Annotated in this window: 42 protein-coding genes and 1 riboswitch (2 of these 43 cut by a window edge); of the genes, 26 read left to right on the top strand and 16 right to left on the bottom strand. The window is 70.7% G+C overall.

Annotation, left to right across the window (positions count from 1 at the left end; genetic code table 11):
- The 3 genes from GQQ93_RS01250 to GQQ93_RS01240 form a co-directional block, all read right to left on the bottom strand.
- Positions 1 to 6,180 carry the 5' portion of a prealbumin-like fold domain-containing protein gene (locus GQQ93_RS01250; protein WP_170296087.1) on the bottom strand. Its footprint begins 972 nt before the window's first position, so only the first 6,180 of its 7,152 coding nucleotides appear in the window; the start codon lies at positions 6,178 to 6,180; its stop codon lies beyond the left edge, outside the window.
- A gap of 366 nt (positions 6,181 to 6,546) precedes the next feature.
- Positions 6,547 to 9,051: a DUF7927 domain-containing protein gene (locus GQQ93_RS01245; RefSeq protein ID WP_157422401.1), complete on the bottom strand. Its 2,505-nt coding sequence runs from the start codon at positions 9,049 to 9,051 to the stop codon at positions 6,547 to 6,549.
- 187 nt (positions 9,052 to 9,238) lie between these two features.
- Positions 9,239 to 12,682, bottom strand: a complete 3,444-nt coding sequence (locus GQQ93_RS01240; RefSeq protein ID WP_157422400.1) for a DUF7927 domain-containing protein — start codon at positions 12,680 to 12,682, stop codon at positions 9,239 to 9,241.
- 288 nt (positions 12,683 to 12,970) lie between these two features.
- Here GQQ93_RS01240 and GQQ93_RS01235 point away from each other — a divergent pair, with 288 nt between their 5' ends.
- Genes GQQ93_RS01235 through GQQ93_RS01215 form a run of 5 tightly spaced genes read left to right on the top strand, consistent with a single transcriptional unit; the run spans position 12,971 to position 17,556 of the window.
- On the top strand, positions 12,971 to 14,272 hold the full coding sequence (locus tag GQQ93_RS01235) for a YihY/virulence factor BrkB family protein (RefSeq protein ID WP_157422399.1): 1,302 nt from the start codon (positions 12,971 to 12,973) through the stop codon (positions 14,270 to 14,272).
- Between the two features lie 10 nt (positions 14,273 to 14,282).
- Positions 14,283 to 15,122, top strand: a complete 840-nt coding sequence (locus GQQ93_RS01230) for an exodeoxyribonuclease III (protein WP_157422398.1) — start codon at positions 14,283 to 14,285, stop codon at positions 15,120 to 15,122.
- A 39-nt stretch (positions 15,123 to 15,161) separates the two neighbouring features.
- Positions 15,162 to 16,175, top strand: a complete 1,014-nt coding sequence (gene trpS, locus GQQ93_RS01225; protein WP_157422397.1) for a tryptophan--tRNA ligase — start codon at positions 15,162 to 15,164, stop codon at positions 16,173 to 16,175.
- A 2-nt stretch (positions 16,176 to 16,177) separates the two neighbouring features.
- Positions 16,178 to 16,753, top strand: a complete 576-nt coding sequence (locus GQQ93_RS01220; protein ID WP_157422396.1) for a GNAT family N-acetyltransferase — start codon at positions 16,178 to 16,180, stop codon at positions 16,751 to 16,753.
- Entirely contained in the window at positions 16,750 to 17,556 is an 807-nt protein-coding gene (locus tag GQQ93_RS01215; RefSeq protein WP_157422395.1) for an HAD family hydrolase, read from the top strand. The genes GQQ93_RS01220 and GQQ93_RS01215 overlap by 4 nt, the downstream gene beginning before the upstream one ends.
- A gap of 170 nt (positions 17,557 to 17,726) precedes the next feature.
- Here GQQ93_RS01215 and glpK read toward each other — a convergent pair whose 3' ends face one another.
- The 3 genes from glpK to GQQ93_RS01200 form a co-directional block, all read right to left on the bottom strand.
- Positions 17,727 to 19,241 (bottom strand): glycerol kinase GlpK, encoded by a 1,515-nt coding sequence (gene glpK / locus GQQ93_RS01210; RefSeq protein ID WP_157422394.1) that lies wholly within the window; start codon positions 19,239 to 19,241, stop codon positions 17,727 to 17,729.
- A gap of 59 nt (positions 19,242 to 19,300) precedes the next feature.
- Positions 19,301 to 20,050, bottom strand: a complete 750-nt coding sequence (locus GQQ93_RS01205) for an MIP/aquaporin family protein (RefSeq protein WP_281349863.1) — start codon at positions 20,048 to 20,050, stop codon at positions 19,301 to 19,303.
- A gap of 161 nt (positions 20,051 to 20,211) precedes the next feature.
- Positions 20,212 to 21,975 carry a glycerol-3-phosphate dehydrogenase/oxidase gene (locus tag GQQ93_RS01200; RefSeq protein WP_157422392.1) on the bottom strand — a complete coding sequence of 588 codons (1,764 nt, stop codon included), beginning with the start codon at positions 21,973 to 21,975 and terminating at the stop codon, positions 20,212 to 20,214.
- A gap of 116 nt (positions 21,976 to 22,091) precedes the next feature.
- On the opposite strand from GQQ93_RS01200, the gene GQQ93_RS01195 reads away from it, so the two are divergent.
- The 9 genes from GQQ93_RS01195 to GQQ93_RS01155 all read left to right on the top strand — a co-directional run bounded on the left by GQQ93_RS01195 (position 22,092) and on the right by GQQ93_RS01155 (position 32,114).
- Entirely contained in the window at positions 22,092 to 23,093 is a 1,002-nt protein-coding gene (locus tag GQQ93_RS01195; protein ID WP_157422391.1) for a sugar-binding transcriptional regulator, read from the top strand.
- 108 nt (positions 23,094 to 23,201) lie between these two features.
- Positions 23,202 to 23,347, top strand: a riboswitch (FMN riboswitch).
- An 86-nt stretch (positions 23,348 to 23,433) separates the two neighbouring features.
- Positions 23,434 to 24,498 carry a bifunctional diaminohydroxyphosphoribosylaminopyrimidine deaminase/5-amino-6-(5-phosphoribosylamino)uracil reductase RibD gene (gene ribD, locus GQQ93_RS01190; RefSeq protein ID WP_246191985.1) on the top strand — a complete coding sequence of 355 codons (1,065 nt, stop codon included), beginning with the start codon at positions 23,434 to 23,436 and terminating at the stop codon, positions 24,496 to 24,498.
- A gap of 1 nt (position 24,499) precedes the next feature.
- Positions 24,500 to 25,159, top strand: a complete 660-nt coding sequence (locus GQQ93_RS01185) for a riboflavin synthase (protein WP_157422390.1) — start codon at positions 24,500 to 24,502, stop codon at positions 25,157 to 25,159.
- Complete coding sequence (ribA, locus tag GQQ93_RS01180; protein WP_157422389.1) at positions 25,156 to 26,457, top strand: GTP cyclohydrolase II; 1,302 nt, start codon at positions 25,156 to 25,158, stop codon at positions 26,455 to 26,457. Before GQQ93_RS01185 ends, ribA begins: the two co-directional genes overlap by 4 nt.
- Entirely contained in the window at positions 26,454 to 26,918 is a 465-nt protein-coding gene (gene ribH, locus GQQ93_RS01175; protein WP_157422388.1) for a 6,7-dimethyl-8-ribityllumazine synthase, read from the top strand. The genes ribA and ribH overlap by 4 nt, the downstream gene beginning before the upstream one ends.
- Positions 26,919 to 26,976: 58 nt before the next feature.
- On the top strand, positions 26,977 to 27,330 hold the full coding sequence (locus tag GQQ93_RS01170) for a Fe-S protein (protein WP_157422387.1): 354 nt from the start codon (positions 26,977 to 26,979) through the stop codon (positions 27,328 to 27,330).
- A 256-nt stretch (positions 27,331 to 27,586) separates the two neighbouring features.
- Entirely contained in the window at positions 27,587 to 28,984 is a 1,398-nt protein-coding gene (locus GQQ93_RS01165; RefSeq protein ID WP_157422386.1) for an MFS transporter, read from the top strand.
- A gap of 185 nt (positions 28,985 to 29,169) precedes the next feature.
- Entirely contained in the window at positions 29,170 to 31,110 is a 1,941-nt protein-coding gene (locus GQQ93_RS01160) for an ABC transporter ATP-binding protein (protein WP_157422385.1), read from the top strand.
- A 179-nt stretch (positions 31,111 to 31,289) separates the two neighbouring features.
- Positions 31,290 to 32,114, top strand: coding sequence for a hypothetical protein (locus tag GQQ93_RS01155; protein ID WP_157422384.1), 825 nt, complete (start codon positions 31,290 to 31,292; stop codon positions 32,112 to 32,114).
- A gap of 27 nt (positions 32,115 to 32,141) precedes the next feature.
- Here the strand turns inward: GQQ93_RS01155 and GQQ93_RS01150 are convergent, their stop codons facing one another.
- The 3 genes from GQQ93_RS01150 to GQQ93_RS01140 all read right to left on the bottom strand — a co-directional run bounded on the left by GQQ93_RS01150 (position 32,142) and on the right by GQQ93_RS01140 (position 35,114).
- Positions 32,142 to 32,657, bottom strand: a complete 516-nt coding sequence (locus GQQ93_RS01150) for a 2'-5' RNA ligase family protein (protein WP_157422383.1) — start codon at positions 32,655 to 32,657, stop codon at positions 32,142 to 32,144.
- 21 nt (positions 32,658 to 32,678) lie between these two features.
- Positions 32,679 to 33,077, bottom strand: a complete 399-nt coding sequence (locus GQQ93_RS01145; RefSeq protein WP_157422382.1) for a DUF1622 domain-containing protein — start codon at positions 33,075 to 33,077, stop codon at positions 32,679 to 32,681.
- Positions 33,078 to 33,236: 159 nt separating this feature from the next.
- The gene (locus GQQ93_RS01140) at positions 33,237 to 35,114 is read right to left on the bottom strand and encodes a phosphoenolpyruvate carboxykinase (GTP) (protein ID WP_157422381.1); all 1,878 of its coding nucleotides are present in this window, start codon (positions 35,112 to 35,114) and stop codon (positions 33,237 to 33,239) included.
- 128 nt (positions 35,115 to 35,242) lie between these two features.
- On the opposite strand from GQQ93_RS01140, the gene GQQ93_RS01135 reads away from it, so the two are divergent.
- Genes GQQ93_RS01135 through GQQ93_RS01125 form a run of 3 tightly spaced genes read left to right on the top strand, consistent with a single transcriptional unit; the run spans position 35,243 to position 38,100 of the window.
- Complete coding sequence (locus GQQ93_RS01135) at positions 35,243 to 36,685, top strand: helix-turn-helix domain-containing protein (protein ID WP_157422380.1); 1,443 nt, start codon at positions 35,243 to 35,245, stop codon at positions 36,683 to 36,685.
- A 60-nt stretch (positions 36,686 to 36,745) separates the two neighbouring features.
- Positions 36,746 to 37,084 carry a PadR family transcriptional regulator gene (locus GQQ93_RS01130; protein ID WP_157422379.1) on the top strand — a complete coding sequence of 113 codons (339 nt, stop codon included), beginning with the start codon at positions 36,746 to 36,748 and terminating at the stop codon, positions 37,082 to 37,084.
- Positions 37,084 to 38,100: a permease prefix domain 1-containing protein gene (locus GQQ93_RS01125; protein WP_157422378.1), complete on the top strand. Its 1,017-nt coding sequence runs from the start codon at positions 37,084 to 37,086 to the stop codon at positions 38,098 to 38,100. Before GQQ93_RS01130 ends, GQQ93_RS01125 begins: the two co-directional genes overlap by 1 nt.
- Positions 38,101 to 38,302: 202 nt before the next feature.
- On the opposite strand, the gene GQQ93_RS01120 is transcribed toward GQQ93_RS01125, so the two are convergent.
- From GQQ93_RS01120 to GQQ93_RS01110, 3 genes are all read right to left on the bottom strand, one after another.
- Complete coding sequence (locus tag GQQ93_RS01120) at positions 38,303 to 39,091, bottom strand: SDR family NAD(P)-dependent oxidoreductase (RefSeq protein ID WP_157422377.1); 789 nt, start codon at positions 39,089 to 39,091, stop codon at positions 38,303 to 38,305.
- Between the two features lie 116 nt (positions 39,092 to 39,207).
- Positions 39,208 to 40,383 carry a thiolase family protein gene (locus GQQ93_RS01115; RefSeq protein WP_157422376.1) on the bottom strand — a complete coding sequence of 392 codons (1,176 nt, stop codon included), beginning with the start codon at positions 40,381 to 40,383 and terminating at the stop codon, positions 39,208 to 39,210.
- 103 nt (positions 40,384 to 40,486) lie between these two features.
- Complete coding sequence (locus tag GQQ93_RS01110; RefSeq protein WP_246192052.1) at positions 40,487 to 41,917, bottom strand: glyceraldehyde-3-phosphate dehydrogenase; 1,431 nt, start codon at positions 41,915 to 41,917, stop codon at positions 40,487 to 40,489.
- Between the two features lie 269 nt (positions 41,918 to 42,186).
- Between GQQ93_RS01110 and GQQ93_RS01105 the strand changes: the two genes are divergently transcribed.
- Positions 42,187 to 43,272, top strand: coding sequence for a VanZ family protein (locus GQQ93_RS01105; protein WP_170296086.1), 1,086 nt, complete (start codon positions 42,187 to 42,189; stop codon positions 43,270 to 43,272).
- On the opposite strand, the gene GQQ93_RS01100 is transcribed toward GQQ93_RS01105, so the two are convergent.
- Positions 43,245 to 43,550 carry a hypothetical protein gene (locus GQQ93_RS01100; RefSeq protein ID WP_157422373.1) on the bottom strand — a complete coding sequence of 102 codons (306 nt, stop codon included), beginning with the start codon at positions 43,548 to 43,550 and terminating at the stop codon, positions 43,245 to 43,247. The genes GQQ93_RS01105 and GQQ93_RS01100 overlap by 28 nt on opposite strands.
- 116 nt (positions 43,551 to 43,666) lie before the next feature.
- Here GQQ93_RS01100 and GQQ93_RS01095 point away from each other — a divergent pair, with 116 nt between their 5' ends.
- Both GQQ93_RS01095 and GQQ93_RS01090 read left to right on the top strand, forming a co-directional pair.
- Complete coding sequence (locus GQQ93_RS01095; protein ID WP_170296085.1) at positions 43,667 to 44,872, top strand: metallophosphoesterase family protein; 1,206 nt, start codon at positions 43,667 to 43,669, stop codon at positions 44,870 to 44,872.
- 190 nt (positions 44,873 to 45,062) lie between these two features.
- On the top strand, positions 45,063 to 46,742 hold the full coding sequence (locus GQQ93_RS01090) for a thiamine pyrophosphate-binding protein (RefSeq protein ID WP_157422372.1): 1,680 nt from the start codon (positions 45,063 to 45,065) through the stop codon (positions 46,740 to 46,742).
- Positions 46,743 to 46,809: 67 nt separating this feature from the next.
- Here the strand turns inward: GQQ93_RS01090 and GQQ93_RS01085 are convergent, their stop codons facing one another.
- Positions 46,810 to 48,195: an MFS transporter gene (locus GQQ93_RS01085; protein WP_157422371.1), complete on the bottom strand. Its 1,386-nt coding sequence runs from the start codon at positions 48,193 to 48,195 to the stop codon at positions 46,810 to 46,812.
- A gap of 172 nt (positions 48,196 to 48,367) precedes the next feature.
- On the opposite strand from GQQ93_RS01085, the gene hpaH reads away from it, so the two are divergent.
- From hpaH to hpaD, 6 genes are all read left to right on the top strand, one after another.
- Positions 48,368 to 49,153: a 2-oxo-hept-4-ene-1,7-dioate hydratase gene (gene hpaH / locus GQQ93_RS01080; RefSeq protein ID WP_157422370.1), complete on the top strand. Its 786-nt coding sequence runs from the start codon at positions 48,368 to 48,370 to the stop codon at positions 49,151 to 49,153.
- Positions 49,138 to 49,980, top strand: a complete 843-nt coding sequence (locus GQQ93_RS01075; protein WP_157422369.1) for an HpcH/HpaI aldolase family protein — start codon at positions 49,138 to 49,140, stop codon at positions 49,978 to 49,980. The genes hpaH and GQQ93_RS01075 overlap by 16 nt, the downstream gene beginning before the upstream one ends.
- A gap of 160 nt (positions 49,981 to 50,140) precedes the next feature.
- A complete protein-coding gene (locus tag GQQ93_RS01070) occupies positions 50,141 to 51,664 on the top strand; it encodes a fumarylacetoacetate hydrolase family protein (RefSeq protein ID WP_157422368.1) in 1,524 nt (507 codons plus the stop codon).
- Positions 51,661 to 52,329, top strand: coding sequence for a GntR family transcriptional regulator (locus tag GQQ93_RS01065; RefSeq protein ID WP_157422367.1), 669 nt, complete (start codon positions 51,661 to 51,663; stop codon positions 52,327 to 52,329). Before GQQ93_RS01070 ends, GQQ93_RS01065 begins: the two co-directional genes overlap by 4 nt.
- A gap of 42 nt (positions 52,330 to 52,371) precedes the next feature.
- Positions 52,372 to 53,865, top strand: coding sequence for a 5-carboxymethyl-2-hydroxymuconate semialdehyde dehydrogenase (hpaE, locus tag GQQ93_RS01060; protein WP_157422366.1), 1,494 nt, complete (start codon positions 52,372 to 52,374; stop codon positions 53,863 to 53,865).
- Between the two features lie 68 nt (positions 53,866 to 53,933).
- Complete coding sequence (gene hpaD, locus GQQ93_RS01055) at positions 53,934 to 55,058, top strand: 3,4-dihydroxyphenylacetate 2,3-dioxygenase (RefSeq protein ID WP_246191983.1); 1,125 nt, start codon at positions 53,934 to 53,936, stop codon at positions 55,056 to 55,058.
- Positions 55,059 to 55,245: 187 nt separating this feature from the next.
- Here hpaD and GQQ93_RS01050 read toward each other — a convergent pair whose 3' ends face one another.
- Together GQQ93_RS01050 and GQQ93_RS01045 are read right to left on the bottom strand one after the other, a co-directional pair.
- Positions 55,246 to 56,934 carry a glycoside hydrolase family 36 protein gene (locus GQQ93_RS01050; protein ID WP_157422364.1) on the bottom strand — a complete coding sequence of 563 codons (1,689 nt, stop codon included), beginning with the start codon at positions 56,932 to 56,934 and terminating at the stop codon, positions 55,246 to 55,248.
- A 12-nt stretch (positions 56,935 to 56,946) separates the two neighbouring features.
- Positions 56,947 to 57,671: the 3' portion of a carbohydrate ABC transporter permease gene (locus tag GQQ93_RS01045; RefSeq protein WP_157422363.1), read on the bottom strand. It continues 121 nt past the right edge of the window; 725 of the gene's 846 nt are visible here — the last part of the coding sequence; its start codon lies beyond the right edge, outside the window; the stop codon is at positions 56,947 to 56,949.

Here is a 57,671-nt window from a genome sequence, read left to right as displayed (position 1 = left end):
GCAGCGCACGAACGCAGCCGGGTCGATCGCCTTGCGCGGCACCTCGACGTCGTCGCAGTCGTTCGCCTCGATCAGGTCATCGAGCACGCCCTCGCCGCTCGTGATCTCGACGCACGCCTCGTTCGGCACGTCGCCGAGCTCGATCTCGGGGGTCGGCGGCACCGGGTCGTCGGGTCCGACGATGTCGGTCTCGACCGGCTCGGTCACGGGCAGCCGCACCGGGATCGTGATCGTGGCCACGTCGCCCGGCTCGAACGGCCCGACGCCGTGGGCGGCGAAGTCGTTGTCGCCGACCGTCGGCTGCTCGGTCCAGGTGCCGACCCCCTCGAAGGTCGCGGGGCCGGTGACCTCGAGCTCGGGGTCGACGAGGTCGGCGACGTCGAGCTCCTCGACGTCGATGCTCGAGTGGTTCGTCACCGTGAGCACGAAGTCGAACTCGTCACCGCCCTCGATCGCATCGTCGGGCAGACCGCTGAGGTCGTAGTTCTTCTCGATGCCGACGTCCACGAGCTGGGCCGTGTTGGTGAGGTCGCAGCTCGTGAGCTCGCCGAGCTCGACGAGCGCCGAGTTCTCACCCTCGCCGTCGCGGTCGCAGATCCAGCCCTGGCTGAAGAAGTACTTCAGCAGCGGGTGGGCGGATGCCTCCACCGTCGGCTCCTCGGAGAGACCGTAGTCGCCCGTGGGGAGAGTGAACACGGTGCCGATGTTTCCGAGCACCGCGACGCTCTCGACGTCGCCGACACCTGTGAGCAGCCAGTCCTTCGGGGCGAGCTGCTCGAGGTCGCCGAGGCCGAGGTCGGCCAGGTCGATCCCCTCGAACGCCGACAGATCCACGTGCTTGGCGAGCGTGAGCCGGCCGACCGGGATCGTTTCGCAGTCGTCGACCTCGGTCACGATCGTGCCGTTGTCGAGCACGGCCCCGTTGAAGAAGCCGCGACCGCTGGTCGTCGCCTCGCAGGCGACGTGGTCGATCGAGGTGATCTCATCGACGTCGGCCACCACCACGATCGTGTAGGTGTGCACCGCCGACTTCAGGATCGGCGCGTCGTCGGCGAGCGTCGTCTCCGCGTCGCCGTTCCAGGCAGAGGTGTCGAAGCCCGCGTCGTTGGTCGCGGTCGCCGACACGATCTCGACGCCGGCCGGGAAGCCGAGGTCGTCCTCGAGGTCGTAGTACTGGTCCTGCGTCGCGCTCAGGTTGGTGACGACGACCTCATAGGTCACCGTCCAGTCGCCGTCGAGATCGCGCACCGGGCTGCCGACGAGGTCCTTGGTGACCGTCGTGCGTCCGGGCTCGTCGCAGTCCGTGTCCGACTGCGGTTCGCCGTCGCCGACGATGAGGAACGCGGTGTTGCGGAAGCCACCCTGGGTGGTCTCGCCCTCCTGGCACTGATCCTGCGAGGTCTCGTAGACCTCGGCGTCCGCAGTCGCGTTGATCGTGATCGTGTAGGTGTCCGTCCCGGAGGCCGGCACCGACTCGTCATCGGCGAGCACGTAGTTCGACGCGTTCGGATCCCAGTCGGCCGCCTCGTCGCTCGGGCCCTCGGCCGATGCCTCGTTGATCACGATGCCGACCCCGAAGAACGGCTGGTCCTGCAGGTCGTAGACGAGCGGGGCCACGGGGCTCTGGTTGGCGACCTCCACCTCGTAGACGAGGTCCCAGGTGCCCTCGGTGTTCTGGCCGATGGAGACGAGCTCCTTGGTGATGAGACCGGTCGGCGGGACCACGTCGTTCGTCACCTCGCAGCTGAGCGTGGCACCCGGCGTCGCGACGAACTGGTTGCCGCTGGTCTGCGGGTCGGAGTCGGTGCACGTCACCGTGCCACCCGACCAGCCCGGCGGGAGTTCGCCCTCGGTCACGGTGTAGACCGTGCCGATCTCGAGGTTGGTCCACGTGACGCTGTCGGTCTCGTTGCCGACGCCCGAGACGATCTGCTCGGCCTGGGGCAGCACGCCTTCGGCCGGCGAGATCGTGAGCGGGAACGACCACTCGAACCCGTCGGGGACACCGGTCACGTACTTGGTCACGGTGACCTCGCCGGGCACTGCCTCGTTCGTGATCGTGCAGCTGATCGACAGACCGGGCGTGACCTCGAACTGGAAGCCGGCGAGCGCGTCGTCCGCATCCTCGAGGTCGCCGCCGTTGCAGATGAAGTCGCCCTCGTTCCAGCCGGCCTCGTCGCCCTCGGTGAGCGTGTAGGTCTCGCCGACCACGAGGTCGCTCCAGCTCACGCTGGCGTCGGCCTCGGTCACGTGCTGCGTCGCGGGCTGGGCGCCGACCGCCGGCGAGATCGTGATCTCGAAGTCGAAGGGGTAGCCCTGCGGCACACCCTCGACGATCTTGCGCACGGTCACGTCACCGGTCTCGGGGGCGTTCGTGTAGGTGCAGACCACGGTCTGCCCTGCGGCGAGATCGATGCTCGCGGTCTCGCCCTCGATGTCGACACCGTCGGACGGCGTGCACTCGAGGCCGGTGAGGTCCCAGTTCGCCGTGTCTCCTTCGGTGACGGTGTAGTCGCCGGGGAGGAGCGAGCCGAAGGCCTGCGGGTCGTCGCCGTCGGTGAGCGAGAACTCCTGGTCGCCGCCGTCACCCGCGAAGGTGAAGGGGAACTCCTGGTTCTCGCCGCCGGGGATCTCGCCGACGCCCGGGACCACCTTGTCGACGATGATCGTCGACAGCTCGGTGTTCGAGTAGGTGCAGACCACCGTCTCGCCCGGGTCGAGGTCGATGAGGCCCTTGAGCGGGTTCACCTGGTCGACCGACGAGCCGTCGTCGGCGCCGCCGACGCGGGACTCGACGCAGCCGACGAGTTCACCCACGTGCGTGTTCGTCAGCAGCTCGGTCACGCTGTAGCCGCCGGCCACGACGTTGTCGTAGCTGTTGGCGCCGGTGCCGTTGTCGGTCGTCACGCTGAACGAGCCGATCGACGGGTTGCCTGCCCAGGGCCACGTGCCCGTGAACTGGAAGGTGCCGTCGGCGCCGTCGATGTTCTTGACGATGATGATCTTGCCCTTGGCCGTGTTCGTGATGTCGCACTCGAACACGTCGCCCGGCTCGACGGTGAAGCCCGTCTCGTCGACGGCCTCCGCGGTGTCGTCTCCGGCGTGGGTGACCTCGCAGACCAGCTCGCCCGCGATCCACCCTGCACCCGGGTCCTTCTCGGCGAGCGAGTAGGTGGTGCCGGGCACGAGGTCGGTGAACGTCGTGTCGCCGACGCCGCCGCCTGCGGGCGTGGTCACGATCTGCTCGATCGGGTCGCCTGCCGGGTCGATCGGCGTGAGCACGAAGGTGAAGCTGCCGGCCGCACCCACCGAGGTCTTCGTGACCTTCGCGGATGCGGGCTCAGCCTCGTTGCTCACGGTGCACTCGAGCGAGAAGCCCGGGCTCACCACGAACTGGTCGCCCGCCTTGTCGGGGTTCGAGTCGGGGCCGCACTCGACGACGCCGCCCGTCCAGCCCGCGGGCAGGTCCTCCGTGATGGTGTACTCCTGACCGACGACGAGGTCGGTCCAGGTGACCGTGTCGCTCGTGTTGCCGGTGCCCGACACGGTCTGCGTCGCGCTCGGCTTCACACCCTCTGAGGGATCGATCGTGAGGTCGAACTCCCAGGCCGTGTCGTCCGCGACGCCGTCCACGGTCTTGGTGACGCTGACCTCGCCGGGTTCGGCGACGTTCGTCACCTCGCACTCGAGCGAGAGACCCGGGGTGACGGTGAACTGGAAGCCCGGGTCATCCGACTCGTCGTCGATGCCCTCGCAGCTGATGGTGCCCTCGTCCCAGCCGGCGAGCTCCCCCTCGGTGAGCGTGTACTGGGTGCCGACGTCGAGGTCCTTCCACTCGACGATCGGGTCGTCGTCCGTGGCGTTGATGGTTCCCTGCTGCCCGCCCGGAACGGGGCTGATCGAGATCGGGAACGACCAGTCGTAGCCGTCGGGCACGCCGTCGACCTTCTTCTCGACGATCACGCGGCCCTTCGTCGCGGTGTTGAGCACGGTGCACTCGACGGTCTCGCCAGGCGAGAGCGTGATGCCGATCGGCGAGTCGGTCGTGGGCGTCTCGCCCGAGCAGGTCATGCTCGTGACCTCCCAGCCGTCCTCGGCGAGCTCGGCGAGCGTGTACGCGCCGGGAACGATGTTCTCGAACGCCTTGGACTGGCCGTCCTTGAGCACGAAGCCGCTCTGCCCGGTGAGGGTGAAGTCGAACAGTTGCGCTGAGCCGTCGGGGTTCGTCTGCTTGGTGACGATGATGTTGCCGCGCTGCGTGTTCGTGTACGTGCAGGTCACGAGCTCACCCGGCTGCACGTTGATGGTCGCCTTGCCCTCGCCGAGGGACGTGGTCGAGTCGCCCGTGACGTCGTCGACGCACGTGAGGTTCGTGAGGTCGTAGAACGGTGCGGGGGTCGTCTCGGTCACCGTGTAGGCGCCCGGGGCAACGCTGTCGAAGAGCTTCGTCGCGGTGCCGCCGACGGTGGTGAGATCGAAGTCCGAGAGGTCGGCGCCCGTCGTCGTGAAGCTGAACGTGCCGTTGTCGCCGGCGACGTTCTTGATGATCTTGATCTGGCCGTCCTGCTGGTTCGTGAACGTGCAGTCGAGCACCTGGCCGGCGATCGTCTTCAGCTTCGCGGTCGCGGTCGCGAGGAACACGTCGGCGTCACCGTCGCCGTCGGCGTCGCAGACGATCGAGGTGAGGTTCCACTGGGGCGTTCCGGGCTCGGCGATCTCCGTGATGTCGACGTTGCTGCCGGGGGTGTAGTAGAAGACCTGCGAGCTCTGCCCGCCGGGCACCTGCACGTTGCCCTGCTGCCCGGTCACGGTGAAGTCGAAGGTCGCCGGGTCGCCCTGCGCGACCTTCGTGATCTTCACGCCCGAGGTGACGTTCTCGATCGTGCAGGTCGTGGTCGCACCGATGTACATCTTGAAGCTGCCGTCGGTCGTCGACTCGAGCTGCCCGCTCGTGGGGTTCGTCACCGAGCACGTGGTCTGCTTGAACGCCCACGGCGAGGGCGGTGCCGCCTCGGTCAGCTTGTAGTCGCTGCCGGCGAAGATGTTGCCCCAGTTGTGGGTTTCGTCGATCTCGATCGCCGCGCCGAGGCCGTTGTTGCCTGCGACCGTGTCGGTCGGGCCGGTCAGCGTGCCGTCGTGCACCTGGCCGCCGCCGGTGCGCGCGACCGAGTAGTTGAACGTCGCATCGGGGCCGTCGCCGCCGACCTTCTTCACGACCAGGTTGCCGCAGTTCGACAGCGTGATCGGGTCAGTGGAGACCAGCTTGTCTTTCAGGGTGGCCGGCCCGCCCTCACCGGTCTTCGTGACGAAGCCCGCGTCGAGGAAGGTGCGACACGAGCCGTCGCTCGGCAGCAGCCCGGATGCTGTCAGGTCAACGGCCATCTCGCCGAAGGTCGCGGCATTGCCGGTCGTGTTCGTGTCGGTGTTGAGCCCGACCGCGGCCTGATAGACGACGGTTCCGCCGATCGGCTCCCAGCTATTGCCGTCCCAGCCGAGCACCCGCACCGAGGTCGAGCCGCCACCGCCCGAGTTGTAGTTGAACTCGATCAGGTAGTCGTCGGCGAGGCCTGCTGCGGGTCCTTCGAAGATCTCGTAGGAGCTCATGTCGCCGTTGCCCGAGTAGCGGGTCCAGTAGGCGTAGAAGATCGTGTGCGGAACACCGCCGACCGTCACCACCTCGAAGGCCGAACCCCCGGTGCACGCGTCGCCCTTGTCATTCGCGGTACCCGCCTGGATCGGCCAGGTGGGGTCGTCGAGCGACGTGCTCGGAACGACGATGTTGTCGGTACCGGAGTTGGCACCACAGACGCCCGGGGTCCCCGCGGTCGTCCCGAGATCCCAGCTCTTCTGCGCGTCGACGATGCCGGTCGACTGATGGCCCGATGCAGTCGTGTACGCGGGCTTCGGCGTCGATCCGACGACGCCCACCCAGTCGTTCGCACCGGCCGTGTTGCCGTCGATCTCGAAGGAGGTCTGGATCCCGTTCGAGAGCGTCGCCGCCGCGGCCGACGTCGCCGGCGCGACCGCCATGAACACGGCACCGCCCGTCGCGAGCAGGCCGGTGATCGCGAGCGCACTGATGAGACGCTGTCTCGCCCGCCTCGCCTGGTGCCTCAGCGACCGGCGTCCGGTCGGGGGTTCGGTGGAACGGATGCGGTGTGATCGCGTGACGTTCATCATCAGCCTTCGGGTTTCGGAAGCGGGTGAGCTTCCGGCTGTGCTCCGGCCCGAGCGAGCGGGCCTCGGTCGTCGCGGGCACGACTCCCGATACACCCGCCGAGGCGGGCATGCGGACCCGCGGGTACGGATCCGCGCTCATCCTCGCACCGGGAATCTGCACCGAACAGGGGGCCCGTGGCACCAAAACGGGGGGATCCTCACCTTTGGGGTACAGATTTCGGCCCGTAACCCTCTGAAACGGGGGACAACTTCGATGCGTTCGGATGCATCGACGACGACCCGCGGCGATCGGGCCGATGTCCCCCGGTTCGCGCACAGACGGATGCCCCGCCGGGATCGCTCCCGGCGGGGCATCCGATCATCGGCTCAGCCCTCGCGACGACGGCGCAGACCGCGCGCGACCGCTGCCACCCCGAGGAGCATCAGCAACGCGCCGAGCGGCAGCATCGCGGAGGTCTCGACTCCGCTCTCCGCGAGGCCCGACGGCGTCGACGGCGTCGACGACGGCTTCGACGGCTGGTCGGGCGCCGCGTTGCAGTTCGGCGTCGGCGGCGGGTAGACCACATCGGCGTCGTTCGACGGGTTGATCCGGATCTCGGCGACCGCCTCGGCCCGCAGGTCGTAGAACGGCGCACTCGGATCGAGGACCCACGTGCCGTCCGCGAGGAGCGTCCAGCCCGGCCAGTCCGTCGGGTTTCCGTCCGCGTCGACCTCCGCCCCCGGCCAGAGCTGCTGTCCCGAGATGGTGTCACCGCTCGCCCACCCGGCCGGGTAGGCGATCGGATCGACCTGCGAGGCGCCGTCGGCGAGGAGCGCCGCGACGTCGTCGGCCGGGATCGACGGATCACGGTTCGCGAAGGCCTCGGGCGTCCACCAGATCAGCGAGATCGGGTTCGCACCTGGATCGCTGATGTTGAACGGCGTGATCGAGTACGTGAACCACGGGGTGTCGTTCACGCACTGCGCGAGCCCGACGAGGCCGATCGCCTTCACCGGGGTCTCGGCGTCGTCGCAGTTGTCGTCGGGGTTCGAGTCGAACCCGGGCTCGGAGGCCTCGACCTCCGCGACGGCGATCGACGGCACCTCGGGCTCGGGGTACGCCTCGCTCGCGACGCAGGCGCCGTTCACGAGGTCGGGGATCGGCTGGTCGGGCGCGGGCTGCGCGAGCTCGCCGACCGTGACCTCGAACGTGATCGTGATCTGGTCGCCCGGGAAGATCCAGCCGTCGTGCTGGACGGTGAGCACGCCGTCCGCCACCTCGACCGGATCCCACTCGCCCGGGTTCGGCGAGACGACCGCCGAACCGTCGACGTACGTCACCCCGTCGGGCAGCGTGTCGGTGACGAGGCTGCGGTACGCGGGATCGGTGCCGACATTCGTGATCGTGAGCGTATACGTGATGACGTCGTCCTCGCCCGAGTCGACGGGTTCGCCGCCCTCGGTCGCCGCATCCTTCTCGAGCACGAGGTCGATGTCGACCACCGGGTGGTCCACGACGCAGAGGTCGTCGTCCACGGCGACCGCGTTCGCGGTGCGCTCGGCGAGCACGGGCTCCTCCTCGCTCGGGCACTCGCCGCCTGCTCCGGGCGTGACGACGTTGTGCAGGAGTTCGCCGAACACGCCCTCGCCCACCTCGATGGTGTACGAGACCGTCGCGACGTCACCGGGCCCGAGATCGAGAACGTCCCAGGTGAGCACGTCGCCCACGGGGCCGGTGAGGCCCGCACCGAGGTCGACGATGCTGCCGTTGTCGAGGACGTCGCTCACGTCGTCGAACGCCTCAGCCCCGGTCACCGTGGCGTCCGAGTCGTTGTAGGCCTGCAGCGTGTAGGTGATGAGATCACCGGGCTCGACGGTCGCGCCGTCGGCCGGCTCCGACCACTTCTGGAGGAACCAGTGCGGCACGGGCGCCCTCGGGCACGGTTGCACGGTGATCGTCTTCTCGAGGTCGTTCTCGGGATCCTCGCCCGTCCGATGGAGGATGACGTCGTAGCTGCCGGGCTCCAACTCGAAGTCGTGATCGAGGACGTCGCTGAACGTGACCGAGTCGACGAGTTCGTCGGTGCCGGCCGTGTACACGCTGATCGTGTACTCGAAGCCGAGCAGCAGGCCGAGCAGCGCGACCTTCACCGGCGGCGGGGTCCCGCCGACCTCGGTGCAGACGGCGGCGGTCAGCTGCATCGTCGGAGGCGCCGGGTTGCAGTCCTCCTCGGTGATCTCGGTCTTCGTGGTGTTGAGACCCGGGAAGGTGTGCAGGACACCGTCCTCGTCTTTGTAGTCGAACACCGGGATGATGTCGCGGAAGTCCTGGTGGACCGAGTGCGCGTGGCCTCCCGAGTACTCGTCGTCGGGGTCACCGTTCGGGTCGATGATCGAACGCACGCTCGGCGAGATGAACACGTACGGGTTCGACTCGCTGCTCGTCGCATGGCAGATCGACACATGGTCGTTCCACTCGGGAACGGTGGTCACGGGAGGACCGCCGTTCTCGTCGCCGCCCGTCGTCGCCAACGATCGCGCGGCCGGCTCAGGCGCCGGTGCGGTCGCCTCGGTCGCGGGCGGTCCGGCCACCGCTTCGGGCGCAGGCGCGGGCTCGGGCTCGGTTTCGACCGGCGCCGGCTCGACCGGCTCGGGCTCGACCACGGGCTCGGGTTCGGGTTCGGGCTCGGCGGGCGGCTCCGCAGCGGGCGCCTCGGCGGGTTCGGCCGCCGGTTCGGCCGCCGCGACCTCGGGGTTCGGCGGCAGCTCGTCGGCCGCGGCGAGCGCGGGCGCCCCGAAGAGCACGAGTGCACCGACCGTGAGACCGGCGAGCGCGGCGCGGATGCCGTGCGCCGGACGTTCGGCGCGATGGGCGGGTGGGTGACGGTGCATGACAGCTCCAGACCTCGAGGTGGGAGCCGGCTCGGGGAGACCGGGTCAGCACAGCCAGTGTGCGCCGCCCGCGGTGGCGCAAACAAGGAATCCTCATGGTTTGCCCCCTGAACTCGGGGTACCCGTGAGACGGGGATGCCACGGCGCGTCGCGCACCGCGGCATCCCACGTTCGACTCAGGCGGCGGTCATACGTCGCCGAACCCTCTGCGCGACCGCAGCACCAGGCCGGTCGCGCCGAGCGCGAGCAGCGCCGCCGCAAGCGGCACGAGCCATCCCGCCTCGAAACCGGTGCTCGCGATGCCCGAGGGCGTCGACGGGGCGCCCGGGTTCTCAGGCGGCGCCGCGTTGCAGTTCGGCGTGGGCGGCGGGTACACCGTGATCACGTCGGTCGACGGGTTGATGCGAATCTCCACCACGGCCTCCTCGCGAAGGTCGTAGAAGGGTGCGCCAGGGTCGAGGATCCAGGTGCCGTCCGGGAGCAGGGTCCATCCCGGCCAGTCCGTCGGGTTGCCGTCCTCGTCGATCGCCGCCCCGGGCCAGAGCTGGCGACCGTCGATCGGATCGCCGGGAACCCAGCCGTCGGGTGCCTCGATGTAGTCGACCTGCGACGCTCCGTCGGCGAGGATCGCAGCCTCGTCGGCCGCGTCGATCGACGGGTCGTGCGCCGCGAAGGCGTCGGCCGTCCACCAGATGAGTGCGACCTCGGGCAGCGGATCGACGTTCACCGGCGTGATCGAGTACTCGAACCACGGGGTGTCGTTGATGCACTGCGCGCCACCGTCGAGCGCGATGGACTTCACCGGCGTCTCCGCCTCGTCGCAGTCGTTCTCGGCGTTCGCGTCACGGCTCGGCCCCTCGGCACCCGGCCCGACGACGTCGAGCGCGGCGACGAGCGACGGCGGCTCGGGCGCCGGCACCGGTCCGCTGAACACGCACACCGTGTTCACGAGATCGGGGATCGGCACCGTCGGGTCGGGCTGATCGAGTTCACCGACCACGACGTCGAAGGTGATCATCGCCGTGTCCCCCGGGAAGAACGGTCCCGGGTAGCGGAACGTCAGCTCACCGGCGACCGAGTCGTCGACCGTCCAGTTCGCCTCCTCCCCCGCGGGCACCGTGGCGACGAGCTCCGAACCGGGCACGAAGGTCACTCCGTCGGGGAGCACGTCGGTCACCTCGACGCCGTACGCAGGGTCGTCGCCGAGATTCTCGACGAGCACCTCGTAGCCGATCACGTCGGGCGGGGTCGCCCCCGAGTCGACGGGTGCGTCGTCCTCGGTCGTCGCGGTCTTCGCGACGGCGAGGTCGACGTTCGGCGTGCGGTGCTCGGTCGTGCAGTCGGTCACCTCGGGCACCTCGGCCACGGGGGCCGCCGCAGCATCCAGCCGCTCGATGACGACCGGCGGTTCCTCCGCCTCGTCCGACGGGCAGATGCCCGGCGGCTCCGGGGTCACGACGTTGACGAGCTCCGCGTCCCAGGCGTCGTCGTCGACCACGACCTCGAACGACACCGTCGCCTCGGCGGATCCGACCGGCAGGGTCGGGATCGCCCACTCGAGCGACGTGCCCTCGAGCGTCAAGGCGGGGTCGAGCGGCTCAACGAGCTCCGCGTCGTCGAGCACGTCGGCGAGGTCGTCGATCGCCATCGCGCCCGCGACCTCCGCCTGCGAGAAGTTCCACGCGTGCAGGGTGTACTCGATCGTGTCGCCGGGCTCGACGAGCCCGTCGGCCGGATCGCTCGTCTTCCACATCACGAACCCGGGCGTCGGATGCTCCGTCAGGCACTCCTCGGGCACCGGCTCGGGCTCGTCGGGCTCGACGAGCATCGGCGCGCCCGGGCAGTTGGTGAGCACGTGATTGCGCAGCACCGTGCCCGGTGCGGTGTCGTCGGAGACGGACACCCGGTACGAGATCTCGAGCGTCTCTCCGGGATCGAGCGAGGCGAGCTTCAGGAAGAGCCGCCCCGGTTGCAGCACGTTCCAACTCGACTCGATCACGGGCGGGGCGCCGACGAATCCCTCGAAGTCGACGTACGGCGCGAGCTGCGAGATGTCGTCGAACAGCTCGAGATCGGTCGCCGCAGGCCCGCTGACGTGTTCGATCGCGAGCGTGTACACGATCTCGTCGCCGGGCTCGACCGCAGTACCGCTCGGCGGGTCGGCGCTCTTCGTGACACGCCAGACCGGCGCCGCCACATCGTTCACGACGGTGCAGTGCACGACGGCCTCGATGCCGACCTCGACCCTCCAGCTCAGCTCGTCGACGATCGTCACCGGAACCGGCCCGTCGCCGTCCTCGCAGGTCACCGAGTCCATGGAATGGAAGGGACGATCCTCCTCGGAGAACACGACCTCGCGCGAGTCGCTCGTGAACCCGCTCACGTCGAAGGCGCCGGTGACGCCGGTGCCGTCGGTCAGCTGCGAGGCCGGCGTGACGTCGGCATCCTCGGTCGAGAACTCCCAGCCTTCGATCGGCTCCCCCGCGATCTCCTTGTGCACGAACACCGACCCTCCGCAGAGCTCGAGGGCGATCTCCTTCAGCTGGGCACCGAGCGTGCCGTAGTCGTCGGTGACGACGTAGTCGGCGCTCGAGAGGTCGCCCGCGTAGGCGTCACCCCCGGAGACGGCCTGGATCGGACCGAGGTCGAGGTCGCCGCCCACCGCGATTCCGAACATGTGCGAGGGCGAGAGCTTGATCGAGTTCGCCTCGGTGACGGCGGGATCGAGCGCCCCGGGCGATCCGTCGGGGAACTCGCCGCCGTTGCCCGGATCCACCGTGTTGGGGTTGCCGTCCGTGATCATGATGGTGAGCTCGACCGCGTCGTCGAAGCTGCCGAAGGTGCCGTGCGCGAGCTCGAGGCCTCGCTTCCAGTTCGTCCACCCCTCGCTCGCCAGACCCGCGTAGGAACTCTGGACGGCTGCGAGGTTTCCGCTCGTCAGATCGGTCGCGCCGAGCAGCACTGCGGCATCCTGGTCGAAGGCGGTGACGGAGACCTGGGACCCGGTGTCGACGAGCGCTTCGGTGAACGCGTCGGCCGCCGCCTTCAGGTCGGCGATGCCCGCGTCGCCGATCGAACCCGACTTGTCGAGCACGAGGGCGAAGTCGATGCCGCAGCTCGGCTGCAGGTCGGGGTTCGTCACGCTGCCGACCTGTGCGGCCGAGAGGGTCCGCGCTCCCGCCTGCTGCGTCGCTTGACACTCGTCTCGAGCACTGCGATCGTCATTCGCGATCGGGATGCTCTCGCAGTCCACGGGCGGGGGCGCCGGGGAGGCGGGCTTCGCACTCGGCGGGGCCGTCGGCTCGGGCTCCGGTTCGGCCGCGGGCGCACCCGAGTCGGGTGCCGGTTCGGGCGCCGGTTCCACCGGCGCGGGGGCGGGTTCGGCGGGCTCGGGCTCGAGGGCGGGCTCGGGGGCGGGCTCGGGGACGGCCGAGGGTTCGGGGTCCGGCGCCTCGGTCGGCTCGGCTTCGATCTCAGCCGGTGCTGCGCTCGGAGACGAGGTCGTTCCCTGGGCGCCGGGGTCGACCGCCTCGGCGGCGGCGATCGTCGGGGACCCGACGAGCACGAGGGCGCCGGCGAGGAGCACGGCGAGGGCGCCGGTCGCCGAGCGGCGCGTCCCCCGGGACCGCACTCCGGGTCCTGGGCGTGTTCGGGTGCGCAGTTGCATGGCTCTTTCTCACTTCCGCGTGAATCCGCCGGCTCGACGTTCGGGTCAGCGCCGCCAGTCTGCGCCGCCCTGTCCCCCGTTTTCAAGGATTCCTCAGTTCATACCCCCCGAATTCGGGGTACGTCGATCGGCCGTTTCGGGGTACACCCTGAGCGCTTCTCAGGGCGACCACCGAGCCCCAGGCGCCGTCCGCAGCCGTCCGTCATCCGGGCGCCTCCGCGGCATCCGAGCCTGCATCGATAGTGTGGGGACGTGAGCGAGCGAACGAGCCCGGAGCCCCGCGGCCGTGCGGGCGCCACCTCCGGGAGGAGGCATCACCCGGATGCGACGCCCGCGCCCCCGCTCGACGCGGAACCCGAGGCCGACGGACACTCGGCGAAGGCCAGGTTCGAGGCCGTGAGCCAGCCGATCCTCGACCGCTTCGAAGAGCCGATCAGCAAGGTCAACACGCTCACCCAGAAGACCATGGCGCTGTTCCCGGTGCGGGTCTGGCGGCACTTCCTCGCCCGCAACGGCTTCATCCTCGCGGCGGGTCTCAGCTATCAGGCGCTCTTCGCGATCTTCGCGGCCGTCTACGTCGTGTTCGCCGTGGCCGGCATCTGGCTCACGAGCAACGACGACACGCTGCAGGCGTTCATCAACCTGCTCAACTCGTACGCCCCCGGGCTGATCGGGCCGAACGGCATCATCTCGAACGAGGACCTCGCCGAGATCGCCCAGTCCAGTGCCGGGGTCTTCGGCTGGACGGGTGCCATCGCCCTCATCGGCTTGATCTGGACGGCGATCGGCTGGATCACCTACGCGCGGATGTCGGTGCGCAGCATCTTCGGGCTCCCCAAGGACACCCGCGCCTACGCCCTGCTCAAGGCGCGCGACTTCCTCGCGGGCCTTGCCTTCGGAGCCGTGCTGCTGCTCGCCTCCGTGCTCTCGGTGGCGTCGACCTCGTTCCTCTCCTGGGTCTTCGACCTCCTCGACATCCCCAATGCAGGCGGCTGGGAATCGTTCCTCGTGCAGTTCGGCTCGATCCTCGTGGTCTTCGTCATCGACACGCTCGCCCTCGCGGTGATGTTCCGGTTCCTCTCGGGTGCCGCGATGCCCTGGCGGCGCATGTGGGTCGGTTCGCTCCTCGGCTCCGGGGCGATCTCGGTCATGCAGATGCTCAGCGGACTCCTCGTGCAGAGCGCGAGCCGCAACCCGCTGCTCGCGACCTTCACGGTGTTCATCGCACTGCTGCTCTGGTTCCACCTCACGAGCATCGTGATCCTCACCGCGGCGAGCTGGATCGCCGTCGAAGCCGCCGACGCGAACGAGACGCTGCGGAACGTGACCCCAGCGCAGCTCGAGGCGGAGGCGCGCCAGCGCGAGCGCGACGCGCTGCTCACCGCGGCGAGGGTGCGCGTGCGCGACGCGCGCAGCGACCTCGCCTCGGCGAACTGGTTCGACCGACTGCCCGCGAAGAGACGACTCACCCGCGCCGAGCAGGCCCTCGCCGATCTCGAGGCGCAGCAGCGCGCCGAGCGTCCCCGGGCGAAGCGCGTCGGGGGGCTCCCGTAGGATCGAGGGCATGCCCTCCGCGAAGCCCCTCCGTCTCGCCAGCGTCAACGTCAACGGAGTGCGAGCCGCATTCCGCAAGGGCATGGGCGAGTGGCTCACCGGCCGCGACGTCGACATCCTCGCCCTCCAAGAGGTGCGTGCATCGACCGAAGACCTGCAGGGGCTCCTCGGCGACGAGTGGGACATCCTGCACGACCCGGCGACCGCGAAGGGCCGCGCAGGAGTCGCCATCGCGAGCCGCCGCCGCGCGCACATCCACCGGGTCGAGCTCGGCGCCGCCGACTTCGACACCGCCGGGCGCTGGCTCGAGGCCGACTACGAGGTGGGCGACCGCGTCATCACCGTCGTCTCGGCCTACGTGCACTCGGGTGAGGTCGGCACCCCGAAGCAGGTCGAGAAGTACAAGTTCCTCGACGCGATGGTCGAGCGCCTGCCGAAGCTCGCCGAGCACTCCGAGCTCGCGGTCGTCGTCGGCGACCTCAACGTCGGCCACCGCACCCTCGACATCAAGAACTGGAAGGGCAACGTCAAGCGCGCCGGATTCCTCCCCGAGGAGCGCGCGTACTTCGACCGCTTCCTCGGCGCAGAGGGCGACGAGGGGTACAACGCCGGCGCCGGGCTCGGCTGGGTCGATCTCGGCCGCCGCGATGCCGGCGAGGTACCCGGCCCCTACACGTGGTGGTCGCAGCGGGGCAAGGCGTTCGACACCGACACAGGCTGGCGTATCGACTACCAGCTGGCGACCCCCGCCCTCGCCGAGACGATGCAGCGCTACACGATCGACCGCGCCGCGGCCTACGACGAGCGATGGTCCGACCACGCCCCCGTCGTCGTCGACTACGCCATCTGACCCGCCGCACCGCGGCCGCACACTTCGAAGGAACTCCCAATGACGCAGAAGCCCCGTCTCTACTCGGGCATGCAGCCCTCCGCCGACTCGCTCCACGCCGGCAACTACATCGGCGCCCTCCTGCAGTGGAAGGAGCTGCAGTCGACGCACGACGCCTTCTTCTCGGTCGTCGACATGCACGCCATCACCGTGCCGCAAGACCCCGCCGAACTCCGCGAGAAGACTCGCCGCACGGCGGCACAGTACATCGCCGCCGGCATCGACCCCTCGAACTCGACGCTCTACGTGCAGTCGCACGTGCCCGCGCACGCCGAGCTCGCCTGGGTGCTCAACACCATCACGGGCTTCGGCGAGGCCGGGCGCATGACGCAGTTCAAGGACAAGTCGCAGAAGCAGGGCGCCGATGCCGCGAGCGTCGGCCTCTTCGCGTACCCCGTGCTGATGGCGGCCGACATCCTGCTCTACCAGACCGAGGTCGTGCCCGTCGGCGACGACCAGAAGCAGCACGTCGAGCTCACGCGCGATCTCGCGACTCGGTTCAACGCGCGCTTCGGCACCGACACCTTCGTGCTGCCCGAGCCCGCCATTCAGCGCGAGACCGCTCGCATCTACGACCTGCAGAACCCGACGTCGAAGATGTCGAAGTCGGGCGAGACACCGGCCGGCATCCTGTGGCTGCTCGACGAGCCGTCCGTCACGGCGAAGAAGATCATGCGCGCGGTGACCGACACCGACGGCGAGGTGCGCTTCGACCGCGAGCACAAGCCCGGGGTCTCGAACCTCCTCACGATCTTCTCGGTGCTGTCACACCGTTCGATCGCCGACATCGAGCACGAGTTCGCGGGTCGCGGCTACGGCGACTTCAAGAAGGCGCTCGCCGAGGTCGTTGTGGGTGAGTTCGAGCCGATCAGATCGCGGGTGCTCGAACTGCTCGACGATCCCGCCGAGCTCGACCGGCTGCTCGCCGTCAACGCCGATCGCGCGAGCGAGGTGGCCGAGACCACCCTCGCGACCGTCTACGACCGCATCGGGTTCCTCCGGCGCGCGCGCTGACCATGCTGCCCGTCGAGCTGCGCACCGCCCGCCTCGTCCTCGACCTCCCGGTCGAGGACGACGTCGAGCGCGTCGCGCGCTACTGCCAGGACCCGCTGTTCGAGCAGTTCCTCACGACGCCGTGGCCGTACACCGAAGCGCATGCAAGAGGATTCCTCACCGAGCATGTTCCGTCGGCGTGGCAGTCCGGCAGCGAGCTCACCTGGGCGATCCGCACCGAATCCGGTGGCCGGCTGATCGGCGTGATCAGTCTGCGCGCCGCGGGCCGCGAGGTCGGCTACTGGCTCGGCGACGAGCATCGAGGCTCGGCGTACACGACCGAGGCCCTCGGAGCGGTGTGCGCGTGGGCCGTCGAGCACTGGCCCGGCACCGAGACCGTGACGTGGCGAGCGAACGCGGGCAACGTCGCCTCGGCGATGGTCGCGCGGGCGGCCGGGTTCCGCAACACGACGACCGCCACGACGACCGTGCCCGGGCGCGACGGCGCCGAGCTCGAGGGCTGGTCGGGCGAGCGCGGCCGCATCCCCGCGGCCGATGCCGTCGAGAGCTGGGTGCCGCTCCTCGGCGGGGCGGAATGACTGCGGCGGGCGACCACGCCGACCGCCCGCCGGCAGCCGCGTCGTCGACTGGGCGCGCGGCCACGCCGCTCGTGCTGTTCGATCTCGACGACACCCTGATGGCGCACCGCGAGGCGGTCGCGGCCGGCATCGTGCTGCACATGCGCGAACGTGCATACATCGGCGACGAGGCGCCCGCGCAGCGGCTCTGGCACGAGCTCGAGGAGCAGCACTACCACGAGTACCTCGCCGGGCGACTGAGCTTCGAGGGCCAGCGACGGGCGCGCGCCCGCGACTTCGCGCTGGCGCACGGCGACGAACTCGACGAGCTCGCGGCCGGGGCGTGGTTCGACCGGTATTTCGAGCGGTACCGCGAGTCGTGGACCCTGCATGCCGACGCGCTCCGGGCCCTCGATCGCCTCACCGCCGAGACTCCCCAGGTGCGCATCGGCATCATCACGAACGGCGAGCTCGACTTCCAGCTCGCGAAGCTCGACCGGCTCGGCATCCGCGAGCGCTTCGCGCACGTGATCGCCTCCGGCGCGGTCGGCGTCACGAAGCCCGACCCCGAGATCTTCGAACTCGCGGTCGCGCGGTTCGAGGCGGAGCATCCGGTCTCCCGGGTCGCCTACGTCGGCGATCGACTGGCGACCGACGCGATCGGCGCTGCACGTGCCGGACTCGTCGGCGTCTGGTTGAACCGCTTCGGCGTCGAGCCCGGCTCCGACGAGGCCGCCGAGGCCGCGGCCGCGGGCGTCATCGAGATCACCTCGCTCGACCAGCTCCCCGCTGCGCTCACCCCCCGAGCGCCGCGGCTGCCCTGACTGCTCGACCGCCGGCCCCCTGGCCGCCTGCCCGCCGGTCCGCCCGACCGCCGGCCGCCTGGCCGCCCGACCGCCGGCCGCACCTCGACGGCCGAACGAAGACGGGCCGAGCGCACCCCCATGCGCCCGGCCCGTGATTCCACCGTAACCCGCGGTGGAGGTTCTCGACGTCAGACGACGTCTTCGTCGACCCAGTCGAGGGTCTTCGAGACGGCCTTCTTCCAGTTGCGGTCGAGTCGCGCACGCTCCGCCTCGTCCATCGAGGGGGTCCAGCGCTTGTCCTCCTGCCAGTTCTGGGCGAGCTCGTCGAGGCTCGACCAGAAGCCGACCGCGAGGCCGGCCGCGTAGGCGGCGCCGAGTGCCGTCGTCTCGGCGACGACCGGGCGCACGACCGGCACGCCCAGGATGTCGGCCTGGAACTGCAGCAGGGTGTCGTTGGCGGTGGCACCGCCGTCGACGCGCAGCTCGGTGAGGTCGACGCCGGCGTCGGCGTTCACGGCCTCGATCACGTCGCGCGTCTGGAACGCGATCGCCTCGAGTGCCGCGCGGGCGATGTGGCCCTTGTTCACGAAGCGGGTGAGCCCCACGAGCGCACCGCGGGCGTCGGGTCGCCAGTACGGCGCGAAGAGCCCCGAGAAGGCCGGCACGAAGTACGCGCCGCCGTTGTCCTCCACCGACTTCGCCAGTTCTTCGACCTCGGCGGCCGAGGAGATGAGCCCCAGGTTGTCGCGCAGCCACTGGATCAGCGAACCGGTGACGGCGATCGAGCCCTCGAGCGCGTAGTGCACCGGCTGGTCGCCCAGCTTGTAGCCGACGGTCGTGAGCAGTCCGTTCTTCGAGTGGACGATCTCCTCGCCCGTGTTGAAGATCAGGAAGTTGCCGGTGCCATAGGTGTTCTTCGCCTCACCGGTCGCGAACGCGGCCTGGCCGAAGGTCGCCGCCTGCTGGTCGCCGAGGATGCCCGAGATGGGGGTCTCGCGCAGCAGCGAGTGCTCGTTCGCGGTGCCGTACACCTCGGACGAGCTCTTGATCTCGGGGAGCATCGAGCGCGGCACGCCGAACGCGGCGAGGATCTCGTCGTCCCAGGCGAGGGTCTCGAGGTCCATGAACATCGTGCGGCTCGCGTTCGTGACATCCGTCGCGTGCACACCGCCGTCGACGCCGCCCGTCAGGTTCCAGAGCACCCAGCTGTCGGTCGTGCCGAACAGCAGGTCGCCGGCCTCGGCCTTCTCGCGCGCCCCGGGCACGTTCTCGAGGATCCAGACGACCTTGGTGCCCGAGAAATAGGTCGCGAGCGGCAGACCGACCTGCTCCTTGAAGCGCTCCACGCCGCCGTCGGCCGCGAGGCGGTCGACGATGGGCTGGGTGCGGGTGTCCTGCCAGACGATCGCGTTGTAGACCGGTTCGCCGGTCGTCTTGTCCCACACCACGGTGGTCTCGCGCTGGTTCGTGATGCCGACCGCGGCGATGTCGTGGCGGGTGAGCTTCGCCTTGCCGAGCGCCTGGCCGATCACCTCGCCCGTGTTGTGCCAGATCTCGGCGGCATCGTGCTCGACCCAGCCCGCCTTCGGGAAGATCTGCTCGTGCTCGAGCTGCCCGGTCGAGACGATCGATCCGGCCTTGTCGAAGATGATCGCGCGCGACGAGGTCGTGCCCTGGTCGATTGCGAGTACGTAGTCAGCCATCTGAGAACTCCGTTGCTGTCAGTGAATGGTGAGTGTCGGGTGAGCGTGGATGCCTCGGGCTAGACGAGGATCGGGAGCAGCGGGCCTGCCGCGAGGCCGGCGAGCACGCCGCCGATGATGGGTCCGACGACCGGCACCCACGAGTACGACCAGTCGCTGCCGCCCTTGCCCTTGATCGGCAGGATGGCGTGCGCGATGCGCGGACCGAGGTCACGGGCCGGGTTGATCGCGTAGCCCGTCGGACCACCGAGCGAGGCGCCGATCGCGATCACGAGGAACGCGACGGGGATCGCGCCGAGCTCGGCGGGCGTGCCGCCGTTCGTGAAGCCGATGATGACGAACACGAGCACGAAGGTGCCGATGATCTCGGTGACGAGGTTCCAGCCGTACGAGCGGATCGCCGGACCGGTCGAGAACACACCGAGCTTGTTGGCGGCCTCGGGCTCGGCGTCGAAGTGCTGCTTGTATGCGAGCCAGCAGAAGATCGCGCCGAGGAACGCACCGATCATCTGGGCGCCGATGTAGGTGAGCACCGAGAGCGCGTTGACCGGGACTCCCGAGCCGAACTCGGTGGCGCCGTTCGCGACGAGGCCGAGCGTGACGGCCGGGTTCAGGTGCGCGCCCGAGGCGTACGACACGATGACGCCGGCGAAGACCGCGAGGCCCCAGCCGATGTTGACCATGAGGAACCCGCCGCCGAAGCCCTTGTTCTTCGCGAGGGCGACGTTCGCGACGACACCGCAGCCGAGCAGGACGAGCATCGCCGTGCCGACGACTTCCGACAGGAACACGAGACCGAGATTGTCCACGTTGACCTTCTTTCTGAGAGAGCGAGCCGATCGGCCCCGATGAAACGTATCCGCCGAAATGGCCGGTACCCGGCGTTTCCGGGTGCACATCCGTGCAGATTCGCCATCGGAGACGAGGAGCGGCCCGTCTCGGGAGGAACGGCCCGCCTCGGGCGGTGCGCTTACGCGGTGGGTACGAGTTCGCCGATCGCGACGCCGTGGCGCTCGGCCATCAGCGTGCGGGTCGCCGCGATCTCCTCGGCGCGACGCTCCGCGCTCCACCCGAGCGCGGCACCCGCGAGCTCGGCGAGCTCGACGAGGAGTTCGGCGGTCAGCGCACCCGTGAACGCGATGCTCGTGCGCCGCAGCACCAGGTCCTGCAGGTGCACGACGCGCTCGCCCCGCACGAGCCAGAGGATCTCCTGGCGGCTGTAGCCGGTGTGGTGCGCGAGCGGCTCGTCCTGCTCGCCCTCGCCCTCGACCTCGGCGAGGAAGGCGGCGGCGCGGGTGCCGTAGCGTTCGAGCAGCTCGTCGGCGCGGAGTCGGCCGACCTCGTCGCCGTGCGACACCAGCCAGACGCGACGGGCGTCGTCGTTCGCGGGGTAGCCCGCGCCGCCGCCGATCGCGAGGCCCTTCGTCGACACGGTGCGCGACGCACCGATGAGCGCGAGCACCTCGTCGGAGAGGTGCTCGGCGAGCGCCCGGAAGGTGGTCCACTTGCCGCCGACGAGGCTCAGCACCGTCGTGCCGGGGCGGCCCGTGGCATCCGCCCGCTCGATGCGGTAGTCGCGGGAGACGAAGCCCGGCTGGGTCTCGTCGTGGTGCGGCAGCGGGCGAACGCCCGAGAAGCGGTAGACGATCTGCGAGCGGTCGACGGCGACGCTTGGGAAAACGTGCGCGATGAGGTCGAAGAAGTAGTCGACCTCCTGCTCGGTGCAGATCGCGGGCTCGCGCATGTCGTGCTCGAGGTCGGTCGTGCCGACCATGACCTTGCCCTTGAGCGGGTAGATCAGCACGATGCGCCCGTCCTCGTGCTCGAAGAAGATCTCGCGCCCGGCGGTGGCGGCGTGCAGTTCGGGGTGGTCGAGCACGATGTGCGATCCCTTGGTGCCGCCCATGAATCGGGTCTCGTTGCCGAGTCCCGCGTTCGTGAGGTCGGTCCAGGGGCCCGAGGTGTTCACGACGACCTCGGCCGCGATCGAGAACTCCTCCCCCGTGGTCGTGTCGCGCAGCCGCACCCCGGCGGCGTCGTGGCCGATCGCCTCGAGGTAGTTCGCGGCACGGGCGTGCGGGCCTGCCGCGAGCCCGTCGAAGAGCACATCGAGGGCGAGGCGCTCGGGGTCGTGCATGCTCGCGTCGTAGTAGGTGGCGGTGTACTTCACGCCCGGGTTCAGGTCGGGCAGCTCGGCCAGCGATCGCTTGCGGCCGTGGAAGCGGTGGCGCGGCACGGAGCCGCCGTCGCGCGAGAAGGAGTCGTAGATCGTGAGGCCGGCCTTGATGAGCGCGGCGCCGCGCTCGGTGGGCTTGCCCGACTTGTGGGTGAGGAAGCGCAGGGGCGCGGAGAGGATGCCCGAGAAGGTCGAGAAGATCGGCACGGTGGTCTCGAGCGGCCTCACGTAGTGCGGCGCGATGCGGATGAGGCCGTTGCGCTCCTCGACCGATTCCTTGACGAGGCGGAACTCGCCGTTCTCGAGGTAGCGGATGCCGCCGTGGATCATGTGCGACGACGCCGACGAGGCGCCGGAGACGAAGTCGCCGCGCTCGACGAGCACGACGTCGACGCCCTGCAGGGCGAGGTCGCGGAAGGTCGCGATGCCGTTGATGCCGGCGCCGATCACGAGCACGGATGCCTCGGGGCGGGCGCGGAGGGCTGCGATCTCCTCCCGGGTCGACGGAGCGCCGCCGTGGTGCTCCGGGCGGTGCTGGTTCGTCGATTGCGTTGACATCGCTGTCCTCTCGGAAGTGACGGGCTTGCATGAGCCTGCCGGGTGTGGATGAATACATCGTGAACACGCCAGCACGAACTTGCAAGCCGCGTGAACATATGTGCAGAGTGGGAGCCATGATCGACAAGGAGATCCTCGCGACGATCGACGTCGACGAGGCGGTGCCGGGCAAGACCCGCGACGCGCTGCGTGCGGCGCACCTGTACTACATGCAGGACCTCACGATGGACGCGATCGCGCACGAGCTGCACACCTCGCGTTCCTCGGTGTCTCGGCTGCTCAGCCACGCCCGCGCGAGCGGGCTCGTCGAGATCTCCATCCACTCCCCCCTCGACCTGCCGAGCCGCATCGAGCACGAGATCCTCGAGCGCTTCGAGGTGCAGGCGCACGTCATCCCGGTGCCCGACCACGCGAGCGACGTCGACCGGCTCGACCGCGTCGCGCTCTCGGCTGCACGGATTCTCGGCCGCTTCATCGACTCCAACCTCACCGTGGGCCTCGCCTGGGGATCGACGATGGGCGCGATGAGCCGGCACCTCGTACCGAAGGCGACGCACAACTCCGAGATCGTGCAGCTGAACGGCGCCGGCAACCTGCGCACGACCGGCATCGTGTACGCGAGCGAGCTGCTGCGCCGCTTCGGCGACGCGTTCGGCGCGCGCGTGCAGCAGTTCCCGGTGCCCGCGTTCTTCGACGACCCGGCCACGAAGCAGGCCTTCTGGCGCGAACGCTCGACGCAGCGCCTGCTCGACCTGCAGGGCCGGCTCGACCTCGCCCTCTTCGGCATCGGCTCGCCGTTCGCCGAGGTGCCGAGCCACGTCTACCAGGGCGGCTACCTCGAGCGGGCCGACTACGAGGGCCTCAGCAGGGACGGCGCGGTCGGCGACGTCGCGACCGTGTTCTATCGCGCCGACGGCTCGACCGACGGCATCGCGCTGAACGAACGCGCGACCGGCCCCGACTTCGCGACGCTGCGGCGCGCGCCGCGGCGCATCTGCGTCGTCTCGGGTCGCGCGAAGCTCGCGGGCCTCCGCGGCGCGCTCGCCGCCGGGCTCATCACCGATCTCATCGTCGACGAGGGCACGGCACGGGCGCTCGTCGAGTCGCCCGCCGACTGACGCGACCCGCCGAGCCACCGCGCCCTCGACCGCTCGACGGCGGCCCCCAGGCCTCCGCGACGCGGGAATAGGGCGGCCTCCCGTGCGTTGACCTACAATCGACACGAGAAACGTGCTCCGGGGTCGGTGTAATTCCGAGCCGGCGGTGACAGTCCGCGAGCCGGGCGCGTTCGATCGCGAGATCGAATGTGCACGGTTGAACCGGTGGAATTCCGGTACCGACGGTGAAAGTCCGGATGGGAGGCGGCACGTGTCGGCTGCGCCGTGCGCCGCCGACGGCACGGTGGCGACACCGTGCACCAGCCGAGCATTCCCGGAGCCTTGGACACGAGGACGAGGAATGGCGAGCGCTGACCACCAGGCGGCTGCGCAGCACGCAGCGGATGCCACTGCGATGCGCCGCGCGCTCGAACTCGCCGAGCAGGGCCCTGCCGCCGGGGTGAACCCGCGCGTCGGCTGCGTCATCCTCTCGCCCGCGGGCGACGTGCTCGCCGAGGGCTGGCACCGTGGCGCGGGCACCGCGCACGCCGAGGTCGACGCGCTGTCGCAGCTCGCGCGGGGCGCCGCCGCCGGCGCGACGGTCGTCGTCACCCTCGAGCCCTGCAACCACACGGGCCGCACCGGGCCGTGCGCGCTCGCCCTCATCGAGGCCGGCATCGCACGCGTCGTGTACGCGGTCGGCGACCCGGGCGACCACTCCTCGGGCGGCGCCGTGCGCCTCCGCGACTCCGGGGTCGAGGTCACGGGCGGCGTGCTCGCCGACGAGGTCGAGGCGCTTCTCGACGACTGGCTGTTCGCCGCCCGCCACCGCCGCCCGCACGTCACCGTCAAGTGGGCGTCGAGCCTCGATGGCCGGGCCGCCGCGACCGACGGCACGAGCCGGTGGATCACGGGCGCGGCCGCCCGCAGCGACGTGCATCGCCGCCGCACCGCGGCCGACGCGATCGCGGTCGGCACGGGCACCGTGCTCGCCGACGACCCCGCGCTCACCGCGCGCGACGACGCGGGCCGACTGCTCGATCGCCAGCCCGTGCCCGTCGTCTTCGGGCGCCGCCCCGTGCCGGCCGACGCCGCCGTGCACGCACACCCGCACGCACCCCTGTTCGTGACGGGCGCCGAGCTCGCCCGCGACCTCGAAGAGCTGCAGCGGCGGGGCATCCGCTCGCTCTTCGTCGAGGGCGGACCAACCCTCGCGAGCGCCTTCATCGCCGCCGGCCTCGTCGACGAGCTGCTCGTCTACCTCGCCCCCGCGCTCCTCGGCGGCCCGATGCTCGCCCTGGGCGAGCTCGGTGTCCCGACGATCGCCGACGCCCTCCGCTTCGAATTCGCCGCCGTCGAGCGGCTCGGCGACGACGTGCTGCTCGTCGCGCACCGGCACTCGACCACCAGAGATGAGAGAGACTGACATGTTCACCGGAATCATCGAGGAGCTCGGACGCATCACGCGCGTCGAGCGCACCGCCGACGCCGCGAGGCTGACGGTGCACGGGCCGCTCGCCGTCGAGGGCGTGAAGCACGGCGACTCGATCGCGGTGTCGGGCGTCTGCCTCACCGTCGTCGACTTCGACGCGCAGGGCTTCACCGCCGACGTCATGGCGCAGACCCTCGCGATGTCGACCCTCGACGCGGCGGGCGAGGGCCTCGCGGTGAACCTCGAACGGGCGACGAAGGTCGGAGATCGCATCGGCGGGCACATCGTGCAGGGTCACATCGACGGCACCGCCCGCGTGCTCGAGATCCGGCCGGGCGAGGCCTGGCGGGTCATCCGCTTCTCGCTCGACCCCGAGCACGCGCCGCTCGTCGTCGACAAGGGCTCGATCGCCGTCGACGGCGTCTCGCTCACGGTGAGCGCCGTCGGCGTCGACGACGACGGCGACGGCGACTGGTTCGAAGTGTCACTCATCCCCGAGACGCTCGCGGCGACGACCCTCGGCGAGCGCGCGGTCGGCGACCTGGTGAACATCGAGACCGACATCCTCGCCCGGCAGGTGGCGCGGATGCTGCGCTTCGAGGAGCACCGCACGCTGCCGTCCTCCGTGCCCACGACGAACGGAGGTCTCGCATGAGCCTCGCCACGATCCCCGAGGTGCTCGACGCGCTCCGTGCGGGCAAGCCGGTCATCGTCGCCGACGACGAAGCCCGTGAGAACGAGGGCGACGCGATCATGGCCGCCGAGTTCGCGACGCAGGAGTGGATCGCCTGGATGGTGCGCCGCACGAGCGGCTACCTCTGCGCGCCCATGCCGAACGACGTCGCCGACCGGCTCGAGCTGCCGCTCATGGTCGAACGCAACGAAGACGCCCGCGGCACGGCGTACACGATCTCGGTCGACGCGGCCGACCGCGTCTCGACGGGCATCAGCGCCGCCGACCGCGCGCACACCCTGCGCGTGCTGGCAGACCCCGACGCGACCCCCGAACGGCTCGTCCGCCCGGGCCACGTTATCCCGCTGCGCGCGGTCGACGGCGGCGTGCGCGAGCGCGCGGGCCACACCGAGGCCGCAGTCGACCTCATGCGGCTCGCGGGCCTCTCGCCCGTCGGCGTCATCGGCGAACTCGTCGAGGACGACGGCGAGATGATGCGCCTGCCCGGGCTCATCGCCCTCGGCGAGCGCGAGGGCCTGCCGGTGACGACGGTCGCCGCCCTCGTCGAGTGGCTGCGCCGGCAGCACGACGGCGAGCCGCTCCCCGGCGCCGTCGCCGCCACCGTGCCCGAGTCGTCGCCGGTCGCCTTCGAGGTCGAGACGATGCTGCCGACCGAGCACGGCGACTTCCGCGTGCGGGCGTACCGCGACCGCGGCACGGGCGCCGACCACGTCGCGATCATCGTCGGCGATCCCGGCGCCGACGAGCAGGGCGCGGTCGTGCGCGTGCACTCCGAGTGCCTCACCGGCGAGGCCTTCGGGTCGCTGAAGTGCGAGTGCGGGCCGCAGCTCGACGCCGCCCTCGAAGAGATCCAGCGCCGCGGCGGCGTCGTGATCTACCTGCGCGGCCACGAGGGCCGCGGCATCGGGCTCATCAACAAGCTGCGGGCGTACCGCCTGCAGGAGGACGGGCTCGACACCCTCGACGCGAACGTCGCCCTCGGCCTGCCGATCGACGCGCGCGACTACACCGCGGCGTCGGCGATCCTCGCCGACCTCGACGTCGAGCGCGTGCGCCTGCTGACCAACAACCCCGAGAAGGTGCGCCAGCTCGAGTCGCACGGCATCGAGGTCGTCGAGCGGCTGCCGCTCGTCGTCGGCGTCGGCAGCGTCAACACCGGTTACCTCGACACCAAGCGCCGCCGCATGGGGCACGCCATCGAAGACCAGCAGCTCGCGGACGCAGCCGCTGAAACCCTCCTGGAAGGACACGCATCATGAGCGGTCACGGCTCGCCCACCCTCGACATCGACGGCTCCGGCCTCCGCGTCGTCATCGTCGCAGGGCTCTGGCACGACGAGATCTCGAACGGCCTCATCGCGGGCGCGACCCGCACCCTCGAGGCGGCGGGCGCCGAGTTCGAGCTCGTGCGGGTGCCCGGCAGCTTCGAACTGCCGGTCGTCGCGAAGGCCGCGCTCGAGGCCGGCGCCGACGCGGTCGTGGCGCTCGGCGTCATCATCCGCGGCGGCACGCCGCACTTCGAATACGTGTCGGCGGCCGCGACCGACGGGCTCACCCGGGTCGCACTCGACACGGGCAAGCCCGTCGGGTTCGGTGTGCTCACCCTCGACGACGAGCAGCAGGGCCTCGACCGCGCCGGCCTGCCGGGCTCGAAGGAGGACAAGGGCCGCGAGGCCGCCGAAGCGGCGATCGCGACCGCGCGCGTGCTGCGCGCGCTCTGACCGACCGCCGCGCTGAATTCGACTTCGACGCGGCGTAGAACCGGTTACACTCGGCAGCATGGAGACCCTCCGCCACGTCGTCGTGTTCATCCACCTCATCGGTTTCGCCGTGCTCTTCGGCGCCTGGGTCGTCGAGGCGGTGAACCGCCGCTACCAGGTGACCCGCCTCATGAACTACGGGCTCCTCATCGCGGGCGTCGCCGGCCTCGCGCTCGCGGCGCCGTGGGGCATCGAGTACGACATGAACTACATGAAGATCGGCATCAAGCTGGTCGTGCTCATCGCGATCGGCGCGCTCATCGGCATCGGCATGGGGCGCCAGCGCAAACACGGCACCGTCCCGCCCGCGATCTTCTGGTCGATCGGCCTGCTCACGGCCCTCAACGCGGCCATCGCGGTCATCTGGCGGTAGTCCGACCACGAACGATGCAGGATGCCCCGAGCCGAAGCGGCTCGGGGCATCCGCTGTTTCGGAGCACCCGCCGTTCGTCGCAGCATCCGTACCGTTCGTCGCACGTTCGCCCCCATCTCGCGGGGTCGCGGCGTGAGGCGAGCGTAGTGTAGGTGGGTTGCCACAAGCGACGATTCCACCCACTGCCTCACGGCCAGACGCCAGACCGACGTGCCCGAGCGCAGCGCCGTACGCAACCCTGGAGTCTTCGCCAGCGATGTCAGCTTCCCCCGCGGCCCCGGCCGCTTCCATCACCCCGACCGCCCCGGCCAATCCGCGCAGCCGTGTGATCCTCGCGAGCCTCATCGGCACGACGATCGAGTTCTACGACTTCTACGTCTACGCGACCGCCGCCGTGCTCGTCTTCCCTCACCTGTTCTTCCCGACGGGCGACCCGACGACCGCGCTCCTCTCGTCATTCGCCGTGTTCGGCGCGGCGATGGTCGCCCGCCCGCTCGGCGCGATCGTGTTCGGCCATCTGGGCGATAAGCACGGCCGCAAGGCGACGCTCGTCGGCGCCCTCCTCACGATGGGCATCGCGACCTTCCTCATCGGCGCGCTGCCGACCTACGAAGCCGTCGGCTGGCTCGCACCCCTCCTGCTTGTGATCCTGCGCATCGCGCAGGGCTTCGCGCTCGGCGGCGAGTGGTCGGGGGCGGCGCTCGTGGCGACCGAGAACGCGCCGGCCGGCAAGCGCGCCTGGTACGGCACCTTCCCGCAGCTCGGCGCGCCGATCGGCTTCATCATCGCGAACGGCCTCTTCCTCATCATCGCGGCGCTGCTGCCCTCCGACGACCCGACGATGCCCTCGCAGGCGTTCCTCGACTGGGGCTGGCGCATCCCGTTCCTCTTCTCCATCGTGATGGTGGCCGTCGGCCTCTGGGTGCGCCTGCGCCTCGTCGAGTCGACGGCGTTCCAGTCGGCCTCGAAGCGCGGCAAGCTCACGCGCCTGCCGCTCGCGAGCGTCTTCAAGCACTACTGGAAGCAGCTCATCCTCGGCACCTTCTTCATGCTCGCGACGTACGTGCTCTTCTACCTGATGACGACGTTCTCGCTGAGCTACGGTCGCGCGGCGGTCGAGCCGGCCGACGGGGCCCTCCCCGGCCTCGGCTACTCGTACAACACCTTCGTGCTCATGCTGATCGGCGGCGTCGTGTTCTTCGGCATCTTCACCCTGCTGTCGGGCCCGTGGGCCGACCGCTGGGGCCGTCGCAAGACGCTCATCTGGGTCACGATCGGCATCATCGTGTTCGGCCTCGCCTGGGTGCCGCTGCTCGGCGCCGGCTTCGTCGGCGTCATGGCCTGGCTCGTCGTCGGCTTCTCGCTCATGGGCATGACCTTCGGCCCGATGGGCGCGCTGCTGCCCGAGCTGTTCCCCACGAACGTGCGCTACACGGGCTCGGGTATCTCGTACAACGTCTCGTCGATCCTCGGCGCCGCGGTCGCACCCTTCATCGCGGTCGCCCTGTGGCAGGCCGGCGGCGGCAGCCCGTTCTGGGTGGGCGTCTACCTCTCGGTCATGGGCGTCCTCACGCTCATCGCGCTGCTCGTCTCGAAGGAGACCCGCGACGTCGACTTCGACGAGGCCGGGCTCGAGTCCTCGGCGGTGCTGTAGCGGTTCGCCGGTTCGAGGGGCGGATGCCACGTGGCATCCGCCCCTCGTCGTCCGCGGCCCTTGATCGAAGCAGGCGGTGCACGAGAAGTACGGCCGCAGCTGAGGCGCGTAGGCTGCAATGCGGCGATGATGCGAGCGGCGGGGGCGCGAGGCATCCGATCGCCCTTCTCGTCAGGAAAGTGAGCATGAGCACCAGCGAGCCCCGAACCCGCCGCGACGAACGCAACGCGCGCACCGCGCGTCGCACCCCGTCCAGCCGTCGCACCTCCCCCTTCGCCCGCCGCAGCGGCGAGCAGCCGGCCGGTCCCCGCGCGACCTTCCGGCAGTTGCTGCCGTTCATCTTCGAGCACCGACCGGTGCTCATCTGGGTCGCCGTGCTCTCGGTCGTCGGCGCATTCGCGAGCCTCGCCCAGCCGCTGCTCGTCAGCCAGGTCATCAACGTCGTCGAGGCGAGCGAGCCGCTCGGCGGCATCGTCTGGGCGCTCGTCGCGCTCGTCGTCGTGAGCGGCGTGATCTCGGGCTACCAGCACTACCTGCTGCAGCGCACCGGCGAGGGCGTCGTGCTCTCGAGCCGCAAGCGGCTCATCCACAAGCTGCTGCACCTGCCGATCGCCGAATTCGACACCCGCCGCACCGGCGACCTCGTCTCGCGCGTCGGCAGCGACACGACGATGCTGCGCGCCGTGCTCACTCAGGGCCTCGTCGAAGCGGTCGGCGGCACCGTCACCTTCGTCGGCGCCCTCATCGCCATGCTCATCATCGACCCGGTGCTGCTCGGCCTCACCGTGCTCGTCGTCGTCATCGCGATCACGACCGTGACGCTGCTCTCGCAGCGGGTGCGCGAGGCCTCGCACGCCGCCCAGGCGAAGGTCGGCGACGTCGCCGCCTCGGTCGAGCGGGCCATCGGGGCGGTGCGCACGATCCGCGCCGCCGGCGCCACCGAGCGCGAGGTCGCCGCCGTCGAGGCCGAGGCCGAGGGCGCATGGCGCATGGGCGTGCAGGTCGCGAAGATCTCGGCACTCATCGTGCCGATCGCGGGCATCGCGATGCAGGTGTCGTTCCTCGTGGTGCTCGGCGTCGGCGGGTACCGCGTGGCGTCCGGAGCGATCACCGTGGCGAACCTCGTCGCGTTCATCCTGTTCCTCTTCATGATGATCCTGCCGCTCGGACAGGCGTTCGGCGCGATCACCTCGGTCAACCAGGCGCTCGGCGCCCTCGGCCGCATCCAGGAGATCCTCGACCTCCCCGACGAGGACGCGCACGACCGCGAGCTCGCCCCGCGAGCGCTCATCGTCGGCGACGCCAACGAGGGCCTCCTGCCCGACGCACCGGCCATCGCCTTCGACGACGTGCACTTCGCCTACGCGTCGACCCAGCAGGACCCGGCCGACCCCGCGAACGACTCCCCCGACGAGCACCTGCCCGAGCCGAACGTCACCGAGCGCCAGCCCGTGCTGCGCGGCGTCTCGTTCGAGGTGCCGCGCGGCCGCCGCATCGCGCTCGTCGGGCCGTCGGGTGCCGGCAAGTCGACCATCCTCGCGCTCATCGAGCGGTTCTACGACCCGTCGGTCGGCGCGGTCCGCATGGGCGGGCTCGACCTCCGTGCGCTCGACCGCACCGAGCTGCGGGCCCAGATCGGCTACGTCGAACAGGACGCACCCGTGCTCGCCGGCACCCTGCGCGACAACCTGCTGCTCGGCTCTCCCGACGCGACCGACGCCGAGTGCGAGCACGTGCTGCGGGCGGTCAACCTCGGTGCGGTGCTCGACCGCGACGCGGCCGGGCTCGGCGCGGCCGTCGGCGACGACGGCATCATGCTGTCGGGTGGCGAACGCCAGCGCCTGGCGATCGCCCGGGCGCTCCTCGCCGCGCCCCCGATCCTGCTGCTCGACGAGTCGACCTCCTCGCTCGACGGCGTCAACGAGCGCATGATGCGCGAGGCGATCGACGCGGTCGCAGCCGGCCGCACGCTGATCGTGATCGCGCACCGGCTCTCCACCGTGATCGACTCCGACCGCATCGTCGTGCTCGACGACGGACGGGTCGTCGGCGAGGGCACGCACGCCGAGCTCGTCGACGCCGTGCCGCTCTACCGCGAGCTCGCCGAGCACCAGCTGCTGGTCTGAGGCCCACCGAGCCTGACGCGCGATGCCCCGTGGTCTCCGCCACGGGGCATCCGGCACTCAGTGCTGACCCGAGTGAACCTCAGTGCTCGCTCGGATGGATCCGCGATGCGTCGTCCATAGCGTGGGAACCCGCATCCGGCAATGGATGCCACAGGCCCATGCCCCACGGAGGACCCATCATGACCATCGCGACCATGACGGACGCGCGCGACCTCAGCCGCTTCGACGAACTGCCCGTCGAGCTCATCGACGAACTGCCCGACGCCGGCGACGCCACCACGACCCGTCGCTCCGGCCTCGGCAACTCCTTCGACCGGGTGCAGTCCGGCATCCAGGGGTGGCTGCGCCACTGGGAGCCGCTGCAGCTGCCGGCATTCACCGCCGTGCGCGATGTGATGCCGGCCGATGATCGCGGTCGCAGCTCGCTGCACGCCGCCACGACCCGCCCCGACGGCGCGGTGCGCCTCACCGCGAGCGTCTACGACCGTCCGAACCGCTCCGGCGGCCCCCTCGCCTGGTCGCGCAACTGGGCGAGCCTCGCGGTGCTGCCGCCCGCCCGGGAGGCCGGCCGCCTGTTCTACCGGTTCAGCGCCGCGAGCCGACTCGTGCTCGACGGCCAGGCCGAGCTCAGCCTCGTATCGACGAGCGTCAACTTCGGCGTCGTCGCCGACGCGGCGAAGCAGAGCCCGTTCCAGACGCCGGGCTTCGCCGCTCCGCTCGTGCGTCCGCTCGTCGGCGTGCAGTGCCGCGCCGACGTCGACGCCACCTCGTCGCAGACCTTCGAGGGCTCGATCGCCGTGCGCCAGGGCGACACCCCCGCGATGGCGTTCGTCATCGGCACCGACCTCCTCTTCGAGAACGGCTGGGTGCGCATGCACGAGGGCTCGAGCACCTGGATCGGCCCGAGCAAGGCCGGCGCGAGCGGCACGATCGAGTTCCGCTACGCCCCCGCCGCGCTGCTGCGCCTGCTCGGGCACCTCGACGACCCGCACACCGTCGGCTGAGCTCCGACGTCGACCGCCCGTTCGGGCTCAGACCGTCGGCGGCGCGCCGAGCGGCCAGGATCCGAGGATCCGGCCGTGGTGCGAGGTCTCCGGCGGCCTGAGCCGGACGAGGGCGAGGGTGCCGAGCTCGAGACGGTCGCCGCGCAGCACCCGTCCGTGCCGCTTCGCCGTCACGTGCGGCCGGAAGTCGGGCCGAGGCCGGACGAGATCGACCCCGGCGGCGCGGAGCTGCGCGATCGCACGGCCGCGGAGGGCGGCGATCTCGCCACCGTCGCGCACGAGCGAGACGAGGATGTCGCGCCGCGGCCCGAACATCGCATCGTCGCCGACGGCGACCGAGATCGGCCGCCGGCCGGGTTCCCTCGCGACCACCGCGAGCGCCCCGCAGAGCACCTCGGCGTCGAGCTCGGTGGCGAACGGCTCGACGAGGGTCACGTGCAGCGGCCACTGCGCGACGGTGAACTCGTCGCCTGCGACGAGCGGCGAGAGCGGCAGCACGACGACGAAACGCGCCTTCCGGTGAGTCTCTTCTGGAGCTTCCACGCGAGGTTCCCGTCGGCCGCGCTATCGCGACGGGGCGGCCGCCCGCCCGGCACCGTCGACGTCGACCCCGTCGTCGGCTGCGGTGGGCGGCCGCTGCCACGGCCACCGCCCGGTGACCTCGACCGCGAGCGACCAGCTGAGGAAGGTCCTGATCAGCACGATGAGCCCGAGCACGCCGACCGACTCGAGCGTCGGCGTCACGGCCACCGTGCGGATGATGTCGGCTGCGACGAGCAGCTCGAGGCCGATCAGGATGCCTCGACCGAGCACGCGGCGGAACCGCTCGTAGACCGGCCCGAGGTGGCGGATCCGCCGGATCGCGGCGTCTACCATCGCGTAGAGCACGCCGACGACGATCGCGATGACGCCGATGACGTCGATGACCTCGCCCGCCCGCGTGATGATCTGGCCGAACTCCATGGCGCCCTCCTGCCGCACACGCTAGCCCCGACGCGGCGTCTCGGGGCCGATGCCGCCCGCGTGGCGCGGAGCCGGTCACGGCGAAGGGGCGGATGCCGGGCCCACCCGCCGGAGCGGGGTGGGAGGCATCCGCCCCTTCGCGGGCGGTTCCGGAGCGTGCTACTCGGCGACCGGCGCCGAGGAGTGCTCGAGGTGGTAGCGCAGGCTCGCGAGCTCGGCCTTGAGCGCCGCGGGCACCCGGTCGCCGAACTGCTCGAAGTACTCGTCGGTGAGCTCGCACTCGGCGAGCCACGAGTCGCGGTCGACGTCGAAGAGCTGTTCGAGCGCCTCGTCGGTGATGTCGAGGCCGTCGAGGTCGAGGGAGTCGGAAGCGGGGAGCAGGCCGATCGGCGTCTCCACCGTGTCGGCGGTGCCCTCGACGCGACCCACGATCCACTCGAGCACGCGCGAGTTCTCGCCGAAGCCCGGCCAGAGGAACGAGCCGTCGGCGCCCTTGCGGAACCAGTTGACCTGGAAGATCTTCGGTGCGTTGGTGCCGAGGATGCGACCCATCTTCACCCAGTGGCCCCAGTAGTCGGCCATGTTGTAGCCGCAGAAGGGCAGCATCGCGAAGGGGTCGCGGCGCAGCTCGCCGACGGTGCCCTCGGCGGCCGCCGTCTTCTCCGACGAGATGGTCGCACCCATGAAGACGCCGTGCTTCCACGAGCGCGCCTCGGCGACGAGCGGCACGTTCGTCGCGCGGCGGCCGCCGAAGAGGATCGCGTCGATCGGCACGCCGTCGTGGGCGTCCCAGTCGTCGGAGATCTGCGGGCATTGCGCTGCGGCGACCGTGAAGCGCGAGTTCGGGTGCGCGGCGGGGCGTCCGGACGCGGGCGTCCAGGGGTTGCCCTGCCAGTCCGTGAGCTCCTCGGGGATCTCGTCGGTCAGACCCTCCCACCAGACGTCGCCGTCGGGGCGGAGCGCCACGTTCGTGAAGATCGTGTTGCCCCAGAGGGTCTGCACGGCCGTCGGGTTCGTGGTCTCGCCGGTGCCCGGTGCGACGCCGAAGAAGCCGGCCTCGGGGTTGATCGCGTAGAGGCGGCCGTCCTCGCCGGGGCGCATCCAGGCGATGTCGTCGCCGATCGTCTCGACCGTCCAGCCGGGGATCGTCGGGCGCAGCATCGCGAGGTTCGTCTTGCCGCACGCCGACGGGAATGCCGCCGCCACGTGGTACGACTTGCCCTCGGGCGAGGTGATCTTGATGAGCAGCATGTGCTCGGCGAGCCAGCCCTCGTCACGCGCCATGACGCTCGCGATGCGCAGCGCGAAGCACTTCTTCGCGAGGAGCGCGTTGCCGCCGTAGCCCGACCCGAACGACCAGATCTCGCGCGAGTCGGGGAACTGCACGATGTACTTGGTGTCGTTGCAGGGCCACTCGATCTCGGCGCGGCGGTGGCCGACGCCGTCGACCAGCGGGTAGCCGACCGAGTGCACGGTGCGCACCCACGGCTCGCCGGCCTCGATGAGACGGTAGACGGCGTCGCCCATGCGGGTCATGATGCCCATCGAGAGCACGACGTAGGGCGAATCGGTGATCTCGACGCCGAGCTGCGAGATGGGGCCGCCGAGCGGGCCCATCGAGAACGGCACGACGTACATCGTGCGGCCCTTCATCGAGCCGTCGAAGACCTCGGTGAGCTCGGTGCGCATCTCGCGCGGGTCGCGCCAGTTGTTCGTGGGGCCCGCGTCCTCTTCGTACGTCGAGCAGATGAAGGTGCGGTCCTCGACGCGCGCGACATCGGAGGGGTCGGTGCGCGCGAGGTAGCTGTTGGGGCGCCACTCGGGGTTCAGCTTGATGAGCTTGCCCTCGGCGACGAGCTGCTTCTCGAGCAGGTCGGCCTCGTGCTGCGAGCCATCGCACCAGACGATCTCGTCGGGCTTGGTGAGCCCTGCGATCTCGTCGACCCAGGCGCGCAGGGCCGCGTCGGTCGTTCCGCGCCGAGCCGGCGCTGCAGAGTCGGATGCCTCGGTGCCGATCGAGAACTCGGAGATGGTCATCGTCGTCCCTTCCAGTGGGTTCCCGGCGGGCGCCGGAGGAGTTCGTGTTTCCAGAATGCGCCGTTTCGTGGCATCCCACCGACCAAATCGCCAGTTAAGAACCAGCGATCTTTCGATATTCTTAAGGCATGAAGGCAGGCTCCTCCGACCTCGCGACCCTCGGCCATCGCATCCGCCACTTCCGCGGCGAGCGCGGGCTCACACTCGACCAACTCGGCGAGGCCGTCGGCATGGCCGGCAGCCAGCTCTCGCTCATCGAGAACGGCAAGCGCGAGCCGAAGCTCTCGACCCTCGACGCCCTCGCCGCCGCGCTCGACGTCGAGCTCGCCGAGCTGCTCTCGCGCGAGGCGCCGAGCCGGCGCGCCGCCCTCGAGCTCGAGCTCGGCCGAGCCCAGTCGGGCCACCTCTACGCGAGCCTCGGCCTGCCGCAGATCAAGGCCTCGCGCGGCATCACCGACGAGACGCTCGAGGCGGTCGTGGGCCTCCATCGCGAACTCCAGCGGCGGGCGACCGAGGCGATCGCGACCCCCGAAGAGGCACGACGCGCGAACACCGAGCTCCGCGAGCGCATGCGCGAGCGCGCCAACTTCCTGCCCGAGATCGAGACCCTCGCCGAAGAGCAGGTGCGCGCCTCGGGTCACCGCTCGGGCGCGCTGACCCACCGCGAGGTGAGCGTCATGGCCGAGCGGCTCGGCTTCCAGCTCTTCTACGTCGACGACCTGCCCGACTCGACGCGGTCGATCAGCGACCTCTCGAACGGCCGCATCTACCTGCCGCCCGCGTCGATCCCCGGTGGGCACGGCCTGCGCTCGATGGCACTGCAGGCGATGGCGCACCGCCTGCTCGGCCACACTCCCCCGGCCAGCTACACCGAGTTCCTCTGGCAGCGACTGGAGATCAACTACTTCGCCGCCGCATGCCTCATGCCGCAGGACGCCTCGGTCGCATTCCTCCAGGAGGCGAAGAAGGAGAAGCGGCTCGCGATCGAGGACTTCCGCGACGCGTTCGGCGTCACCCATGAGGCCGCGGCGCTGCGCTTCACGAATCTCGCCACCTCGCACCTCGACATGACCCTGCACTTCCTCAGGGTGGCGGGCGACGGGGCGCTGCTCAAGGGCTACGAGAACGACGGCCTGCCGCTGCCGACCGATGTCACGGGCTCGATCGAGGGCCAATGGGTGTGCAAGAAGTGGAGCGCACGCACCGCCTTCGCGCACACGAACCGCACGACCGAGAACTACCAGTACACCGACACCCCGGCCGGCACCTTCTGGTGCGCGACCCAGACCGGCCGAACGGATGCCGCGGAGTTCTCGATCACGGTCGGCGTGCCCTTCGCGCAGGCGAAGTGGTTCCGCGGGCGCGAGACGACCCTCCGGGCGGTCTCGACCTGCCCCGACGAGTCGTGCTGCCGCAGCGCCCCGTCCGAGCTCGCCGAGCGCTGGGCCGGCCGCGCCTGGCCGAGTGCGCGCCTGCACGCGCATGTGCTCTCGCCGCTGCCGTCGGGCACGTTCCCCGGGGTCGACGACGCCTCGGTCTACGAGTTCCTGGAGGCGCACGCCGAGCAATGAACGTCGGGGACAATGAAGTTCCTCTTGCATTAGTGTGTGACACACAGTATCGTGTGCCCCATGAACACCGATGAGACGACCGCCGGGCACCTGCAAGAGCTGCGCCGCGGCACCGTCGTGCTCGCCTGCCTGATCCGGCTGCGCACACCCGACTACGGCTATGCCCTGCTCGAGTCGCTGAACGGCCTCGGCATCCTCGTCGACGCGAACACGCTCTACCCGCTGCTGCGTCGGCTCGAGAAGCAGGCGCTCCTCACGAGCGAGTGGAACACCGACGAGGCCCGGCCCCGCAAGTTCTACCGCACGAGCCCCAGCGGCGAGCTGCTCGCCGACGCACTCATGACCGACTGGCGACGCATCGACGATGCCCTCGCCGGACTCACGACCGGAGACGAATGATGACCGAGCTCACCGACCGCTACCTCTTCGCGGCCACCCGGAGCCTTCCCGCAGCGCAGCGCGAGGAGCTCTCCCGCGACCTCGCCGAGCGCATCGCCGACACGATCGACGCCCGCGTCGACTCGGGTGCCTCGACGCCCGAGACCGCCGAGCACGACGCACTCGTCGAGCTCGGGCACCCCGCCGTGCTCGCCGCGAGCTACAGCGACCGCCCGCTCATGCTGATCGGTCCGCGCTACTTCCTCGTCTGGAAGCGCCTTCTGATCTTCCTCGAGTCGTTCGTCCCCGCGACCGTCGCGGCCGCCACCGCGCTCGGCCTCGTGCTCTCGGGCGGCGGCTGGGAGATCGTCGGCACGGTGGTCACCACCGGTCTCACCGTCGCCGTGCACCTCGCGTTCTGGGTGACGCTCGTCTTCGCGCTGATCGAGCGCTACGACACCGGCGCCGTCGGCAGCGCCGACAAGCTGCTCGGCTGGACGCCCGACCAGCTCCCGCAGCTGCCCGAGGTACGCCGCCCGCATCGGCGGAGCGACCTCATCGCGAGCCTCGTCTGGCTCGCGATCGCCGCCGGGTTGCTCGTGTGGCAGCAGTTCGGCGTCCTCTGGATCGGTGGCGAACGCTCCGCAGTGCCGCTGCTCGCTCCCGAGCTGTGGTCGTTCTGGCTGCCGTACCTCTTCGTGCTCATCGCGCTCGAGGCGGCGTTCGCCGTCTGGATCTACCGCAGCGACTGGAACTGGGCCAACGCCCTCGTGAACGTCGCCCTGAGTGCCGCGTTCGCGATCCCGGTCATCTGGCTCTTCGTCGAGGGGATGCTGCTCAGCCCCGAATTCCTCGCGGCGATCGACCCGTACCTCGACGCCGATGCCGAGCGCGTGCTGTCGGTGCTCTTCATCGGGGGCGTCGCCGCCATCTGCGCCTGGGACTCGATCGACGGGATCATCAAGGCGGTGCGAGGCGGCGGACGCGGCACGCTCGACTTCCCGGGCAACCGCAGCCCGCGCCGGGCCGAGGGCTGAGCGCAGCCCGGCGTTCGAACCGTGGATGCCTCGGGGCCGGCGATCGATCGATCGTCGGCCCCGAGGCATCCGTTCGTTCAGCCGGCGGCCGAGCCCACGACGGGTCGCAGGATGAGACCGCCTCGGACGTGCGGGCGCCCGCGTGTCGCGCGAATCCTCCTGCGACTCGTCGGCGCGTGACGGCCCGCACCGTCGGAGGCGCCTACTTCGGCCCCATCCGGATCGCGCCGTCGAGCCGGATCGTCTCGCCGTTCAGCATCGGGTTCGCGATGATCGAACGCACGAGTGCGGCATACTCGGCGGGCGAGCCGAACCGCGAGGGGTGCGGGATCTGGGCGGCGAGGGAGTCCTGCACCTCCTGCGCCATCGAGGCCATCATCGGCGTCTCGAAGATGCCGGGGGCGATCGTGACGACGCGGATCAGCAGCTTCGAGAGGTCACGCGCGAGCGGCAGGGTCATGGCCGCGACGCCGCCCTTCGAGGCCGAGTAGGCGGCCTGGCCGATCTGCCCGTCGAAGGCCGCGACGGAGGCGGTGTTGACGATGACGCCGCGCTCGGGCGTCTCGGGTCCACCAGGCACGCTGCCCGTCGACGGCTCGGTCGCCGCCATCGCGGCCGCCGCGAGACGGGCCACGTTGAACGTGCCGATGAGATTCACGCGGATCGTACGCTCGAACACGTCGAGCGGGGCGGGGCCCTCGCGCCCGACGGTGCGGTTGCCGGTCGCGATGCCGGCGCAGTTCACCGCGACGCGCAGCGACCCGAGCGCAGAGGCGGCCTCGACCGCGGCCTGCACCTCGGCCTCGTTGGCGACGTCGGCCGCGACGAAGCGAGCGCGATCGCCGAGTTCGGCCGCCGCCTCCTCGCCGCGCGGCCCGGGCAGGTCGACGAGCACGACGGCGGCGCCGCCCTCGATGAGCGCGCGTGCCGTCGCGCGCCCGAGTCCCGAGGCGCCTCCGGTGACGAGCGCCGATGCTCCGGTGAGTTCCATCTGCTGTCCTTTCGATTGGTGTGGTCGCCGAGCGTTTCCGTCGGAACCCGAGGTCTCCGCTGCCGCGGCGACGCTCGGTCGATACGGCGACGCTCGATGGTGTGAGACGCGGGAGTTCAGATCCGTTCGATGACGGTGGCGTTCGCCATGCCGCCGCCCTCGCACATCGTCTGCAGGCCGTAGCGGCCGCCGGTCGCCTCGAGCTGGTTGACGAGGGTCGTGAGCAGGCGCGTGCCCGACGAGCCGAGCGCGTGCCCGAGCGCGATCGCCCCGCCGCGCGGGTTGAGCTTCGCGGGATCCGCCCCGGTGTCGGCGAGCCAGGCGAGAGGAACTGATGCGAACGCCTCGTTGACCTCGTACGCGTCGATGTCGTCGTGCGTGAGTCCGGCGCGCTCGAGCACCTTCGCCGTCGCCGGGATGACGCCCGTGAGCATGTACAGCGGGTCGCTGCCGACCACCGAGAACGAGCGGAAGCGCGCGCGCGGGGTGAGCCCGAGCTGCTCGGCCTTCGACGCGCTCATGATGAGCGCGGCCGAGGCGCCATCGGTGAGCGGCGATGAGTTGCCGGGCGTGATGCGCCAGTCGAGCTCGGGAAACCGCTCGGCGAGCCGGTCGGTGCGGAACGCCGGGTTCAGGCCCGCGAGCGACCCGACCGAGGTGCCGGGGCGCACCGTCTCGTCGGCGAGTGCCTCGACGCCGGGCACCGGCACGAACTCGCTCGCGAACGCGCCCGAGGCGTGCGCCGCCGCCGCGAGCTCGTGCGAGCGCGCGGCGAAGGCGTCGAGCTCGTCGCGGGCGAAGCCCCACTTCGCCGCGATGAGCTCGGCGGAGACGCCCTGGTTCACGAGCCCCTCGGGGTAGCGGGCGCGGATGCGCGAGCCGTACGGGTCGGCTCCTGCGGCGCTCGAGCCGAGCGGCACCCGGCTCATCGACTCGACCCCGCAGGCGATCACGATGTCGGCCTGGCCCGCGAGCACCGCCTGCGCGGCGAACGTCGCGGCCTGCTGGCTCGAGCCGCACTGCCGGTCGATCGTCGTGCCGGGCACGTGCTCGGGGAAGCCCGCGGCGAGCACCGCGTTGCGGGTGAGGTTGTAGCTCTGCTCGCCGATCTGGCTGACGCAGCCCCCGATCACGTCGTCGATCAGGGCCGGGTCGAGGTCGTTGCGGTTCACGAGCGCGTCGAGCACGCCCGCGAGGAGATCGACGGGGTGGACGGCGGACAGGAGCCCTCCGGGCTTGCCGCGCCCGACGGGGGTGCGGACGACGTCGACGATGACGGCTTCAGTGCTCATGGCTCCAGCCTACGACCAGCCAAGCGCTCGCTTGGTCTCAGTACGGCGGATGCCCCGTGCGCAGGCGTGCGCACGGGGCATCCGTCTTGTTCTGCAAGCGAGCTCAGGCGACCGGCTCGGGCTCGCGCGCGAGCACGACGGGCTGGCGCTCGGGCAGCACGACGGGGTGGGTGCCCGCCATCGCCTCGATGACCCGCACGACCTGGCATGAGTAGCCGTACTCGTTGTCGTACCAGACGTAGAGCACGGCGTCGGTGCCGTCGGCGATGGTCGCGAGACCGTCGACGATGCCGGCGCGGTTCGAGCCGACGAAGTCGGTCGAGACCACCTCGGGCGACTCGATGTAGTCGATCTGCTGGCGCAGCGGCGAGGTGAGCGAGGTCTGGCGCAGGAACTTGTTGAGTTCGGCCTTCGTCGCGGGGCGCTCGAACTGCAGGTTGAGGATCGCGAGCGACACGTCGGGCGTGGGCACTCGGATCGCGGAACCGGTGAGCTTGCCCTCGAGCGCGGGCAGCGCCTTCGACACGGCCTTCGCGGCGCCCGTCTCGGCGATGACCATGTTGAGCACCGCCGAGCGGCCGCGGCGGTCGCCCTTGTGGAAGTTGTCGATGAGGTTCTGGTCGTTGGTGAACGAGTGCACCGTCTCGACGTGACCGCGCACGACGCCGTACGCGTCGTCGACGGCCTTCAGCACCGGGGTGATCGCGTTCGTGGTGCAGGAGGCGGCCGACAGGATGCGGTCGGCGGCCGTGATGTCGTCGGTGTTGATGCCGTGCACGATGTTCTTGATCGCGCCCTTGCCCGGGGCGGTGAGGAGCACCCGTGCGACGCCCTTCGACTGCAGGTGCTGGCTGAGGCCGGCCTCGTCGCGCCAGCGGCCCGTGTTGTCGACGACGATCGCGTTGTCGATGCCGTAGGCGGTGTAGTCGATCGTGGCCGGGTCGTCGGAGTAGATGACCTGGATCAGCGTGCCGTTCGCGAGGATCGTGTTCGCCGCTTCGTCGACCTCGATGGTGCCGGCGAAGGGGCCGTGCACCGAGTCGCGGCGGAGCAGGCTCGCGCGCTTCACGAGGTCGTTCTCGGCACCCTTGCGCACGACGACGGCACGCAGCCGCAGGCCCTGGCCGCCGCCCGTGTGCGCGATGAGGATGCGGGCGAGGAGCCGCCCGATGCGGCCGAAGCCGTAGAGCACCACGTCGGTGCCGGATGCCTCGGGGGCTCCCGCCTCGGCGATGACCGGGGCCAGCTCGGCGCGCACGAAGTCGACGAGCTCGCGCGCGTCGCCCTCGCCGACGGCGTCGGCGTAGCGGCTCACGATGCGGGCGACGTCGACCGAGGCGGGGCCGGGCGCGATCTCGCGCAGCACCTCGAGCACGCGCATGGTGTCGACGAGGTCGAGCTCGACGTCACCGGCCTGGCGGGCGAAGCGGTGCGCCTTCAGCAGTTCGACCGCTGAACGGTTGATGAGCCGTCGTCCGTGGATCGACGTCACCACCCCGTGGTCTCGGTACAGGCCGCCGATCAGCGGAATCATCCGCTCGGCGAGCTCTTCCTTGGCGATCCATTCGGCACGGCGGGCGTCGAACTCGTGGCTCACGTTCTTCCTTCTCGGCCGAGCGGACGTGGGCGTCGTCGACCAGGGTCGTGCGACCGCGTCTGCCGGTGGGCAGCGCTGGCCGCATTCTTTCCGGGGATGTCTCGATCATACCTAGACATTCATTCGAGGTTGTTGTACGTCACGTCGAACGGATGCGCCGAAGCGGGACGGCGCGGCGACGGCGCGGGTCCGTAGACTGCTGTCACGTGGATCGCATCATGCCGGGAGTCATCGCCGTCGTCTTCGGCACCGTCGCACTCACCGTCGTGTTCGTGCCGCTCGTGGCCCTGAGCTACCGTCGGCACGGCGGCTTCTCGACGGCGCGGTTCCTCGCATGGATCGCGCTCGGCTTCTACCTGCTCGGGCTCTGGGCTTACACCCTGCTGCCCCTGCCCGACTCCGACTTCGCGTGCGCGGGCGTCGTGCTCGACCCGTTCGCCGAGATCGCCGACATCGTGCGGCTGCAGTCGGAGGACGGCGGCTCGCTGCTGCGCAACGTCGCGTTCCAGCAGCTGGTGCTGAACATCGTGCTGTTCGTGCCGCTCGGCTTCTTCGTGCGCGCGCTGTTCGACCGCGGCGTCGTCGTCGCGACGATCGCAGGTGCGCTCGTCTCGCTCGGGATCGAGCTCACCCAGCTCACCGGCGTCTGGGGGCTCTATCCCTGCGCATATCGCCTGTTCGACACGGGCGACCTCATGACCAACACGATCGGCGCGGTGCTGGGCTCGCTCGCGGCCCTCGCCGTGCTCAGGCGCGGTCGCGGGTCGGCGAGGCAGGATGCCACGACCGGCGCCGTCTCGGTCGGACGCCGGCTGCTGGCGATGACGGCCGATCTCGTCGTGCTCTGGGTGGGATCGGTCACCCTGTCGGTGCTCGCGAACACCGCGCTCCTCCTGCTCGTCGGACGGGAGACGGTGCTCGAGGCCTCGAATGCGGTGTCGCTCGCCGCGACCCTCCTCATGATCGCGGCGCAGGCGGTCTCCGTCTTCGCCGGCGGGGTCACCCTCGGCGAGCGCGCCGTGCTGATCGGCGCCGTCGAGACTCGACGCCCCCGCGCGCTCTGGCGACTCGTGCGGTTCGCCGCCGGGGTCGGCGGATACGGGCTGCTGCAGCTCCTCCCCGAGCCTTGGAGCCTCCTCGCGAATGTGCTCGCGGTGGCGAGCCTCGTCGTCGCGTTCACGAGTCGGGGCCACCGCGGTCTCGCGCAGGCCGCGGCCGGCATGGAGGCACGCGCGCGGGTGCCCGAGGCTCCCGCCGACGACGTTCAGCCGACCCGGACGCCCTCGACGTAGGAGATCTCCTTCGACGCGATGCGCTCGGGAAGGCCCTCGAACACGGCCGCACGCTCGGGCGAGACGACGTAGGCCGCCTCGACGCGCTCGAACTCGGCCCGGTCACCGGGCACGCTGACCGCCCACACGAACTCGTTCGCCTCGGGCACGCCGTAGGCGAACTCCACCTCGAAGCCCGTCGCGCGGCGCACCGGGGGCATCTTCTCCTCGAACCACGAGACGAACGCCTCGTACTCTCCGGGAACGATCTGGTAGCGGCGCAGCTGCACGGTCTTCATGCATCCATCATGCCGTGGCGGCACGGGGCGTCCGTTCACCCGCAGGTCGCACCCGAGACATCCGGCCGCCCTACCGTCGCACCGGCGAACGTCGCCCGACGAAGAGGAGACCTGACATGCCCGACCGACTTCCCGTGAGCCGCCGTGCCGTGATCACCGCCGGAGCGCTCGGCGCCGTCGGCGCCGCGCTGCCCGTCGGCGCCGCGAACGCGGCACCCGCGACCCCGCGCCGCTCGCCCGCGGGCAGCCCGCGCGCGAACGGCCCGAAGCTGCGCTTCCACGGCGACGGCACCTTCAAGGTGGTGCAGTTCAACGACACCCAGGACGACGAGCGCACCGACCGCCGCACGGTCGAGCTGATCGAGAAGACGCTCGACCAGGAGCAGCCCGACTTCGTGCTCATCAACGGCGACGTCATCACAGGCGGCTGCGAGACCCGCCTCGCCGTGAAGCAGGCCATCAACAACGTCGTCTGGCCGATGGAGAGCCGGCAGATCCCGTGGGCGGTCACCTACGGCAACCACGACGAGGACTCGCTGCCGCAGTCGGGCGTCGACGAGGCCGGGATGCTCGAGTTCTACCGCTCGTACGACTACAACATGAACGCCGCGAACATCGCGGGCGTCACCGGCACGGGCAACACGATCGTGCCGGTCGCCTCCTCGGCGAAGAAGAACCGCGACGCCTTCGCGCTGTGGCTGCTCGACTCGGGCCGCTACGCACCGGGCTCGATCAACGGGCAGGACTTCGCGGGCTACCCGACCTGGGACTGGCTGCGCATGGACCAGGTCGCCTGGTACCGCGAGGAGTCGCAGCAGCTCGAGCAGAAGCTCGGGCGGAAGCTCCCGGGTCTCATGTTCATCCACATCGCGCTGTGGGAGCACCGGTTCATGTGGTGGGGCGGCGTCGACACCCGCGGCGCGGCCGACGCCGCGCGCGGCAAGGCCCGCCACGGCATCGTCGGCGAGCGCAACGAGGACGAGTGCCCCGGCCCCATCAACTCGGGCATGTACAACGCGATCCTCGAGCGCGGCGACGTCAAGGGCGTCTTCGTCGGCCACGACCACGTGAACGACTACGTCGGCGACTACTACGGCGTGCTGCTCGGCTACGCCCCCGGCACGGGCTTCGGCGCCTACGGGCTGCCGGGCGCCGCGCGCAACCGCATGCGCGGCGGCCGCGTCTTCGAGCTCACCGAGGCCGGCGACGACGTGACGGTCGCCACCCGCGTGGTCTACGCCCGCGACCTCGGCATCGACCTCACCGCGAACGACCAGCCGATGGAGCCGACGCCGCTGGCCCCGAAGCAGGAGCGGATCTGAGTGCAGGGGCGGGGCCCGTTCGCGTGATGCGGACGGGCCCCGCCCTCGTCGTATACTCGACCTCGTCCAGGCGTGCAGCGATCAGCGATCGACACCGCGCCGGTGCTCGAAAAATGGGCACGAAGCGGGCCCCTGCCGCGAGACACATACGGAATCCACCTCATCCGTCATCGTCTCGAAAGGCTTCGCCATGCCCGCACCCTCGAACACCACCGTCGCCGCCCACGTCGCGCGCACCCTCGCCGCCCACGTCGACCACGTCTTCGGCGTGATGGGCAACGGCAACGCCTACTTCCTCGACGCGCTCGAACGCGAGACGGATGCCGCGTTCACCGCGGTGCGGCACGAGGCGGGCGGCGTCGTGGCCGCCGACGCGCACTATCGCGCCTCGAAGCGGCTCGCGGCCGCCACCTCGACCTACGGTGCGGGCTTCACGAACACGCTGACCTCGCTCGCCGAGGCGGCGCAGGCCCGCGTGCCGCTCGTGCTCGTCGTCGGCGACGAGCCCACCTCGGGCCGTCGCCCGTGGGACGTCGACCAGATCGCCCTCGCGTCGGCGGTCGGCGCGCGCACCTACACGGTCGGGCGCACGGATGCCTCGGCCACGACGGTCATCGCGATCGAGCACGCGCTGAGCTACCGCGTGCCGGTCGTACTGGCACTGCCCTACGACGTCGCCGCGGCCGAGGCCGGGGCGTTCGTCGAGGCGCCCGCACCGCGGCATCCCGCACCGCTCACGCCCACCGGCGAGTTCTCGACGGGCGTGCTCACCGAGCTCGTCGCCGCCCTCGCGGGCGCGAGCCGGCCGTTCCTGCTCGCGGGCCGCGGCGCCTGGCTCGCCGACGCGGGCGAGGCGCTCGGCGAGCTCGCCACGGCGACCGGTGCGATCACCGCGTCGACGGCGCTCGGCCGGGGCGTCTTCCCCGACTCGCGCCACGACCTCGGCGTGACGGGCGGATTCGGCGCCGAGGGCGCGATGGAGCTCGTGCGCGAGGCCGACGTCGCGGTCGTGTTCGGCGCCTCGCTCAACCAGTTCACGATGCGATTCGGCGACCTCTTCGCGCCGGGCACCCGGGTGTTCCAGGTCGACGTCGCCCCGGCCGCGACGCACCCGCACGTCGGCGGCTACCTCCGTGGCGACGCCGCGGTCGTGGCTCGCGCGCTCGTCGCCGAGCTCGCCGGGACCGGTGCCACCCCGTCGGGCTGGCGCGAGCGCGTCGACGTGGCGGCGCTTCGCGCCTACCCCGCGCCCGAGCGTGCCGACGGGCTCGCCGACGACGGCCGCCTCGACCCGCGCGCCGTCGCGCTGCGGGTCGCCGAGCTCCTCCCCGAAGACCGGGTCGTCGTCTCGGACGGCGGCCACTTCATCGGCTGGGCGAACATGTACTGGCCGGTGGCCTCGCCCGACCGCATGATGATGGTCGGCACGGCGTTCCAGTCGATCGGCCAGGGGTTCCCGAGCGTCGCGGGGGCCGCCGCGGCCAAGCCCGACTCGACCATCGTGCTGACGAGCGGCGACGGCGGCGGCCTGATGGCCCTCGCCGACCTCGAGACCGCGGTGCGCACCGCGGGCGGGCGCGGCGTCGCCGTGATCTGGAACGACGCGGCCTACGGCGCCGAGGTGAACCTCTACGGGCTCAAGGGCCTCGCCGAGGCGCCGATGCTCATTCCCGAGGCCGACTTCGCCGCGGCTGCGGCCGCGTTCGGCGCCGAGGGCATCGTCGTGCGCAGGCTCGGCGACCTCGACGCGCTCGCGGCCTGGGCCGCACGCCCCGCCACGGAGCGCCCCTTCCTCCTCCTCGACTGCCGCATCTCGGGCACGGTGATCGCGCCGTACCAGGAGGAGATCATCCGGGTGAACTCCCGCTGAGCCGGGGGCCGGAGACGCCGAACGGCGCCCCGCCCGGACGGGCGGGGCGCCGTTCGGCGGTTCGGGCTCAGCGCATGCCGTAGATCGCCCCGCGCGACTGCTCGGCCTCGTGGTCGGGACCGAGCGGAATGCCGGTGCGGTCGCGCAGCAGCAGCGTGGCTGCGAAGGCGACGACCATGACGCCCGCGATGTAGAACGCCACGGAGGTCGCGGTGCCCGTCTCCTGCACGAGCCAGGTCGCGATCATCGGGGCGAACGCGCCGCCGAGGATGGCGCCGATCGCGTAGGTGATCGAGACGCCCGAGTAGCGGATCGAGGCGGGGAAGAGCTCGGTGAAGTACGCGGCCTGCTGCCCGTAGGTGAAGCCGTTGCCGATGGCGAAGAGCGAGACGCCGAGGAAGAGCAGCCACGGGTTGCCGGTGTTCACGAGCGGGAAGAGCAGGAACACGGTCGCGAGGAACGCGATCCAGCCGATGATGTACGTGTTGCGGCGGCCGATCCGGTCGGAGACGATGCCGGCCGCGAAGGTGCAGACGAGCCAGACGATCGAGGCGCCGGCGACCGCGAGCAGCACCGGGGTGCGCTCCATGCCGACGAGTCCCCCGTCTTCGACCGGCGTGGTGGCGTAGTTCTGCAGGTAGCCGCCGGTGGTCATGTAGCCCGCGGCGTTGTTGCCGGCGAAGGTGAGCGCGGCGAGCAGCACGAGCAGCCAGTGCTTGCGGAAGAGGGTGAGGATCGGGGTCCTCGCCTCCTCCTTCTTCGCGGCGATCTCCTTGAAGACGGGGCTTTCGTCGACTGCACGGCGCACGATGATGCCGACGACGATGAGCACGAAGCTCAGGAGGAACGGCACGCGCCATCCCCACTCGAGGAAGGCATCACCGGGAGAGATCACGCCGGTCATGAGCGCGAGCACGCCCGAGGCGAGGAGGAGGCCGATCGGCACGCCGATCTGCGGGAAGGCGCCGTACCGTCCGCGCTCGCCGTCGGGGGCGTGCTCGACGGCCATCAGCACCGCGCCGCCCCACTCGCCGCCGGTCGAGAGCCCCTGCAGGATGCGCAGGAGCAGGAGCATGACCGGCGCGGCCATGCCGACCTGCTCGTAGGTCGGCAGGAAGCCGATGAGGGTCGTCGCCGCCCCCATCAGGATCAGCGTGACGACGAGCATGGCCTTGCGGCCGATCTTGTCGCCGAAGTGGCCGGCGAGGAAGGCGCCGAGCGGACGGAAGAGGAAGCTGACGCCGACCGTCGCGAACGAGAGGATCGTCGCGAACTCGGCGCCGGCAGGGGCGAAGAAGAGCGACCCGAAGACGAGTCCGGCGGCGCTGGCGTACAGGAAGAAGTCGTACCACTCGATGGTGGTGCCGATCACGGTGGCGAAGGCGACGCGCTTGAGCTCGCGGCGCTTCGCGGCGTCGACGGGCGACGGGGCGGGGAGGGTTTGTGCGGTCATGCGGCGACTCCTCTGTCGAGTCCGCGGTCAGGGGGATCCGCCCGGGCCGGCTGCTCCACCCCGAACGTGTCTCGAATCATATACGATTTCAGATACCACGCAAGCGGCGTCCCGCCCCTCCCTGAAGCGGTGACTACGATCTCCAGTGGACCCTCGATGAAGTGGAGCGCCTGTGCTTGACCAGCCTGTGATCGACGCGATCGCCGACGAACTCGTCGCCGCCGACCGCGACCGCACGACCGTGCCCCTGCTCACCGCTCGGCACCCCGGCATGAGCGTCGACGACGCCTACGCCGTGCAGCGCGTGTGGGCCGATCGCCGCATCGCCGCCGGCGCCCGGCTCGTCGGTCGCAAGATCGGACTCACCTCGAAGGTGATGCAGGTGGCCACCGGCATCACCGAGCCCGACTACGGCGTGATCCTCGACGACATGGTGATCGAGTCGGGGGCGTCCGTCGAGTTCGACCGCTTCTCGAACGTGCGCATCGAGGTCGAACTCGCCTTCGTGCTCGCGAAACCCCTGCAGGGGCCGAACACCACGATCTTCGACGTGCTCGACGCAACCGCCTACGTGGTGCCGGCCCTCGAGATCCTGAACTCGCACATCGAGATGCAGGGCCGCACGATCGTCGACACCATCAGCGACAACGCCGCCATGGGCGCGATGGTGCTCGGCGGGCGACCGGTGAAGGCCGATGCCGTCGACCTGCGCTGGGTCTCGGCCCTGCTCTCGCGCAACCAGACGATCGAGGAGTCGGGGGTCGCCGCGGCCGTGCTCGGCCACCCCGCGATGGGCGTCGCCTGGCTCGCCAACAAGCTCGCCCACCACGGGCAGTCGCTCGGCGCCGGCGAGATCATCCTCGCCGGCTCCTTCACCCGCCCCATGTGGGTCGAGCGCGGCGACACCGTGCACGCCGACTACGGACAGCTCGGGACGATCTCATGCCGATTCGAATGAACCTCCCCGCGACCTTCGCCGAACGCATCGCGACGGCCGACCGCCCGCAGATCGGCATGTGGGTGTGCTCGGCGAGCCCGCTCGTCGCCGAGATCGCGGCCGGCAGCGGCCTCGACTGGGTGCTCATCGACGCCGAGCACTCCCCCAACGACCTGCAGACGATCCTGCAGCAGCTCTACGCGGTCTCGGCCTACCCCGTCGCGCCGGTCGTGCGCCCCCCGATCGGCGACCCCGTCCTGATCAAGCAGTACCTCGACCTCGGGGTGCAGAACCTCCTCGTGCCGATGGTGCACTCGGCCGCGCAGGCCGTCGAGCTCGTGCGGGCGGTGCGCTACCCCGACGGCGACGTCGACGGCGGCGTCCGAGGGGTCGGCGCCGCGCTCGCGCGCTCGTCGCGCTGGAACCGCGTCGAGGGCTACCTCGGCCGCGCCTCGTCGTCGATCAGCCTCATCGTGCAGATCGAGTCGGCCGCCGCAGTCGACGCCGCGGGCGAGATCGCCGCAGTCGACGGCGTCGACGCGGTCTTCATCGGTCCCGCCGACCTCGCCGCCTCGATGGGGCTCGTCGGGCAGCCCGGACACCCCGACGTCGTCGCCGCGGTGCTCAGCGCGATCCGTGCCGCGACCGACGCCGGCACGCCCGTCGGCGTCAACGCCTTCGTGCCGGCCGACGCCGAACGATACCTCGAGGCGGGGGCGTCGTTCGTCGCCGTGGGCGCCGACGTCGCGCTGCTCGCCCGCGCCTCCGAGGCGCTCGCCGAGCGCTTCATCGGCTCGCGCACCGACGGGCCGGATGCCACGGGCCCCGCGCCGCGCACGAGCTACTGAACCACGAGGCATCCCACCTGCACCGTTTCAGGAATTCGGAGGCCGCTCAGGACGGTTCCGCCGGAATCGTCCTGAGCAGACGCCCTTCTCCTGAGACCCGGCACTTCACAAGGGCTGCTGAATCGTATATGATTTCTGATATCACGAGACGAGGACGTCAATGACCATCGCTGGCATCGCCACTCCCGGCAAGATCATCGCCGTGCACCTCAACTACCCGTCGAGGGCCGCACAGCGCGGGCGCACGCCCGCCCAGCCGAGCTACTTCTTCAAGCCCGCCTCCTCGCTCGCCGGCACCGGCGGCACGATCGAGCGCCCTGCGGGCACCGAGCTGCTCGCCTTCGAGGGCGAGATCGCGATCGTCATCGGCGAGCGCGCCCGCCACGTCTCGCCCGCCGACGGCTGGTCGCACATCGCCCAGGTCACCGCGGCGAACGACTTCGGGCTCTACGACCTGCGCGCCGCCGACAAGGGCTCGAATGTGCGCAACAAGGGCGGCGACGGCTTCACCCCGCTCGGCCCCGTCGCGCTCCCCGCGAGCATCGCCGGCGAAGACGGGTGGCGCGTGCGCACCTGGGTCAACGGCGCGCTCGTGCAGGAGGACACCAGCGACACCCTGCTCTTCCCCTTCGGCCGGCTCGTCGCCGACCTCTCGCAGCACCTCACGCTCGAGCCCGGCGACGTGATCCTCACCGGCACCCCCGCCGGCTCCTCGGTCGTCGTGCCGGGCGACGTCGTCGAGGTCGAGGTCGACGCCCCCGGCGCCCCCGGCGCCCCGAGCACCGGCCGGCTCGTCACGACCGTGACCCAGGGCGACGTGCCCTTCGGCGACTTCGGCACCAAGCCCGCGATCGACGACGCCCAGCGCATCGAGGCCTGGGGCAGCGAACCCGAGCACGCCGCCGCGGTCGCCGCAGGGCTCGCGAGCCCGCTCGACGCCCCGCCCGCCGCGAACGACGCGTCCGCCGCGACCGGCGCCGAGCCCGTGGCATCCGGGCCGGTGCTGACCGACGAGGTGCGCGAGCAGCTCGGCCGCTCGGCCGTCGCGACCATCTCGGCCGCGCTGCGCAAGCGCGGCTACCACGACGTCTTCATCGAGGGCGTGTTCGCGAACCACGCCGGCGACCGAATCGTCGGCACCGCGAAGACGCTCCGCTTCATCCCGTTCCGCCCCGACCTGTTCAAGGAGTACGGCGGCGGATTCAACGCGCAGAAACGCGCCTTCGACACCGTCGAGCCCGGCGAGGTGCTCGTCGTCGAGGCCCGCGGCGAGCGCGGCACCGGCACCGTGGGCGACGTGCTCGCGCTGCGCGCCCAGGTGCGCGGCGCCGCCGGCATCGTGACCGACGGCGGCGTGCGCGACTTCGACGCCGTCGCCGGGTTCGAGATCCCCGTGTTCAGCCAGGGGCCCCATCCGAGCGTGCTCGGCCGGCGTCATGTGCCGTGGGAGACCGACGTGACCGTCGCGTGCGGCGGCGCGGCCGTGCAGCCCGGCGACGTGATCGTCGGCGACGGCGACGGCGTGCTCGTCATCCCCGCGGCGATCGCCGCCGAGGTCGCCGCCGAGGCCGCCGCGCAGGAGGACGAGGACGCCTGGGTCGCCGAGCAGGTCGCCGCCGGGTCATCCGTCGACGGGCTGTTCCCCATGAACGCCGCGTGGCGCGCACGCTACGAGTCGCGATGAACGCCGAATCGAAGTCGCAGCGCGCCTACGGGTTCATCCGCGAGCGCATCGACGACGGGCGCTACGTGCCCGGCTACCGGCTCGTGCTCGGCTCGATCGCCGGCGAGCTCGAGGTCAGCGTCGTGCCCGTGCGCGAGGCGATCCGCCGCCTCGAGGCCGAGGGGCTCGTCACCTTCGAGCGCAACGTGGGCGCGCAGGTCGCGCTGATCAAGGAGACCGAGTACCTGCACACGATGCAGACGCTCGCCCTCGTCGAGGGGGCCGCGACGGCGCTGTCGGCGCCGACGCTCACCGCCGAGCAGCTCGCGCGCGCCCGCGCGGTGAACGAACGGATGCGCCGCACCCTCGACGACTTCGAGCCGCACCGCTTCACCGAGCTCAACCTCGAGTTCCACGCCGTGCTCTTCGAGGAGTGCCCGAACCCGCACATCCTCGACCTCGTGCACCGCGGCTGGAACCGCATGAAGGTGCTCCGCGACTCGTCGTTCAGCTTCGTGCCCGGAAGGGCGCACGAATCCGTCGCCGAGCACGAGCGCATCCTCGAGCTCATCGAGTCGGGCGCCCCGCCGCTCGAGGTCGAGCTCGCCGCCCGCGCCCACCGCACCGCCACGCTCGACGCCGTGCTCGCCTACCAGGCGGAGCACAAGCATCCGGCGACCGCCTGACCGACTCAGTACCCCTGACCACCGCAGAACGGAAGAACCACGATGACCGCGTACACCCCCGAGGGGCTGCCCGACCGCATCCGCCACTACATCGACGGCGAGTTCGTCGACTCGATCGACGGCGACACCTTCGAGGTGCTGAACCCCGTCACCAACGAGACCTACGTGCACGCCGCGGCCGGCAAGAAGGCCGACATCGAGCGCGCCGTCGCCGCCGCCCGTCGCGCGTTCACCGAGGGCCGGTGGCCGCGCATGCTCCCGCGCGAGCGCAGCCGGGTGCTGCACAAGATCGCCGACATCGTCGAGTCGCGCGACGCGCGCCTCGCCGAGCTCGAGTCGTTCGACTCGGGCCTGCCGATCACGCAGGCGCTCGGCCAGGCCCGTCGTGCCGCCGAGAACTTCCGCTTCTTCGCCGACCTCATCGTCGCCCAGTCCGACGACGCCTTCAAGGTGCCCGGCAAGCAGATGAACTACGTGAACCGCAAGCCGATCGGCGTCGCCGGGCTCATCACCCCGTGGAACACCCCGTTCATGCTGGAGTCGTGGAAGCTCGGCCCCGCGCTCGCCACCGGCAACACCGTGGTGCTGAAGCCCGCCGAGTTCACGCCGCTCTCGGCGTCGCTCTGGGCCGGCATCTTCGAGGAGGCGGGCCTGCCGAAGGGCGTCTTCAACCTCGTCAACGGCCTCGGCGAGGACGCGGGCGACGCGCTCGTGAAGCACCCCGACGTGCCGCTCATCTCGTTCACGGGCGAGTCGAGCACCGGCCAGCTGATCTTCGGCAACGCCGCCCCGTACCTCAAGGGCCTCTCGATGGAGCTCGGCGGCAAGAGCCCGGCCGTCGTCTTCGCCGACGCCGACCTCGACACGGCGATCGACGCGACCATCTTCGGCGTGTTCTCGCTGAACGGCGAGCGCTGCACCGCGGGCTCGCGCATCCTCGTCGAGCGCCCGGTCTACGACGAGTTCGTCGAGCGCTACGCCGCCCAGGCGAAGCGGGTCAAGGTCGGCCACCCGCACGACCCCGCGACCGAGGTCGGCGCGCTCGTGCACCCCGAGCACTACGACAAGGTGATGAGCTACGTCGAGCTCGGCAAGACCGAGGGCCGGCTCGTCGCCGGCGGCGGGCGCCCCGAGGGCTTCCCGACCGGCAACTACGTCGCCCCCACGGTGTTCGCGGATGTCGCGCCCGACGCCCGGATCTTCCAGGAGGAGATCTTCGGGCCCGTCGTCGCGATCACGCCGTTCGACACCGAGGAGGAGGCGCTCGCCCTCGCGAACGACACGAAGTACGGCCTCGCCGCCTACATCTGGACGAACGACCTCAAGCGCGCCCACAACTTCGCCCAGTCGGTCGAGGCAGGCATGGTGTGGCTCAACTCGAACAACGTGCGCGACCTGCGCACCCCGTTCGGCGGCGTCAAGGCCTCCGGCCTCGGCCACGAGGGCGGCTACCGCTCGATCGACTTCTACACCGACCAGCAGAGCGTGCACATCACGCTCGGCGCACCGCACAACCCGACCTTCGGCAAGGCCTGAGGCCGAGACATCCACCGAGCAAGGACGCTGACATGACCGACCGCACTGCATCATCACACCGAGATGGCATGACCCTCACCTCCTCAGGCTTCTACGTGAGCCAGGAGGCCCCGATCCACTCCGACAACCCGGTGCCGACCCCCTCGGTCCCGGCTCCCGACATCCTGCGCTGCGCGTACATGGAGCTCGTCGTGACCGACCTCGCCGCCTCGCGCGAGTTCTACGTCGACGTGCTGGGCCTCTACGTCACCGAAGAGGACGACGAGGCGATCTACCTCCGTTCGACCGAGGAGTTCATCCACCACAACCTCGTGCTGCGCCGGGGCGAGATCGCCGCCGTCGCCGCGTTCTCGTACCGCGTGCGCTCGAGCGAAGACCTCGACAAGGCGGTCGCGTTCTACACCGAGCTCGGATGCCGCGTCGAGCGCCGCACGGAGGGCTTCACCAAGGGCATCGGCGACTCCGTGCGCGTCGAGGACCCGCTCGGCTTCCCCTACGAGTTCTTCTTCCAGTCCGAGCACGTCGAGCGGCTCTCGTGGCGCTACGACCTGCACACGCCGGGCGAGCTCGTGCGTCTCGACCACTTCAACCAGGTGACGCCCGACGTGCCGCGCGCGGTGAAGTTCATGCAGGACCTCGGCTTCCGCGTGACCGAGGACATCCAGGACGAGGAGGGCACGGTGTATGCGGCGTGGATGCGCCGGAAGCCCACCGTGCACGACACCGCCATGACCGGCGGCGACGGCCCGCGCATGCACCACGTGGCCTTCGCGACGCACGAGAAGCACAACATCCTCGCCATCTGCGACAAGCTCGGCGCGATCCGGCGCTCCGACGCGATCGAGCGGGGTCCGGGCCGCCACGGCGTCTCGAACGCGTTCTACCTGTACCTGCGCGACCCCGACGGCCACCGCGTCGAGATCTACACGCAGGACTACTACACGGGCGACCCCGACAACCCCGTCGTCACGTGGGACGTGCACGACAACCAGCGCCGCGACTGGTGGGGCAACCCCGTCGTGCCGTCGTGGTACACCGAGGCCTCGCTCGTGCTCGACCTCGACGGCAACCCCAAGCCCGTCGTGGCCCGTACCGACTCGTCGGAGATGGCGGTCACGATCGGCGCCGACGGGTTCTCGTACACGCGCAAGGGCGACGAGGAGCAGGGCTTCAAGCTCGGCAACACGCTCTGAGTCGCAGGCGACGCGTCGCGTGCGACGGACGGGGGCCCCGGGCGGATTCGCCCGGGGCCCCCGTCCGCATCCGGCGGCGCGGGGGTCGTGCGCCGGCGAGCCGTCGGCGGCCGGATGCCCCGGGCACCGCGCCGCACGTCACCCAATACATCGCGCGACGCGGCGCCCGGGGCATCCGGGCCGGGAATCAGCCCAGATCGAAGTGGGCGATCCCCCACGCGGGAACGTCGAGGATCCCCTCCTTCGCGAGCGCGGGGCCGACCCCGGCGGTCACCCGGTAGGGCACGCCGGCGAGCTGGGAGGCGTTGACCACGACGAGCTCGCCGACCCCGGTGAGGTCGAGCTCGACGAGCACCGACTCGTAGTCGACGACGACGAGGGTGCCGTCGAGCCGCGCCTGGGCGGCCGGGTATCCGCGGGCCGGCAGGCCGAGCTCGAGCTCGCCGCCGAGCAGGACCTCGCGCAGCGAGCGCCACTGGGCGAGCGTCTCCGTGATCGTCGCGCGATGCGCGGCGGCGAGCCCGGCCAGGGGCATCGAGACCTGCGGCACGCCGAAGAACCCGGCGAACAGCTGCCTGCGCACCGCGTCCACCTCGGCCTCGGGCGCCCACATGATGGGATCGGCATGCACGACCTGTCCGCGCGAGAGCAGGCGGAGGTCGAGCACCGACAGGCGATTCTGGTCGGCGTCGGCGGGGCAGTCGTTCGCCCGCACGACATCGGCGAACGCGGCCACGGTCGGCGAGACGTACGGCTGGCGGAACTCGATGAGCGCCCCGGGGCGAACGAGGTCGACCGCGTCGGCGACCCCGCGCAGGAGCTCGACCATCGCGAACCCGATGTCGTCGAGGTCGCCGGTGCTCGGCGTGTCGGCGTAGACCATCGCGTTGTTCAGGAAGTCGATCTTCAGCCCGTCGAGCCCGTAGTCGCGCACGAGGCGCGTGCACGTCTCGACGAGGTGCTCGCGCACCTCGCGGTGGCGCGGGTCGAGCACCCAGGCGCGCAGGCCGGTCGAGTACTCGGTCGCGTACGGCGCGAGTCGTTCGAAGGCCTCGCTCTGCTCGCCGATGAGCAGCGGCGCGAGCCACAGCACGACGTCGAGCCCGTGGCCGTGGGCGCGCTCGACGAAGCCGCCGAGGTCGGCGAACTTCTCGGTGTCGGGCACCCAGTCGCCGCAGCCCGCGTACCAGCGGCCGTCGCCGAATCGCTGCCAGCCGTCGTCGAGGAACACGGAGCGGAACCCGAGCTCGGCCGCGACCGGCAGGTCGCGCGAGACGATCTCGTCGGAGATCCGCTGCGAGTACGCGTACCAGGTCGAGTACACGGGCTCGAGTGCCGCGGCCGAGGCCGGACGCACGGGCGCGTCGCCGAAGAGCACCTCGGCGATGCGCGCGAGCGCACGCGGGTACGGTTCGGGCGAGCGTGCGATCACGAGCTCGACCTCGGTCGTGCGGGCGGCGAGGCGCTCGTCGATCGGCAGGCGCACGACGAAGTTCTTCTCCTCCTCTGAGACGCCGAACTGGACCTCGCCCTCGCCGGTCGTCCAGTCGAGGCCGAACGCGAACCGGCTCGTGCCGTCGGCATCGTACAGCGCACCGATCGGCGCCGAGCGGACCGCGCTGTAGTGGTCGCGACCAGCCCAGTCGGCCGGGAGGCCGCGCACGCCGTCGAGCCCCGGATACCAGTACCCCGCCGCATCACCGAGCGGCGACAGCAGGATCACCTGGCCGCCGGCGCGGACCGCCAGTCGGACCCGGATCACCTCGCCGTCGTCATCGGTGCCGAGCACGCGGCATCCGCCGCCGGTGCCCAGCCGGATGGCTCGCGGCAGGTCGACCCAGTCGACGAGCGAGAGTTGGTGGTCTTCGAGTAGCACGGTGAAGGACTCCTATTGCTTGACCGCACCGGCGAGGATGCCGGCGACGAAGTGACGTTGCAGGAAGAGGAACAGCACGAGGATCGGCAGCACCGACAGCAGCGTGCCGGTCATGAGCTGGCCGTAGTCGGTCGTGCCGATGCCCTGCAACGAGGCGAGCGAGACGGGGATGGTGAAGGACTCGGGCGTGCGGAGCACCACGAGCGGGTAGACGAACTCGTTCCACTGGGCGAGGAAGAGGAAGATCGCGAGCGCGGCGAGCGCCGGCCGGACGGTCGGCAGCACGATCCGGGAGAACACGCGGAACTCCCCCGCGCCGTCGACCCGCGCGGCCTGCAGCAGCTCGTCGGGCACGGCCTGCATGGTCTGGCGCATCAGGAAGATGCCGAAGGGCAGCGCGAGGCTCGGCAGGATGAGCGCCTGGTAGGTGTCGAGCCAGCCGAGCGTCACCATGATCTGGAACAGGGGCACGAGGGTGACCTGCGACGGCAGCGCCAGGGTGACGAGCACGGCGCCGAACAGCAGGTTGCGGCCGCGGAACTCGAACTTCGCGAAGGCGTAGCCCGCCGCGGTGCAGACGACCAGCCCGAGCAGCGTGTACACGGATGACACGAGGACCGAGTTGCCGATCGCGCGACCGAAGAGCGTGTCGCCGAGCAGCCCGGAGAGGTTGTCGAAGAACGCCGGGCCCGGCAGCACGTTCGGCGGAGAGGCGAAGATCTCGCGCGACGGGTACG

Origin of the sequence: Agromyces lapidis (assembly GCF_009749405.1) — a bacterium.
In the GTDB taxonomy this organism is placed as follows: Bacteria; Actinomycetota; Actinomycetes; order Actinomycetales; family Microbacteriaceae; genus Agromyces; species Agromyces lapidis.
Note: the sequence above shows the minus strand (reverse complement) of the source record. Positions and strands in the feature narration are given on the sequence as shown.

Excerpts from the sequence above, each read along its gene's own strand:
- GQQ93_RS01160 (WP_157422385.1), top strand. The coding sequence starts at position 29,170 with ATGAGCACCAGCGAGCCCCGAACCCGCCGCGACGAACGCAACGCGCGC.
- GQQ93_RS01155 (WP_157422384.1), top strand. The coding sequence starts at position 31,290 with ATGACCATCGCGACCATGACGGACGCGCGCGACCTCAGCCGCTTCGAC.
- glpK (WP_157422394.1), bottom strand. The coding sequence starts at position 19,241 with ATGGCTGACTACGTACTCGCAATCGACCAGGGCACGACCTCGTCGCGC.
- ribA (WP_157422389.1), top strand. The coding sequence starts at position 25,156 with ATGAGCCTCGCCACGATCCCCGAGGTGCTCGACGCGCTCCGTGCGGGC.
- GQQ93_RS01230 (WP_157422398.1), top strand. The coding sequence starts at position 14,283 with ATGCCCTCCGCGAAGCCCCTCCGTCTCGCCAGCGTCAACGTCAACGGA.
- GQQ93_RS01220 (WP_157422396.1), top strand. The coding sequence starts at position 16,178 with ATGCTGCCCGTCGAGCTGCGCACCGCCCGCCTCGTCCTCGACCTCCCG.
- ribH (WP_157422388.1), top strand. The coding sequence starts at position 26,454 with ATGAGCGGTCACGGCTCGCCCACCCTCGACATCGACGGCTCCGGCCTC.
- hpaE (WP_157422366.1), top strand. The coding sequence starts at position 52,372 with ATGACCGCGTACACCCCCGAGGGGCTGCCCGACCGCATCCGCCACTAC.
- GQQ93_RS01085 (WP_157422371.1), bottom strand. The coding sequence starts at position 48,195 with ATGACCGCACAAACCCTCCCCGCCCCGTCGCCCGTCGACGCCGCGAAG.
- GQQ93_RS01130 (WP_157422379.1), top strand. The coding sequence starts at position 36,746 with ATGAACACCGATGAGACGACCGCCGGGCACCTGCAAGAGCTGCGCCGC.
- trpS (WP_157422397.1), top strand. The coding sequence starts at position 15,162 with ATGACGCAGAAGCCCCGTCTCTACTCGGGCATGCAGCCCTCCGCCGAC.
- GQQ93_RS01120 (WP_157422377.1), bottom strand. The coding sequence starts at position 39,091 with ATGGAACTCACCGGAGCATCGGCGCTCGTCACCGGAGGCGCCTCGGGA.
- hpaD (WP_246191983.1), top strand. The coding sequence starts at position 53,934 with ATGACCCTCACCTCCTCAGGCTTCTACGTGAGCCAGGAGGCCCCGATC.
- GQQ93_RS01135 (WP_157422380.1), top strand. The coding sequence starts at position 35,243 with ATGAAGGCAGGCTCCTCCGACCTCGCGACCCTCGGCCATCGCATCCGC.
- GQQ93_RS01065 (WP_157422367.1), top strand. The coding sequence starts at position 51,661 with ATGAACGCCGAATCGAAGTCGCAGCGCGCCTACGGGTTCATCCGCGAG.
- GQQ93_RS01200 (WP_157422392.1), bottom strand. The coding sequence starts at position 21,975 with ATGTCAACGCAATCGACGAACCAGCACCGCCCGGAGCACCACGGCGGC.
- ribD (WP_246191985.1), top strand. The coding sequence starts at position 23,434 with ATGGCGAGCGCTGACCACCAGGCGGCTGCGCAGCACGCAGCGGATGCC.
- GQQ93_RS01245 (WP_157422401.1), bottom strand. The coding sequence starts at position 9,051 with ATGCACCGTCACCCACCCGCCCATCGCGCCGAACGTCCGGCGCACGGC.
- GQQ93_RS01095 (WP_170296085.1), top strand. The coding sequence starts at position 43,667 with ATGCCCGACCGACTTCCCGTGAGCCGCCGTGCCGTGATCACCGCCGGA.
- GQQ93_RS01140 (WP_157422381.1), bottom strand. The coding sequence starts at position 35,114 with ATGACCATCTCCGAGTTCTCGATCGGCACCGAGGCATCCGACTCTGCA.
- GQQ93_RS01215 (WP_157422395.1), top strand. The coding sequence starts at position 16,750 with ATGACTGCGGCGGGCGACCACGCCGACCGCCCGCCGGCAGCCGCGTCG.
- GQQ93_RS01115 (WP_157422376.1), bottom strand. The coding sequence starts at position 40,383 with ATGAGCACTGAAGCCGTCATCGTCGACGTCGTCCGCACCCCCGTCGGG.
- GQQ93_RS01075 (WP_157422369.1), top strand. The coding sequence starts at position 49,138 with ATGCCGATTCGAATGAACCTCCCCGCGACCTTCGCCGAACGCATCGCG.
- GQQ93_RS01090 (WP_157422372.1), top strand. The coding sequence starts at position 45,063 with ATGCCCGCACCCTCGAACACCACCGTCGCCGCCCACGTCGCGCGCACC.
- GQQ93_RS01100 (WP_157422373.1), bottom strand. The coding sequence starts at position 43,550 with ATGAAGACCGTGCAGCTGCGCCGCTACCAGATCGTTCCCGGAGAGTAC.
- GQQ93_RS01145 (WP_157422382.1), bottom strand. The coding sequence starts at position 33,077 with ATGGAGTTCGGCCAGATCATCACGCGGGCGGGCGAGGTCATCGACGTC.
- GQQ93_RS01165 (WP_157422386.1), top strand. The coding sequence starts at position 27,587 with ATGTCAGCTTCCCCCGCGGCCCCGGCCGCTTCCATCACCCCGACCGCC.
- GQQ93_RS01185 (WP_157422390.1), top strand. The coding sequence starts at position 24,500 with ATGTTCACCGGAATCATCGAGGAGCTCGGACGCATCACGCGCGTCGAG.
- GQQ93_RS01170 (WP_157422387.1), top strand. The coding sequence starts at position 26,977 with ATGGAGACCCTCCGCCACGTCGTCGTGTTCATCCACCTCATCGGTTTC.
- GQQ93_RS01195 (WP_157422391.1), top strand. The coding sequence starts at position 22,092 with ATGATCGACAAGGAGATCCTCGCGACGATCGACGTCGACGAGGCGGTG.
- GQQ93_RS01070 (WP_157422368.1), top strand. The coding sequence starts at position 50,141 with ATGACCATCGCTGGCATCGCCACTCCCGGCAAGATCATCGCCGTGCAC.
- GQQ93_RS01110 (WP_246192052.1), bottom strand. The coding sequence starts at position 41,917 with ATGATTCCGCTGATCGGCGGCCTGTACCGAGACCACGGGGTGGTGACG.
- GQQ93_RS01125 (WP_157422378.1), top strand. The coding sequence starts at position 37,084 with ATGACCGAGCTCACCGACCGCTACCTCTTCGCGGCCACCCGGAGCCTT.